The organism is Caballeronia sp. LZ034LL (genome assembly GCF_031451215.1).
Lineage (GTDB): Bacteria > Pseudomonadota > Gammaproteobacteria > Burkholderiales > Burkholderiaceae > Caballeronia.
On sequence record NZ_JARUXR010000001.1, the window covers coordinates 1,151,235 to 1,206,370 of the forward strand.

56 protein-coding genes and 2 tRNA genes (2 of these 58 cut by a window edge) are annotated in these 55,136 nt (G+C 65.0%); 30 read left to right on the forward strand and 28 right to left on the reverse strand.

Annotation, left to right across the window (positions count from 1 at the left end; genetic code table 11):
- The 11 genes from QCE83_RS05290 to QCE83_RS05340 form a co-directional block, all read left to right on the forward strand.
- Positions 1-942, forward strand: the 3' end of a protein-coding gene (locus QCE83_RS05290) for a bifunctional (p)ppGpp synthetase/guanosine-3',5'-bis(diphosphate) 3'-pyrophosphohydrolase (protein ID WP_309808015.1). The gene continues 1,302 nt to the left of window position 1, outside the view; 942 of the gene's 2,244 nt are visible here — the last part of the coding sequence; its start codon lies off the left edge, out of view; the stop codon is at positions 940-942.
- Between the two features lie 141 nt (positions 943-1,083).
- Positions 1,084-1,160: transfer RNA gene (locus tag QCE83_RS05295), tRNA-Val, on the forward strand.
- Between the two features lie 306 nt (positions 1,161-1,466).
- Complete coding sequence (gene thrS / locus QCE83_RS05300) at positions 1,467-3,374, forward strand: threonine--tRNA ligase (RefSeq protein WP_309808016.1); 1,908 nt, start codon at positions 1,467-1,469, stop codon at positions 3,372-3,374.
- 47 nt (positions 3,375-3,421) lie between these two features.
- Positions 3,422-3,949, forward strand: a complete 528-nt coding sequence (gene infC / locus QCE83_RS05305; RefSeq protein WP_309811470.1) for a translation initiation factor IF-3 — start codon at positions 3,422-3,424, stop codon at positions 3,947-3,949.
- Positions 3,950-4,180: 231 nt separating this feature from the next.
- On the forward strand, positions 4,181-4,378 hold the full coding sequence (rpmI, locus tag QCE83_RS05310) for a 50S ribosomal protein L35 (protein WP_004191477.1): 198 nt from the start codon (positions 4,181-4,183) through the stop codon (positions 4,376-4,378).
- Positions 4,379-4,404: 26 nt separating this feature from the next.
- Positions 4,405-4,764, forward strand: a complete 360-nt coding sequence (gene rplT / locus QCE83_RS05315; RefSeq protein ID WP_008350196.1) for a 50S ribosomal protein L20 — start codon at positions 4,405-4,407, stop codon at positions 4,762-4,764.
- A 194-nt stretch (positions 4,765-4,958) separates the two neighbouring features.
- The gene (pheS, locus tag QCE83_RS05320; protein WP_309808017.1) at positions 4,959-5,972 is read left to right on the forward strand and encodes a phenylalanine--tRNA ligase subunit alpha; all 1,014 of its coding nucleotides are present in this window, start codon (positions 4,959-4,961) and stop codon (positions 5,970-5,972) included.
- An 83-nt stretch (positions 5,973-6,055) separates the two neighbouring features.
- Positions 6,056-8,488: a phenylalanine--tRNA ligase subunit beta gene (gene pheT / locus QCE83_RS05325; RefSeq protein WP_309808018.1), complete on the forward strand. Its 2,433-nt coding sequence runs from the start codon at positions 6,056-6,058 to the stop codon at positions 8,486-8,488.
- Between the two features lie 70 nt (positions 8,489-8,558).
- Complete coding sequence (locus QCE83_RS05330) at positions 8,559-8,963, forward strand: integration host factor subunit alpha (protein WP_309808019.1); 405 nt, start codon at positions 8,559-8,561, stop codon at positions 8,961-8,963.
- Between the two features lie 99 nt (positions 8,964-9,062).
- Positions 9,063-9,446, forward strand: a complete 384-nt coding sequence (locus tag QCE83_RS05335; protein ID WP_309808020.1) for a MerR family transcriptional regulator — start codon at positions 9,063-9,065, stop codon at positions 9,444-9,446.
- A gap of 193 nt (positions 9,447-9,639) precedes the next feature.
- Positions 9,640-10,239 (forward strand): short chain dehydrogenase, encoded by a 600-nt coding sequence (locus QCE83_RS05340; RefSeq protein ID WP_309808021.1) that lies wholly within the window; start codon positions 9,640-9,642, stop codon positions 10,237-10,239.
- On the opposite strand, the gene QCE83_RS05345 is transcribed toward QCE83_RS05340, so the two are convergent.
- The 8 genes from QCE83_RS05345 to QCE83_RS05380 form a co-directional block, all read right to left on the reverse strand.
- Positions 10,236-10,595, reverse strand: coding sequence for a hypothetical protein (locus tag QCE83_RS05345; protein ID WP_309808022.1), 360 nt, complete (start codon positions 10,593-10,595; stop codon positions 10,236-10,238). The genes QCE83_RS05340 and QCE83_RS05345 overlap by 4 nt on opposite strands.
- A gap of 134 nt (positions 10,596-10,729) precedes the next feature.
- Positions 10,730-10,882: a hypothetical protein gene (locus QCE83_RS05350; protein ID WP_309808023.1), complete on the reverse strand. Its 153-nt coding sequence runs from the start codon at positions 10,880-10,882 to the stop codon at positions 10,730-10,732.
- Positions 10,883-11,106: 224 nt separating this feature from the next.
- Positions 11,107-11,183, reverse strand: a tRNA-Pro gene (locus QCE83_RS05355).
- Positions 11,184-11,326: 143 nt separating this feature from the next.
- Positions 11,327-12,082, reverse strand: a complete 756-nt coding sequence (locus QCE83_RS05360; RefSeq protein ID WP_309808024.1) for a hypothetical protein — start codon at positions 12,080-12,082, stop codon at positions 11,327-11,329.
- 46 nt (positions 12,083-12,128) lie between these two features.
- Entirely contained in the window at positions 12,129-12,608 is a 480-nt protein-coding gene (locus QCE83_RS05365) for a hypothetical protein (protein ID WP_309808025.1), read from the reverse strand.
- Positions 12,609-12,757: 149 nt separating this feature from the next.
- Positions 12,758-13,651, reverse strand: coding sequence for a LysR family transcriptional regulator (locus QCE83_RS05370; RefSeq protein WP_309808026.1), 894 nt, complete (start codon positions 13,649-13,651; stop codon positions 12,758-12,760).
- Between the two features lie 65 nt (positions 13,652-13,716).
- Positions 13,717-14,640 carry a LysR family transcriptional regulator gene (locus QCE83_RS05375; RefSeq protein ID WP_309811473.1) on the reverse strand — a complete coding sequence of 308 codons (924 nt, stop codon included), beginning with the start codon at positions 14,638-14,640 and terminating at the stop codon, positions 13,717-13,719.
- Between the two features lie 42 nt (positions 14,641-14,682).
- On the reverse strand, positions 14,683-15,519 hold the full coding sequence (locus QCE83_RS05380; protein ID WP_309808027.1) for an IclR family transcriptional regulator: 837 nt from the start codon (positions 15,517-15,519) through the stop codon (positions 14,683-14,685).
- Positions 15,520-15,784: 265 nt separating this feature from the next.
- On the opposite strand from QCE83_RS05380, the gene QCE83_RS05385 reads away from it, so the two are divergent.
- From QCE83_RS05385 to pcaC, 6 genes are all read left to right on the forward strand, one after another.
- Entirely contained in the window at positions 15,785-16,477 is a 693-nt protein-coding gene (locus tag QCE83_RS05385) for a 3-oxoacid CoA-transferase subunit A (RefSeq protein WP_309808028.1), read from the forward strand.
- A gap of 25 nt (positions 16,478-16,502) precedes the next feature.
- Positions 16,503-17,159 carry a 3-oxoacid CoA-transferase subunit B gene (locus tag QCE83_RS05390; protein ID WP_309808029.1) on the forward strand — a complete coding sequence of 219 codons (657 nt, stop codon included), beginning with the start codon at positions 16,503-16,505 and terminating at the stop codon, positions 17,157-17,159.
- A gap of 71 nt (positions 17,160-17,230) precedes the next feature.
- A complete protein-coding gene (gene pcaF / locus QCE83_RS05395; RefSeq protein WP_309808031.1) occupies positions 17,231-18,433 on the forward strand; it encodes a 3-oxoadipyl-CoA thiolase in 1,203 nt (400 codons plus the stop codon).
- A gap of 4 nt (positions 18,434-18,437) precedes the next feature.
- On the forward strand, positions 18,438-19,814 hold the full coding sequence (locus tag QCE83_RS05400; RefSeq protein WP_309808032.1) for a 3-carboxy-cis,cis-muconate cycloisomerase: 1,377 nt from the start codon (positions 18,438-18,440) through the stop codon (positions 19,812-19,814).
- Between the two features lie 3 nt (positions 19,815-19,817).
- The gene (gene pcaD, locus QCE83_RS05405) at positions 19,818-20,606 is read left to right on the forward strand and encodes a 3-oxoadipate enol-lactonase (RefSeq protein ID WP_309808033.1); all 789 of its coding nucleotides are present in this window, start codon (positions 19,818-19,820) and stop codon (positions 20,604-20,606) included.
- Between the two features lie 2 nt (positions 20,607-20,608).
- Positions 20,609-20,998, forward strand: coding sequence for a 4-carboxymuconolactone decarboxylase (gene pcaC / locus QCE83_RS05410; protein ID WP_309808034.1), 390 nt, complete (start codon positions 20,609-20,611; stop codon positions 20,996-20,998).
- A gap of 85 nt (positions 20,999-21,083) precedes the next feature.
- Here the strand turns inward: pcaC and QCE83_RS05415 are convergent, their stop codons facing one another.
- Complete coding sequence (locus tag QCE83_RS05415) at positions 21,084-22,385, reverse strand: DUF3443 domain-containing protein (protein ID WP_309808035.1); 1,302 nt, start codon at positions 22,383-22,385, stop codon at positions 21,084-21,086.
- Between the two features lie 9 nt (positions 22,386-22,394).
- Positions 22,395-22,856, reverse strand: coding sequence for a DUF2844 domain-containing protein (locus QCE83_RS05420; RefSeq protein ID WP_309808036.1), 462 nt, complete (start codon positions 22,854-22,856; stop codon positions 22,395-22,397).
- A gap of 401 nt (positions 22,857-23,257) precedes the next feature.
- Between QCE83_RS05420 and bamC the strand changes: the two genes are divergently transcribed.
- Positions 23,258-24,505 (forward strand): outer membrane protein assembly factor BamC, encoded by a 1,248-nt coding sequence (bamC, locus tag QCE83_RS05425; protein ID WP_404984160.1) that lies wholly within the window; start codon positions 23,258-23,260, stop codon positions 24,503-24,505.
- Between the two features lie 485 nt (positions 24,506-24,990).
- Positions 24,991-25,281 carry a putative quinol monooxygenase gene (locus QCE83_RS05430; RefSeq protein ID WP_309808037.1) on the forward strand — a complete coding sequence of 97 codons (291 nt, stop codon included), beginning with the start codon at positions 24,991-24,993 and terminating at the stop codon, positions 25,279-25,281.
- Between the two features lie 41 nt (positions 25,282-25,322).
- On the opposite strand, the gene QCE83_RS05435 is transcribed toward QCE83_RS05430, so the two are convergent.
- The 3 genes from QCE83_RS05435 to QCE83_RS05445 form a co-directional block, all read right to left on the reverse strand.
- Positions 25,323-25,583, reverse strand: coding sequence for a DNA-binding protein (locus QCE83_RS05435; RefSeq protein ID WP_309811476.1), 261 nt, complete (start codon positions 25,581-25,583; stop codon positions 25,323-25,325).
- Positions 25,584-25,739: 156 nt separating this feature from the next.
- Entirely contained in the window at positions 25,740-27,341 is a 1,602-nt protein-coding gene (gene aceB / locus QCE83_RS05440; protein ID WP_309811479.1) for a malate synthase A, read from the reverse strand.
- A 74-nt stretch (positions 27,342-27,415) separates the two neighbouring features.
- Positions 27,416-28,183 (reverse strand): haloacid dehalogenase type II, encoded by a 768-nt coding sequence (locus QCE83_RS05445; RefSeq protein ID WP_309808038.1) that lies wholly within the window; start codon positions 28,181-28,183, stop codon positions 27,416-27,418.
- A 192-nt stretch (positions 28,184-28,375) separates the two neighbouring features.
- Here QCE83_RS05445 and QCE83_RS05450 point away from each other — a divergent pair, with 192 nt between their 5' ends.
- Together QCE83_RS05450 and QCE83_RS05455 are read left to right on the forward strand one after the other, a co-directional pair.
- The gene (locus QCE83_RS05450) at positions 28,376-29,287 is read left to right on the forward strand and encodes a LysR family transcriptional regulator (protein WP_309808039.1); all 912 of its coding nucleotides are present in this window, start codon (positions 28,376-28,378) and stop codon (positions 29,285-29,287) included.
- A 71-nt stretch (positions 29,288-29,358) separates the two neighbouring features.
- Complete coding sequence (locus QCE83_RS05455; RefSeq protein WP_309808040.1) at positions 29,359-29,793, forward strand: universal stress protein; 435 nt, start codon at positions 29,359-29,361, stop codon at positions 29,791-29,793.
- A gap of 112 nt (positions 29,794-29,905) precedes the next feature.
- On the opposite strand, the gene aceA is transcribed toward QCE83_RS05455, so the two are convergent.
- The 3 genes from aceA to QCE83_RS05470 all read right to left on the reverse strand — a co-directional run bounded on the left by aceA (position 29,906) and on the right by QCE83_RS05470 (position 34,051).
- The gene (aceA, locus tag QCE83_RS05460) at positions 29,906-31,213 is read right to left on the reverse strand and encodes an isocitrate lyase (RefSeq protein WP_309808041.1); all 1,308 of its coding nucleotides are present in this window, start codon (positions 31,211-31,213) and stop codon (positions 29,906-29,908) included.
- Positions 31,214-31,609: 396 nt separating this feature from the next.
- Positions 31,610-33,274, reverse strand: coding sequence for a DEAD/DEAH box helicase (locus QCE83_RS05465; protein WP_309808042.1), 1,665 nt, complete (start codon positions 33,272-33,274; stop codon positions 31,610-31,612).
- A gap of 507 nt (positions 33,275-33,781) precedes the next feature.
- On the reverse strand, positions 33,782-34,051 hold the full coding sequence (locus QCE83_RS05470; protein ID WP_309808043.1) for an acyl-CoA-binding protein: 270 nt from the start codon (positions 34,049-34,051) through the stop codon (positions 33,782-33,784).
- A 167-nt stretch (positions 34,052-34,218) separates the two neighbouring features.
- Between QCE83_RS05470 and tsaB the strand changes: the two genes are divergently transcribed.
- Genes tsaB through QCE83_RS05490 form a run of 4 tightly spaced genes read left to right on the forward strand, consistent with a single transcriptional unit; the run spans position 34,219 to position 37,457 of the window.
- Positions 34,219-35,037 (forward strand): tRNA (adenosine(37)-N6)-threonylcarbamoyltransferase complex dimerization subunit type 1 TsaB, encoded by an 819-nt coding sequence (tsaB, locus tag QCE83_RS05475; RefSeq protein WP_309808044.1) that lies wholly within the window; start codon positions 34,219-34,221, stop codon positions 35,035-35,037.
- Positions 35,034-35,528, forward strand: coding sequence for a ribosomal protein S18-alanine N-acetyltransferase (gene rimI / locus QCE83_RS05480; protein WP_309808045.1), 495 nt, complete (start codon positions 35,034-35,036; stop codon positions 35,526-35,528). Before tsaB ends, rimI begins: the two co-directional genes overlap by 4 nt.
- Positions 35,515-36,474, forward strand: a complete 960-nt coding sequence (locus QCE83_RS05485) for a uracil-DNA glycosylase (RefSeq protein ID WP_309808046.1) — start codon at positions 35,515-35,517, stop codon at positions 36,472-36,474. Before rimI ends, QCE83_RS05485 begins: the two co-directional genes overlap by 14 nt.
- Positions 36,474-37,457: a DUF1853 family protein gene (locus QCE83_RS05490; RefSeq protein WP_309808047.1), complete on the forward strand. Its 984-nt coding sequence runs from the start codon at positions 36,474-36,476 to the stop codon at positions 37,455-37,457. Before QCE83_RS05485 ends, QCE83_RS05490 begins: the two co-directional genes overlap by 1 nt.
- 24 nt (positions 37,458-37,481) lie before the next feature.
- Here the strand turns inward: QCE83_RS05490 and thiD are convergent, their stop codons facing one another.
- From thiD to lplT, 4 genes are read right to left on the reverse strand one after another with little or no spacing between them, the layout of a single operon-like run.
- The gene (thiD, locus tag QCE83_RS05495) at positions 37,482-38,303 is read right to left on the reverse strand and encodes a bifunctional hydroxymethylpyrimidine kinase/phosphomethylpyrimidine kinase (protein WP_309808048.1); all 822 of its coding nucleotides are present in this window, start codon (positions 38,301-38,303) and stop codon (positions 37,482-37,484) included.
- Positions 38,304-38,310: 7 nt separating this feature from the next.
- Positions 38,311-38,958, reverse strand: coding sequence for a thiamine phosphate synthase (gene thiE, locus QCE83_RS05500; RefSeq protein ID WP_309811481.1), 648 nt, complete (start codon positions 38,956-38,958; stop codon positions 38,311-38,313).
- On the reverse strand, positions 38,958-39,776 hold the full coding sequence (gene thiM, locus QCE83_RS05505; RefSeq protein ID WP_309808049.1) for a hydroxyethylthiazole kinase: 819 nt from the start codon (positions 39,774-39,776) through the stop codon (positions 38,958-38,960). The genes thiE and thiM overlap by 1 nt, the downstream gene beginning before the upstream one ends.
- A gap of 36 nt (positions 39,777-39,812) precedes the next feature.
- On the reverse strand, positions 39,813-41,120 hold the full coding sequence (gene lplT / locus QCE83_RS05510; protein ID WP_309808050.1) for a lysophospholipid transporter LplT: 1,308 nt from the start codon (positions 41,118-41,120) through the stop codon (positions 39,813-39,815).
- Between the two features lie 279 nt (positions 41,121-41,399).
- Between lplT and alr the strand changes: the two genes are divergently transcribed.
- The 3 genes from alr to QCE83_RS05525 all read left to right on the forward strand — a co-directional run bounded on the left by alr (position 41,400) and on the right by QCE83_RS05525 (position 44,371).
- Positions 41,400-42,470 (forward strand): alanine racemase, encoded by a 1,071-nt coding sequence (alr, locus tag QCE83_RS05515; RefSeq protein WP_309808051.1) that lies wholly within the window; start codon positions 41,400-41,402, stop codon positions 42,468-42,470.
- A 52-nt stretch (positions 42,471-42,522) separates the two neighbouring features.
- Positions 42,523-43,908, forward strand: coding sequence for a DNA repair protein RadA (radA, locus tag QCE83_RS05520; RefSeq protein ID WP_309808052.1), 1,386 nt, complete (start codon positions 42,523-42,525; stop codon positions 43,906-43,908).
- 199 nt (positions 43,909-44,107) lie between these two features.
- A complete protein-coding gene (locus tag QCE83_RS05525) occupies positions 44,108-44,371 on the forward strand; it encodes a DUF2866 domain-containing protein (protein ID WP_309808053.1) in 264 nt (87 codons plus the stop codon).
- Here the strand turns inward: QCE83_RS05525 and QCE83_RS05530 are convergent.
- Both QCE83_RS05530 and QCE83_RS05535 read right to left on the reverse strand, forming a co-directional pair.
- Positions 44,368-45,405 (reverse strand): CaiB/BaiF CoA-transferase family protein, encoded by a 1,038-nt coding sequence (locus QCE83_RS05530; protein ID WP_309808054.1) that lies wholly within the window; start codon positions 45,403-45,405, stop codon positions 44,368-44,370. The genes QCE83_RS05525 and QCE83_RS05530 overlap by 4 nt on opposite strands.
- Positions 45,406-45,421: 16 nt before the next feature.
- Positions 45,422-47,359 carry an ATP-binding cassette domain-containing protein gene (locus QCE83_RS05535; protein WP_309808055.1) on the reverse strand — a complete coding sequence of 646 codons (1,938 nt, stop codon included), beginning with the start codon at positions 47,357-47,359 and terminating at the stop codon, positions 45,422-45,424.
- Between the two features lie 181 nt (positions 47,360-47,540).
- Between QCE83_RS05535 and QCE83_RS05540 the strand changes: the two genes are divergently transcribed.
- Positions 47,541-48,032, forward strand: a complete 492-nt coding sequence (locus QCE83_RS05540) for a glutathione peroxidase (RefSeq protein ID WP_309811483.1) — start codon at positions 47,541-47,543, stop codon at positions 48,030-48,032.
- 4 nt (positions 48,033-48,036) lie between these two features.
- On the opposite strand, the gene cls is transcribed toward QCE83_RS05540, so the two are convergent.
- From cls to dapC, 6 genes are all read right to left on the reverse strand, one after another.
- Positions 48,037-49,527, reverse strand: coding sequence for a cardiolipin synthase (cls, locus tag QCE83_RS05545; protein WP_309808056.1), 1,491 nt, complete (start codon positions 49,525-49,527; stop codon positions 48,037-48,039).
- A gap of 144 nt (positions 49,528-49,671) precedes the next feature.
- Complete coding sequence (prmB, locus tag QCE83_RS05550) at positions 49,672-50,556, reverse strand: 50S ribosomal protein L3 N(5)-glutamine methyltransferase (protein WP_309808057.1); 885 nt, start codon at positions 50,554-50,556, stop codon at positions 49,672-49,674.
- A 43-nt stretch (positions 50,557-50,599) separates the two neighbouring features.
- Complete coding sequence (gene dapE / locus QCE83_RS05555) at positions 50,600-51,736, reverse strand: succinyl-diaminopimelate desuccinylase (RefSeq protein WP_309808058.1); 1,137 nt, start codon at positions 51,734-51,736, stop codon at positions 50,600-50,602.
- A 97-nt stretch (positions 51,737-51,833) separates the two neighbouring features.
- Entirely contained in the window at positions 51,834-52,205 is a 372-nt protein-coding gene (locus QCE83_RS05560) for an ArsC family reductase (RefSeq protein ID WP_309808059.1), read from the reverse strand.
- Positions 52,206-52,207: 2 nt separating this feature from the next.
- A complete protein-coding gene (dapD, locus tag QCE83_RS05565) occupies positions 52,208-53,035 on the reverse strand; it encodes a 2,3,4,5-tetrahydropyridine-2,6-dicarboxylate N-succinyltransferase (protein ID WP_309808060.1) in 828 nt (275 codons plus the stop codon).
- 66 nt (positions 53,036-53,101) lie between these two features.
- Positions 53,102-54,322 carry a succinyldiaminopimelate transaminase gene (gene dapC / locus QCE83_RS05570; protein WP_309808061.1) on the reverse strand — a complete coding sequence of 407 codons (1,221 nt, stop codon included), beginning with the start codon at positions 54,320-54,322 and terminating at the stop codon, positions 53,102-53,104.
- Between the two features lie 240 nt (positions 54,323-54,562).
- Here dapC and QCE83_RS05575 point away from each other — a divergent pair, with 240 nt between their 5' ends.
- Positions 54,563-55,136, forward strand: partial view of a DMT family transporter gene (locus QCE83_RS05575; protein WP_309808062.1) — the 5' portion only. Its footprint extends 434 nt past the window's final position; the window shows 574 of its 1,008 coding nt (coding positions 1-574); its start codon is at positions 54,563-54,565; the stop codon falls past the right edge of the window.

Genomic DNA, 55,136 nt, shown 5'->3' on the forward strand with positions numbered 1-55,136 from the left:
GCTTATCACCTGCACAGCGAGCTGGGACATCGTTGCCGTGGCGCACGTGTCGACGGCGCAATGGTGCCGCTCAATACGCAACTGCAGAACGGCCAGACGGTCGAGATCGTCGCGGTGAAGGAGGGCGGCCCCTCGCGCGACTGGCTCAACCCGCAGCTCGGCTATCTGCACAGCCCGCGGGCGCGGCAGAAGGTGCGCTCGTGGTTCCTTGCGGCGGACGCGGCGGAGACCATCGCGGCGGGCCGGACGATCGTTGAAAAGACGCTGCAGCGCGAAGGCAAGACGTCCGTCAGCCTCGATCAACTGGCCACGAAGCTCGGCTTCAAGACGCCGGAGGAGTTGTACGCGGTCGTCGGCAAGGACGAGTTCAGCCTGCGCAACATCGAGCAGGCGCTCTCCGACGCGCCGCCGCCCGAGCCCGAACCGGAAGCGCCCGAGCAGTTCGAGAAACGCAGCAGCGGGCAGAGCGTGGCTCATGGCGCGTCGACGGGCGTGCTCGTCGTCGGCGTCGATGCCTTGCTGACGCAACTGGCGCGTTGCTGCCGCCCCGCGCCGCCGGACCCGATCGCCGGATTCGTGACGCGCGGCAAAGGCATGTCGGTCCATCGCACTGACTGCACGACCTTCAAGCGCATGGCGCAGCGCTCGCCGGAGCGCGTGCTGCATACGACCTGGTCGGCGGAGGTGATGAACGGGCGCGGCTCATCGGTTTATCCGGTGGATCTGTCGGTGGAGTCGACCGACCGGCAAGGTTTGCTGCGGGATATCTCGGAAGTGTTCGCGCGCGAGAAGATCAACGTGATCGGCGTGAAGAGCCAGAGCCGCCGCAATGTCGCGTACATGCAGTTCACGGTGGAAGTGTCGAGCGCCGCGCAGATCCAGCGCGCCTGCACGTTGCTGGGCGAAGTGCCGGGCGTGATCCGCGCGTCGCGGCGTGCGTGAAATGCCGTCTCGGTGAATTCCGCCTGACTTGCCCCGCAGCGGAATTCACCGAAAGATCCGCGGTTCGGCGAATAAACTTGAAGTTTCTCCGGACAAACCCTTGCCAAGGTTCGAAATACTCCATATAATCTCACTTCTTTCAGGCTCGTAGCTCAGCTGGTTAGAGCACCACCTTGACATGGTGGGGGTCGTTGGTTCGAGTCCAATCGAGCCTACCAACGAAAAAGAAGGCTTGCGGACTCCGGTTCGCGGGTTTTCAAACCGCGAAGGGCGTCTGCATGGCGCTCAGTGCAAAAGGCGAATGAAAATGGCACGTCGAACGTTGACCGAAACAGTTTCGGAGCGACGCTAGTCGAGGACCTAATTCGCCTTCTGCCAAATTGTTTCGCGGTAAGTGTGAAAAGTGAATGCGGCCCCTCGATAGCGGGGCCGCATTTTTTTTGTCTCCCGATTTCTCGACGTGAGATCGCGAGGCAAGCCTCAAACGACATCGCCTGGCGTGCGCCGGCGTTCTGGAGAACGATATGGTTTCGGTACGTTTGCCTGATGGGTCGGTCCGTCAATACGACCACCCGGTGACCGTCGCGGAAGTCGCGGCATCGATCGGTGCGGGCCTCGCCAAGGCCGCGCTCGCCGGCAAGCTCAACGGCGAACTCGTCGATACCTCCTTCCTGATCGACCGCGATGCATCGCTTGCCATCGTCACCGACAAGGACCCGGAAGGCGTCGATGTCGTGCGCCACTCCACCGCGCATTTGCTGGCGTATGCGGTGAAGGACCTGTTCCCCGAGGCGCAGGTGACCATCGGACCGGTCATCGACAACGGCTTCTACTACGACTTCTCCTACAGCCGGCCGTTTACCCCCGAAGATCTCGAGAAGATCGAAAAGCGCATGCAGGAACTCGTCAAGAAGGACGAGCCCGTGTCGCGCCGCGTGGTGTCGCGCAACGAGGCCGTCGAGTACTTCAAGAGCATCGGCGAGAAGTACAAGGCCGAGATCATCGAGTCGATCCCCGAAAGCGACGAAATCAAGCTGTATTCGCACGGTGGTTTCACCGATCTGTGCCGCGGCCCGCACGTGCCGTCCACCGGCAAGCTCAAGGTCTTCAAGCTGATGAAGCTCGCGGGCGCCTACTGGCGTGGCGACTCGAAGAACGAGCAGCTGCAGCGCATCTACGGCACCGCCTGGACCAAAAAGGAAGACCAGGAAGCCTATCTGCACATGCTGGAAGAAGCCGAGAAGCGCGATCACCGCAAGCTTGGCAAGCAACTCGACCTGTTCCATCTGCAGGACGAGGCGCCCGGCATGGTGTTCTGGCATCCGAAGGGCTGGTCGCTGTGGCAGCAGGTCGAGCAATACATGCGCCGTCGTGTGAACGAGGCCGGCTATCTCGAGATCAAGACCCCGATGGTCATGGACCGTTCGCTGTGGGAAGCCTCGGGTCACTGGCAGAACTATCGTGAAAACATGTTCACGACCGAGTCGGAGAAGCGCGACTACGCCATCAAGCCGATGAACTGCCCGGGTCACGTGCAGGTGTTCAATCACGGCCTGCGCTCGTACCGCGATCTGCCGCTGCGTTACGCGGAGTTCGGGTCGTGTCACCGCAATGAGCCGTCGGGCGCGCTGCACGGCCTGATGCGCGTGCGCGGCTTCGTTCAGGACGATGCGCACATCTTCTGCACCGAAGACCAGTTCATCGCGGAGTCCATCGCGTTCAACACGCTGGCCATGAGCGTGTACAAGGATTTCGGCTTCGATCACATCGCCATCAAGCTGTCGCTGCGTCCCGAGCAGCGCGCGGGCAGCGATGAAACCTGGGATCGCGCCGAGCAAGGCCTGCGCGAGGCGCTGACCGCGTGCGGTCTGGAATGGGAAGAGCTCGAGGGCGAGGGCGCGTTCTACGGTCCGAAGATCGAGTACCACATCAAGGACGCGCTGGGCCGTTCGTGGCAATGCGGCACCCTGCAGCTCGACATGGTGTTGCCGGAGCGTCTGGGCGCTGAATATGTCGCCGAAGACAACAGCCGCCGGCGTCCGGTGATGCTCCACCGTGCAATCGTCGGATCAATGGAGCGTTTCCTCGGGATTCTGATCGAACACCACGCCGGCGCCATGCCGCCGTGGCTCGCGCCGACGCAGGCAGTCGTGCTCAATATTGCCGAAAGTCAGGCAGAATATGCCGCGAATCTGGCCCAATCGTTGCAAAAACAAGGGCTTAGAGTCGAGTGCGATTTGCGCAATGAGAAGATTAGCTATAAAATACGCGAGCACACGCTGAAGAAGGTGCCGTATTTGCTGGTTGTCGGCGATAAAGAGCGTGATGCGCAAACCGTAGCCGTGCGTGCTCGTGGCGGTGTCGATCTGGGCGTGATGCCGGTCGACGCATTTCTGGAGCGTCTGCAGCAGGATGTGCGGGCGTTCAGGTAAGTCACTCGCAGCGCGGCTTGTTTTTTAATTTTTAGAGGAAACGTAACATCGCTACTGATAAGTCGTCACATCGCATCAACGGTGAGATTACCGCACCGGAAGTGCGCTTGGTCGGAGTGGACAACGAGCCGCTCGGAATCGTGAAACTGGCCGACGCGTTCCGTCAATCGGAACAGCTCGATGTGGATCTCGTCGAAATCGCGCCGCAGGCTTCCCCGCCTGTCTGCCGTTTGATGGATTACGGCAAGTTCAAATACTCGGAAGCGAAGAAGCAACACGAGGCGAAGCTGAAGCAGAAGATCGTGCAGGTGAAGGAAGTCAAATTCCGCCCCGGCACGGATGACGGTGACTACAACGTCAAGCTGCGCAACCTCACCCGCTTCCTCGAAGACGGCGACAAGACGAAAATCACCTTGCGTTTCCGCGGTCGTGAAATGGCGCACCAGGAAATCGGCATGCGCATGCTGGAACGGTTGAAGTCGGATCTCGACGAATTCGGCCAGGTCGAGCAGATGCCGAAGATGGAAGGGCGTCAGATGATCATGGTGCTGGCCCCGAAAAAGAAGGGCAAGTAACCTCAAGCAACAAGCAATGGATCGCGCGCCGTCGAATGGCGGTCGGCGCGGCATTGCCGGCAGTTTCAGGCCGGCGTCATCTCGGTGACGCCGGTCATGAAAAGCGGCGACTCTTCACCGAGTCGTCTGCAAACAAGTGGAGCGTGGGTTTCGAAGGGCGGGAAGGGGTCCTGGCCAGCATGGACGGATCAGCCGCACACCCATGACCATCTAATAAACTGGAGTAGTTTCATGCCGAAGATGAAGACCAAGAAGAGCGCTGCAAAGCGCTTCGTGGTGCGTCCGGGCGGTACCGTCAAGCGCGGTCAAGCGTTCAAGCGCCACATTCTTACCAAGAAAACCACCAAGAACAAACGCCATCTGCGTGGCGCCACGGCCGTTCATGATTCCGATCTGAACTCCGTCCGCGCAATGCTGCCGTTCGCCTAACCTCAACTTAACTTAAGGAGCGCAACATGCCTCGAGTAAAACGTGGGGTTACCGCACGGGCCCGTCACAAGAAGATCATCCGTCTGGCCAAGGGTTACCGCGGCCGTCGCAATAACGTCTATCGCATCGCCAAGCAGGCGGTCATGCGCGCTGGCCAATACGCCTACCGCGATCGCCGCAACAAGAAGCGTGTGTTCCGCGCACTGTGGATCACGCGTATCAACGCAGCGGTGCGTCAGCATGACATGACCTACAGCGTGTTCATCAACGGCCTGAAAAAGGCTTCGATCGAACTCGACCGCAAGGTGCTGGCTGACATGGCTGTGTTCGACAAGGCTGCTTTTGCTGCGATCGTGAAGCAGGTGAAAGCCGCCGTTGCAGCCTAATTGCGAAATTAGTACTGCGTGGTTCGCCTTCTCGTCGCCGGGTTGTTGACGGCGGCGCGAAGGCAGAAAACGGGGCTCTCACCGAGCCCCGTTTTTGTTGGTCGGACGGTTTTGCACATCGCATGCGCGCGTACCGGCGTGGATGAGCAAAACCGAACCTCTGTTTGAACTTCGACGTTAAGAAGATGGGATCAATGGATCTGGATCAGATTGTCGCGGACGCGAAAAGCGCCTTTGAACACGCCACCGACGCCAACACGCTCGAAAACGAGAAAGCGCGCTTTCTCGGCAAGTCGGGCGCGCTGACCGACTTGCTGAAGGGCCTGGGCAAGCTCGATCCCGAAGCGAAGAAGACCGAAGGCGCGCGCATCAACCAGGCGAAGCAGCAGGTCGAAGCTGCGCTGACCGCGCGTCGCCAGGCATTGGCCGATGCGTTGCTCAACCAGCGTCTCGCGGCGGAAGCCATCGACGTCACCTTGCCCGGCCGCGGCGCCGGCGCCGGTACGCTGCATCCGGTGATGCGCACGTGGGAACGCGTCGAGCAGGTGTTCCGCTCGATCGGCTTCGACGTCGCCGACGGTCCCGAGATCGAAACCGACTGGTACAACTTCACCGCGTTGAACAGCCCGGAAAACCATCCGGCGCGCTCGATGCAGGACACGTTCTATGTCGACGGCCAGGATGCCGACGGCCGGCCGCTCCTGCTCCGCACGCACACGAGCCCGATGCAGGTGCGTTACGCGCGCATGAACAAGCCGCCCATCAAGGTGATCGTGCCGGGCCGCACGTACCGGGTGGACAGCGACGCCACGCACTCGCCGATGTTCAACCAGGTCGAAGGCCTGTGGATCGAAGAGAACATCAGCTTTGCCGACCTGAAGGGCGCCTACACCGATTTCCTGAAGAAGTTCTTCGAGCGCGACGACATTCTCGTGCGCTTCCGTCCGTCGTATTTTCCGTTCACGGAACCGTCGGCCGAGATCGACATGATGTTCGAGCACGGCAAGAACGCGGGCAAATGGCTGGAAATCTCCGGCTCGGGCCAGGTGCATCCCACCGTCATCCGCAACATGGGCCTCGATCCGGAGCGCTATATCGGCTTTGCGTTCGGCAGCGGCCTCGAGCGCCTGACGATGCTGCGCTACGGCGTGCAAGACCTGCGTCTGTTCTTCGAGAACGACCTGCGCTTCCTGCGCCAGTTCGCCTGAAGCACGCACGGCCCGCGACGTCCGGCTGCTCGCACCCGCCGAAGCCGGACCCGAGACTCCAAACATTTCGAACGTAGACATCCATGCAATTCCCAGAATCCTGGCTCCGCAGCTTCGTCGATCCGCAGCTCTCCACCGACGAACTCGCGCACGCGCTGACCATGGCCGGCCTCGAAGTCGAAGACCTGCGGCCGGTCGCGCCGCCCACCACGAAGATCGTCGTGGGCCAGGTGCTCGAAGTCGCGAAGCATCCGAACGCGGACAAGCTCAACGTCTGTCAGGTCGATGCTGGCACGGGCGAGCAGTTGAACATCGTGTGCGGTGCGCCGAATGTGGCGCCGGGCATCAAGGTGCCGGTCGCGCTGATGGGCGCCGTGCTGCCGCCGGCCGAAGCGGGCGGCGAGCCGTTCGTGATCAAGCCCGCGAAGCTGCGCGGCGTCGATAGCCAGGGCATGCTGTGCTCGGCGCGCGAACTGAAGCTGTCGGAAGATCACAGCGGCCTGCTGATCCTGCCCGCCGATGCACAAGTCGGCCAGGACATCCGCGAGACGCTCAATCTCGACGACACGGTCTTCGAGATCAAGCTCACGCCGAACAAGGCGGATTGCCTGTCGGTGTATGGCGTCGCGCGCGAAACCGCCGCGATCACCGGTGCGCCGCTGAAGGCGCTCGAGGTGCCGGCAGTCGAGGTCAAGCTCGATGAAAAGCTGCCCGTGAAGATCCTCGCGCCGGACCTGTGCGGCCGCTTTTCCGGCCGCGTGATTCGCGGCGTGAACGCGCACGCGAAGACGCCGCAATGGATGGTCGAGCGGCTCGAACGCGCGGGCCAGCGCAGCATTTCCGCGCTCGTCGACATCTCGAACTACGTGATGCTCGAACTCGGCCGTCCGTCGCACGTGTTCGATCTCGACAAGATCCACGGCGCGATCGAAGTGCGCTGGGGCAAGCAGGGCGAGTCGCTGAAGCTCCTGAACGGCAACACCGTCGAGCTCGATGAAACCGTCGGCGTGATCGCCGATGACCGTCATGTCGAAAGTCTCGCGGGCATCATGGGCGGCGACAGCACGGCGGTGTCGCTGGATACCACCCACATTTATCTCGAAGCCGCGTTCTGGTGGCCCGACGCCATTCGCGGCCGCGCGCGCAAGTACAACTTCTCGACCGATGCCGCGCATCGCTTCGAGCGCGGCGTCGATTATTCGACGACCGTCGAGCACATCGAAATCATCTCGCGCCTGATCCTGGACATCTGTGGCGGCGCGGCGGGTCCGGTCGACGACCAGATCGTCAACGTGCCCGAGCGCAATCCGGTGGCCATGCGCGTGTCGCGCGCGCATCGCATCATCGGTGTGGAGATCGGCGCCGAGGAGATCGCGCAGATCTTCACGCGCCTGAACCTCGCATTCGAGCGCGACGGCGATACCTTCAAGGTCACGCCGCCGCCGTATCGCTTCGACATCGAGATCGAGGAAGACCTGATCGAGGAAGTCGCGCGCATCTATGGTTTCGAAAAGATTCCGGCGCGTCCGCCGGTCGCGCACAGCGAAATGCGCCGCACCGACGAGACCCGCCGTTCGATCCACGTGCTGCGTCACGCGGTGGCCGCGCGCGACTACTCGGAGACGGTGAACTTCAGTTTCGTCGATGCCGAGTGGGAGAAGGACTTCGCCGGCAACGATCAGCCCATCAAGCTGCTGAACCCGATCGCGAGCCAGCTCTCGGTGATGCGCACGACGCTCTTCGGCAGCCTGATCGAAGTGCTGCGTCATAACCTGAACCGTCGCGCCGAGCGTATCCGCGTGTTCGAGGCGGGCCGCGTGTTTCATCGCGATGCATCCGTGCAGGCAGGCGAACTCAGCGTGCAAGGCTATGCGCAGCCGAAGATGATCGGCGGCCTCGCTTATGGCCCGGTCATCGAGGAGCAATGGGGCGCGGCGACCCGCAATGTCGACTTCTTCGACGTCAAGGGCGACGTCGAGGCGCTGTTCGCGCCGGTTGTGCCGCGCTTCGTGAAGGCCGAGCATCCGGCGCTGCATCCGGGACGCAGCGCGCGTATCGAGGTAGCGGGGCGCGCGGTGGGCTGGATCGGCGAACTGCATCCGCGCTGGCTGCAAAAGTATGACCTTCCGCATGCGCCGGTCGTCTTCGAAGTCGATGCCGAAGCGTTGATGGAACGCGCGCTGCCGGCGACGTCCGAGGTGTCGAAATTCCCGCCGGTGCGACGCGATATCGCGGTTGTCGTGGACCAGGACGTGCCGGTTCGGGCGCTGCTCGACGAGCTCGAAAACGCCCGTTCGGAACCCGCCTGCAGGCACGTCACGAGGGTTGCGCTTTTCGACGAATTTCGTCCAAAATCAAATACTTCCGGAGGGTTGGGCACGCACGAGAAAAGTCTTGCCTTCCGTGTAACGTTGCAAGATACTGGCGGCACGCTTCAGGACGAAACAGTCGATACGGCCATCAAAACCCTGGTGGATCGTCTGACTCGAGTACACGGCGCGCGATTGCGCGGATAGCCTTCCTCTGGAGTCGGCCCATCCGCACAACGCCCAAAGTCTCAAGCGTGTTACGCGCCGTTTTACCGATATGAACCAAATGAACTCGAGTGATTTCGAAGCCCTTCTTTCGGCGCAGCGCAGCGCCATGACCCGAGATATCCCGACCTCGAGCGCGCCTGGCGATACGCCGACGCTCACGAAAGCCGAACTGGCGGAGATGCTGTTCGACCACGTCGGCTTGAACAAGCGCGAGGCGAAAGACATGGTCGAAGCTTTCTTCGAAGTCATTCGCGACGCGCTGGAGAGCGGCGAGAGCGTCAAGCTCTCCGGCTTCGGCAATTTCCAGTTGCGCGACAAGCCGCAGCGTCCCGGGCGTAATCCGAAGACCGGCGAGGCCATTCCCATTGCGGCGCGGCGGGTCGTCACGTTTCATGCAAGTCAGAAGCTGAAGGCGCTGGTTGAAACGGGAGCGGAGACGGATCTCGCACGTTGATCCCTGATTCACGGAAGGCATGCGGCTTGATCCGCGCTTTCCGCTGCTGCTGACCACCGCGCTTCAATCGACATCAATAACCACGATGGTTGATCGACGATGGAAAAAGTCGTCTTGCCTCCTATCCCGGCCAAGCGTTATTTCACGATTGGCGAAGTGAGCGAACTGTGCGGCGTCAAGCCTCACGTGCTGCGCTATTGGGAACAGGAGTTCACGCAGCTGAGGCCGGTGAAGCGGCGCGGCAATCGCCGCTACTATCAGCATCACGAGGTTCTGCTGATCCGGCGCATCCGCGATCTGCTATACGAGCAGGGCTTCACGATCAACGGAGCGCGCAATCGCCTCGATTCGCAAGGCCGTGCAAGCGCCGACGAAGCCGAAGCCGAGGGCATGCCGGGCGATCCGCAAGCGGCGCAGGGATCGCTCGATGTCGATCAGTTGCGCAAGGACATTCTTAAGGTGATCGATTTGCTGGGCGGCTGAAGGCCGTCTGCGGATGGTCGATGCGCTTGCGTCGTGAAGGTACCGCAATGCCGCGATTCGTCGCGGCATTTTTTTGTCTGCGCAAAAAGCGTTGGCGCGGCTGCGCGGCCGAGTTCATGCGCTGCATGCCGCACACCGGCGCAGTACGATACGCCTGCTTGTCCCGTCCCGTCCTATCGATTCAGGAGGCTTTATGCGAGTACTGCTCGTTGGCGCAACCGGTCTGCTGGGCACCGAAATCAAACGGCTTCTCGAAGCCCGGCACGAAGTGATCACCGCGAGCCGCAAGGGCTCTGATGAAGCCGTGGATCTGTCGGACAAGGCGAGCATCGTCGCCCTGTATGAACGAGTGGGGATGGTCGGTGCAGTGGTGTGTGTCGGCGGGGCAGCGAAGTTCAAGCCCCTCGATGCGCTGGACGACGCGGACTATGCCTTCAGCCTCGCCAACAAACTGATGGGTCAGGTGAACCTCGTGCGCTGTGCACGCGGACATGTCGAGGCCGGCGGCTCGATCACGCTGACGAGCGGCACATTGGCGCAGGAACCGATGATCGGCGCGGCTGCGGTGAGCATCGTCAATGCGGGGCTCGAGGGTTTCGTGCGGGTCGCGGCGCTCGAGCTGCAAGGCGCGTTGCGCGTGAACGTGGTGAGTCCGGGGTGGGTCGCGGAGACGCTCGAATCGATGGGCAAGGATCCATCGCAGGGCATTGCCGCTGCGGAGGTTGCAAAGGTGTATCAGCGCGCCATCGATGAGGCCATCACCGGGCAGACGCTCCTCGCCGTCAGGAGCTAGGACTTGAGGGCGGCGCGCAAGCGTCGCTTCGGGCGAAGCGCGGCGCGAGCGGCTGAAGGGGCGGGCGCTTTGACGTCGACTGAGCAATAAACGATGCTCGGTCCGACACCCGACGGCGGATAGATGCGCCAGTCGTCATCGCCATGATGGAAGAAATAGAGTGCGTATTGACCGCCGGGCTTGGGCGCGCTCAGACATACGTAGCGGCTGCCGCCGGGATAGATGCGCCCGTAGCGCGAAACGCGCGCGTGACTCGTGGAATCGAACCATTTCGAGACTTCCTCGCGCAAACGGGAGAAAGGTCGATCAGAAGAAATTCGCCCGGATTGCAAGGGCGTGGAAACGGTCGTGAGCATGCGCGCCAATCCTTATGCGTCACCTTAAGACTAGAGCTTAAATAGCTGATTGACAAGTCTTTTTTCGTGCTTAACGTATGAGCATTAAGCCTTAAAGCCGTGACCTTCGACAGCCGCCAAAAGGCTTTCGACTGTCAGACGCTGAAGCCCATCATCGCGCCGGTACTGGAGAGGGCTTCCTCTTCCGCGCGGGCCTTGAGCATGGCATCGGCGAGACGGTAGTAAAGCTGCGCGCGCTCTTCGAGAAACTCGGAGGAGGCATCGTTCGACAAGGTGTCGTCTGCCATGTCGCCCGCCAGGGCCTGACCGGCGAAATAGTCCCGGAGCGACATCCCGAAGTTGCTATTGCCGGGAAATGCGCGCGGGTTGTTGAGCTTGTTATACGCCATTGTTCTTGCTCGCCGTGTGTACGTAACGGTTCTTCAGATTCCCAAGCGGGTTCTTTTCAAGCTTGATGGAAGCGACAAAGAAAAAGGCTCTCTGGTGGAGACCAGAGAGCCTTTTTTTGTACTGGTCGGGGCGAGAGGATTTGAACCTCCGACCACCTGCACCCCATGCAGGTACGCTACCAGGCTGCGCTACGCCCCGATTGCCTTTGCGAAAGGTCCGCCGTTGCCGTCTGACCCTTCGCCACGATCCCGAACTGCGCTGCGTGGCAGCAGGGTGTGTAGCAAAGAACGGCGATTGTAGCGTGGCGGCGAGCAGGCCGCAAGCGGCCTGCCACCGGTTACCTACTGTCGAGCGCCAACGAAGAGCACGCCCGCTTTCGTCGGCGACTGAAGCGTCTGAAGTTCGGCACGCATGGTCGTTCCAGTCATGACCGCAACACCCGATGCAGTGGTGTTCGGATAGGCGCAGTTGCCGCCACCGAAGCTGATCGTCAGGTCGTAGACGTTGCCTGACGCATGCGGCTTGATGGACCCGGTGAAACTGCAGCTCGTGCCTGTACCCGTGATCGAACCGGTGGCGTCTGCCGTCAGCGTGACGTTTCGATCGTTGCCGCCGCTGGTCACGCTTTCTCCCTTGAAGGTACCCGTGACCGTGGCCTGCATCGGCACGGTGTCGTAGCTTGGATCGTACGTGCCGACGAAGGTGGTCTTCGCTCCGTTCGCGTAGAGGATCGTGGTGTTGAGAGAGGCTTTCGCAGAGTAAGCGCCTGATAGCGTGACTGCGCTACTGCCTTGACCCTCGAGGTTGTAGTCGATGCCGCTGCCATTGGACAACTTGCCGTTGCTCGACGCGACCGCTCCGATGACCCCGCCCGCGATAAAGTCCGTATTGCCAGCGACGGCGTAGATCGAATACAGGCGTCCGTCGTCGAGAATGAGTACAGAGGCTTGCCGGTTGCTGTCTGTATTGCCCGAGTAAAGCCCTGCCGCAGAAGCCGTGGAAACGGGTGTCGACGGCCCGTTGTCGCTGCCACCGCCGCCGCATGCGGTCAGGATGATCGCGGCCGCAGCGGCCGCGATAGGTGCATGTCGTCTCATTGGATGTCTAGGTTGCAGATGTGAAATTTGGCTCAGGAAAACGGGCTCAACGCGCACAAACAGTCACCGTTCGAGATCCCTTAAGCCGCAACTCCGACCGCGTATAAGCCGACGTCTGGATCTGCACGACATCACGCCGCTTGCACTGCGCGCGTCGCTCCGGCGGACACTGCGCGCAAGCCCTCGCACTTCCACCCGCACGACATCGCGCGAAGCGCTGACGCCTTCGGAACCGCACCGCCAGCGCCAGCGCGATCGTCAACTGGATCAGGTAAGTCACGGCCCGCTCACCCCAGTCGCCCCGCGATGCATAACGCTCATACTCCGTCCGCTCGTAGAAGCTGGCCGAAGCAAAGATCATCGTGAGGGCGAAGTCCAGCAGCATCGCCAGACAACAGAGTGCAAAGAAGAACAGCGCGCCGTTCCATCGCGGAACGCCGCAAGCTGCATTGACCGTGCGGCACACGAACATTACGAACGCCAGCAGGCACAGCCCGAACACCAGGGGAAGCCAGGAAAAATCCATGTCGCGCAAACCTCGTGACAGACGAAGTGAGGGAAGGTCCCGGCGACGCGCGAGATCGCGACACACCCACGACACACCAGGTCGCGCGCACGCTCAGGGAAGCGGCGCGATGATGTCACGTCGTCCCTCAAGCACGAATACGAGTAATCCTAATAAGGCGGGCGTTCGCTGAGCGCGTCGGAGAGGAAATCGATGAAGGTCCGCACCTTGCTCGTCATGAACTTGCGGCTGGTGTACACCGCGTACACCGATGGCGCGAACGCCGAATAGTCCGGCAGCACCCGCAGCAGCGTTCCTGACGCAAATTCCGGTTCCGCGATCCACGCCGGAAAGTACGCGAGCCCGAGTCCGGCGCGCACGAGTTGGAGCGCCATCGCGGTGTCGTTGGTCTTGAGCACGGCCTGATGCTTCACCGTGAAGGCACCGTCTGGTCCGGTCAGCGTCACCGATTCGATGTTGGTGTAAGTCGGCAACACCAGTTGGTGCCGGGCGAGATCGTCCGGATGGCGCGGCTGGCCGTGCCGCTCCAGATAGCCACGCGCGCCAGCCAGCATGAAGGGCATCCTGCACAGCGGCCGGACGATCAGCGAGGGCGAAGGATCGGAGGTCGCGCGCAACGCCATGTCGTAGCCTTCCTCGACCAGATCGACGAAGCGGTTCTCCAGCCGCAGGTCCACCAGCACGCCGGGATAGCGCGCCTGATACGCCACTACGAGTTCAGCAAAAGTGGGATTGGCGAACCAGCCCGGCGCGGTCACCTTGAGCACGCCTTGCGGCTGCGCCGTCTGCGCGCCGACGGCCGCTTCGGCGGCCTGAAGGATATCGAGCGCCTCGCTGCATTGCTCGAAATACACACTGCCGGCTTCCGTGAGACTGAGATGTCGCGTGGTCCGGTTCAGGAGACGCACGCGCAACTGCCGCTCCAGATTCGCGACATGCTTGCTGGTCATGGCGGTCGACATGTCGAGGCGCTCGGCAGCCTTCACGAAGCTGCCCGCCTCGACGACCTCGCGAAACACCCGCAGACTGGTCAGCGCATCCATCAATCATTTCCTGCCGGGCAATAAAACTGCGATGTTAGCGGGATTCATCGCCAGCGAGGGCAAGCTCACTTCGGCCATTCGTCGAGTTCATCGTTGAACAACGCGGCCACGACACCGCGCAGCCATTTCGTGCGGGCGTCGTTATGGAACTTGCGATGCCAGTGCTGCTTGAGATCGAAGCGCGGCAGCGCGAGCGGCGGTTCGGCGAGCGTGATCGATGCATGTTCGGCGACGTACGCGAAGCCGATCGCATGCGGCACCGTCGCGATCAGGTCGGTGCGCGACAGGATGAACGGCAGGCTCATGAAGTGCGGCGTTTCGAGCACGGCGCGGCGGCGCACGCGTTCGCGGTCGAGATGGTTCTCGAGGATCTCCTGGCTGCGGCCTTCCGCGCGCACCACGGCATGTCCGCAGGCGAGAAAGCGTTCCAGCGTCAGCGGTTCGCGTGCAAACGGATGATCACGCCGCATCAGGCAGATGAACCGGTGTGAAAAGAGCCGCTGCTGGAAGAAGTTGTTGCCGCGCAGATCCGGAAAATAGCCGATGGCCAGATCGATTTCACCGGCTTCGATCCCGCGTCCGACATCGCCATGCGAAGCCGACACCGAGCGCAGGTTCGCGTTCGGCGCCTGCTGCGCGAACGCCTGCAGAAGACGCGGCAGGAACACGATCTCGCCGACATCCGACAGCGCGATCGAAAAGGTTTCCGTGCTCGTGGCCGGATCGAAATGCTGCCGGTCGAGCATGCCGCGCTCGATGCGGGCGAGCGCCTCGCGCGCCGCGGGCACCAGCGCGAGCGTGCGCGGCGTCGGCTCCATGCCGCGCGCGGTGCGCACGAACAGCGGGTCGTTGAAATACTCGCGCAGCCGCGCCAGCGCCGTCGATACACGCGGCTGGCTCACGCCGAGCCGCTCGGCCGCGCGGCTCACATTGCGCGTCTCCTCGATGGCGACGAGGTACGGGATCAGGTTCAGATCGAGATCGTTCATGGCGCTCATTGCGTCCAATGCTTCAACCTGCGGAAAAAACCATCAGCCGCGCCGCGCAACCATGTCCGACACGCGCTGCGCCGCGTCCAGCAAGGGCTCGAGAAAGGCCTTCGCCATCTGCTTCGCGCTCTTGCGCTGCGCATTGCCGCTGATGTTGAGCGCCGCGATCACCCGGCCTTGCCGGTCGCGGATCGGCGCCGACATCGAGATCAGTCCTTCCTCCAGTTCCTGATCGACGATGGCCCAGCCTTGCGCGCGCACGACCGCAATGGCTTCCTTCAGCGCAGCGCGGTCGACGATCGTGCGCGGCGTGCGCGCCACCAGCGGATTGGCATCGAGGATGGCGTCGAGGCTGGTTTCGTCGAGCGCGGCGAGCAGGACCCGGCCCATCGACGTGCAGAACGCGGGCAGCCGGCTGCCGATGGAGAGGTTCTGCGTGATGATCTTGTGCGTCGGCACCCGCAGCACGTAGACGATCTCCGCGCCGTTCAGCACGGCCGCCGAACAGCTCTCGTGCACCTGTCCGACCAGATCTTCCATGACGGGTTCGGCGAGATTCCAAAAGGGCATCGATGTCAGGTACGCGAATCCCAGGTCGAGGATTTTTGGCGTAAGTTGGAACAGGCGGCCGTCCGCCTCGACATAGCCGAGCGCCTGCAAGGTCAGCAGGATGCGGCGCGCGCCGGCACGCGTGAGCCCGGTGGCCGCGGCGACGTCGGTGAGGGTCTGGGCGGGACGGCTGGCGTCGAAGGAGCGGATCACCGAAAGCCCGCGCGCGAAGGACTGGACATACGCGTCGCCGGGACGCGACTGCGCATCCGGTGCATCCGGCGCATCTGTCGGGTCGATCTCGGGAGCGGCTGAGGCTGAGGGTTTCATAGGCATGATCCAGGTGGCGCGAAGCAGCGGCGGCTCCGTGAAAACCCGCACTTCGGCAGTGCTTCGTTGACACGGCAATAAACGCAGGACTACCATGCCGATGTTCGCTAAACGAATCCATGTTCGCATATCGAACATTCGCTGGCAAGAGAGTTCGCACGATGATTTGCACGATGCGCTGCAAGTCGGCTTTCAAGCAGATAAACCCTGGAACGGGACGGACGCCTGCGGCAACCGCGGGCGTCCAGACTGGAGAAGAACGGCAATGATCAACAAGATTTTCGATTCGCTCGCTTCGGCCGTGGCCGACGTCCACGACGGCGCGACCATCATGATCGGCGGTTTCGGTACGGCGGGCATGCCGTCCGAGCTGATCGACGCGCTCATCGAGCAGGGCGCGCGCGATCTCACGATCGTCAACAACAACGCCGGCAATGGCGACATCGGCCTGGCCGCGCTGCTGAAGGCGAAGCGCGTGCGCAAGATCATCTGCTCGTTCCCGCGCCAGACCGATTCGCACGTGTTCGACGCGTTGTATCGCGCGGGCGAGATCGAGCTCGAACTCGTGCCGCAGGGCAATCTGGCCGAGCGCATTCGCGCGGCGGGCGCGGGCATCGGCGGATTCTTCACGCCGACGGGCTACGGCACCAAGCTCGCGGAAGGCCGCGAAACGCGCGAGATCGACGGCAAGCACTACGTGCTGGAGTCGCCGCTGCATGCGGACTTCGCGCTGGTGAAAGCATTCAAGGGCGATCGCTGGGGCAATCTGGTGTATCGCAAGACGGCGCGCAACTTCGGCCCGATCATGGCGAGCGCCGCGAAGACGGCCATCGTGCAGGTGTCGAAGGTCGTGCCGCTGGGCGAACTGGACCCCGAGAACATCGTGACGCCGGGCATTTTCGTGCAGCGCGTGGTGGAAGTGCCGCAAGCGGTGCATCAAGCCGAACTCGCTGCCTGAATGAACGTTGACGAAGGATATAGCCATGAAGAAACTCACTCGTGACGAAATGGCCCGGCGCGTGGCCGCGGACATTCCCGAAGGCGCCTACGTGAACCTGGGCATCGGCGTGCCGACGCTCGTCGCCAATCACCTCGCGGCGGACCGCGAAATCTTCCTGCACAGCGAAAACGGCCTGCTCGGCATGGGCCCGGCGCCGGCCAAGGGCGAGGAAGACGACGAACTCATCAACGCCGGCAAGCAGCACGTCACGCTGCTCACGGGCGGTGCGTATTTCCATCACGCGGATTCGTTCGCGATGATGCGCGGCGGCCATCTCGATTTCTGCGTGCTCGGCGCGTTCCAGGTGTCGGCGGACGGCGATCTCGCGAACTGGCACACCGGCGCGCCGGATGCGATTCCGGCGGTCGGCGGCGCGATGGATCTGGCGATCGGTGCGAAGCAGGTCTACGTGATGATGGAACTGTTGACCAAGCAGGGCGAAAGCAAGCTGGTCGCACAATGCTCGTATCCGGTGACGGGCGTGCAGTGCGTGGATCGCGTGTACACGGACCTCGCCGTGTTCGACGTCACGCCGGAAGGCTTCGTCGTGCGGGAAATGGTGGAAGGCCTGACGTTCGATGAGCTGCAGAAGCTCGCGCAGGTGCCGCTGCAGTACGCGCCGCTGAGCGAAGCCGCCTGAACGGCATACCGAGCCCGAGCCGAAGCCGAAGCCCGAGCCTGAGATACACAAGACAATACTGGAGCCAAGCAATGAAAGACGTCTTCGTATGTGATGCGATCCGCACACCGATCGGCCGTTACGGCGGCGCACTCTCGTCAGTGCGCGCCGACGATCTCGGCGCCGTGCCGCTGCGCGCGCTCATCGAACGCAACAAGGATGTGGACTGGGACGCGGTCGACGAAGTGATCTACGGCTGCGCCAACCAGGCGGGCGAAGACAACCGCAACGTCGCGCGCATGTCGGCGTTGCTGGCGGGCCTGCCGGTCGGCACGCCGGGCTCGACCGTCAACCGCCTGTGCGGCTCCGGGATGGACGCGGTCGGCATTGCCGCGCGCGCGATCAAGGCGGGCGAAGCCACGCTGATGATTGCGGGCGGCGTCGAAAGCATGAGCCGCGCGCCGTTCGTGATGGGCAAGGCGACGAGCGCGTTCTCGCGCACCGCCGAGATCCACGACACGACCATCGGCTGGCGCTTCATCAATCCGCTGATGAAGAAGCAATATGGCGTTGATTCGATGCCGGAAACCGCCGAAAACGTCGCCGACGACTACAAGGTGAGCCGCGCCGATCAGGACGCGTTCGCGCTGCGCTCGCAGCAGAAGGCGGCCCGTGCGCAGCAGGACGGCACGCTGGCGCAGGAGATCGTCGCGGTGACGATCGCGCAGAAGAAGGGCGACCCGCTGGTCGTCGGGCGCGATGAACACCCGCGCGAAACCACGCTCGAGGCGCTGGCGAAGCTGAAGGGCGTCGTGCGGCCGGACGGCTCGGTGACGGCCGGCAATGCGTCGGGCGTGAACGACGGCGCGGTCGCCATGCTGATCGCCGACGAAGAGAGCGCGCAGCGCCACGGCCTCACGCCGCGCGCGCGCATTCTCGGCGTCGCCACGGCAGGCGTGCCGCCGCGCGTGATGGGCATCGGCCCGGCGCCGGCGTCGCAGAAGCTGCTGACGCGCCTCGGCATGAGCATCGACCAGATGGACGTGATCGAGCTGAACGAAGCGTTCGCCGCGCAAGGGCTCGCGACGCTGCGCATGCTCGGCGTGGCCGATGACGACGCCCGCGTCAATCCGAACGGCGGCGCGATCGCGCTGGGCCATCCGCTCGGCGCATCGGGCGCGCGTCTCGTCACGACCGCGAGCTATCAGCTGCATCGCACGGGCGGCCGCTATGCGCTGTGCACGATGTGCATCGGCGTGGGCCAGGGCATCGCGATCGTCATCGAGCGCGTGTAAGCGCATGTTCGCAGCCACGGGACGTCTCACCGATCTGATCTGCGGCAGCGAGGCCGCCAACGCGCTCTGGTCGCCGCGCGCGACGGTGCAGGCGATGCTCGACGTCGAGGCCGCGCTCGCGCGTGCGTCGGCGCTGCATGGCGTGATTCCGGCGAGCGCCGTGGACGCCATCGTCGCCGCGTGCCAGGCCGACGAGATCGACGCGCAAGCCTTGATGAGCGGCGCGCAGGCGGGCGGCAATCTGGCGATTCCGCTCGTCAAGCAGTTGACGGCGGTGGTCAAGGCGCGCGACGCCGAGGCCGCGAAGTATGTGCACTGGGGCGCGACGAGCCAGGACATCATCGACACGGGACTGGTGCTGCAACTGCGCGCCGCGCTCGATCAGCTCGATGCCGACCTGCGCACGCTCGCCACGGCGCTCGCCGCGCAGGCGCAGGCGCACCGCGCGACGCCGATGATCGGCCGCACGTGGCTGCAGCAGGCGCTGCCGATCACGCTCGGGCTCAAGTTCGCGCAATGGCTCGACGCCATCACGCGCCAGCGCGCGCGCCTGGGCGAGCTGAAAGCGCGCGCGCTGGTGCTGCAGTTCGGCGGCGCGGCGGGCACGCTCGCGAGTCTGCGCGACCACGCGTTGCCGGTCGCACAGTCGCTCGCGGACGATCTGCATCTGACGCTGCCCGTCCTGCCGTGGCATACGCAGCGCGACCGCATCGCGGAAGCCGCGGCCTGGTTCGGCATGCTGACGGGCACGCTCGGCAAGATCGCGCGCGACATCTCGCTGATGATGCAGACCGAGGTCGGCGAAGTCGCGGAGCCGGCGGCGGCGGGCAAGGGCGGTTCATCGACGATGCCGCACAAGCGCAATCCGGTCGGCTGCGCGGCGGTGCTGACGGCCGCGACGCGCGCGCCGAATCTCGTCGCGACGATCTTCGCCGGCATGGTGCAGGAGCACGAACGCGCGCTCGGCGGCTGGCAGGCCGAGTGGGAAGCGCTGCCCGATCTCGCGCGGCTGGCGGCGGGCGCGGTGGCGAATCTCAACGGCATCGTCGCGGGGCTGGAGGTGAACGCGGAACGGCTCGCACAGAATCTCGATGCCACCCACGGCCTCGTGCTCGGCGAAGCGGTGATGCTGGCGCTGGGCGATGCCATCGGCCGGATGGAGGCGCACAAGCTGGTGGAAGGGGCATCGAAGGCGGCGGTCGCGAACGGCCGCCCGCTGCTCGAAGCACTCGCCGCCAACGAAACCGTGATGCGCCATTTGTCGCGCGCACAACTCGAATCCTTGCTCGATCCGGCGAACTACGTCGGACAGGCGCAGTCGTTCGTCGATGCCGCCATCGCGAACGCCAACTTGAAAGAACCGAAAGAACAGGAGCGTTAAGACATGCCTCTTGCTGAAGTCAACGGAACCCGGCTTCACTATCGCGTCGATGCCACGGCGGGCGACAGCGCCCCGTGGCTCGTGCTGTCCAACTCGCTCGGCGCGGATGTGTCGATGTGGACGCCGAACATCGAGGCGTTCGCGCAGCGCTACCGGGTCCTGCGCTATGACACGCGCGGCCACGGTCACTCGGACGTGCCGTCGGGGCCGTACACGATCGATCAGCTGATCGGCGACGTGATCGGCCTCATGGATCATCTGAAGATCGAGCGCGCGCACTACTGCGGGCTGTCGATGGGCGGTCTCACCGGCATCGGCCTCGCGGCGCGGCATCCGCAGCGCTTTGCGCGCGTCGTGTTGTCGAATACGGCGGCGCTGATCGGCTCGGACGCGGTGTGGACGCCGCGCGCTGCGAAAGCGCGCGAGCCGGGCGGCATGCCCGCGCTCACCGACGCCGTGATCGCACGCTGGTTCACCGCGCCGTTCATCGAGCGCGAGCCGCTCGCGCTCGCCAACATCCGCGATGTGTTCCGCCATACGTCGGGCGACGGCTACGCGTCGAATTGCGAAGCGATCCGCGACGCCGACCTGCGCGACGAAGCGAAGACCATCACGCTGCCGGTGCTGATGATCGCCGGCACGCACGATCTCTCGACGACCGCCGAGCAGGGCCGCGAGCTGGCGGGTTATATCGAAGGCGCGCGTTATCTCGAACTGGACGCGGCGCATTTGTCGAACATCGAAAAGCGCAACGAATACACCAGCGCCGTTCTCGACTTTCTTGGAGCATGAGCATGACCGATGACGAACGCTACGAAGCCGGGATGAAGGTGCGCCGCGCGGTGTTGTCCGACGCGCACGTGGACCGGTCGCTCGCGAACCGCACCGAACTCACGACCGATTTCCAGAACTTCATCACGCGTTATGCATGGGGCGAGATCTGGACGCGCGACGGCCTGCCGCGGCACACGCGCAGCCTCATCACGATCGCGATGATGGTGGCGCTGAATCGCAGCGAGGAACTTGCGCTGCATCTGCGCGCCGCGAAGAACAACGGCGTGACGCAGGACGAGATCAAGGAAGTGCTGTTGCAGACGGCCGTGTATTGCGGTGTGCCGGCGGCGAACTCGGCCTATCACCTGGCGCAGAAGATCTTCGACGAAGAGAAGCAGAAGCAGGCCTAGCCTCGGGCGCATTGTCGAAGCAGATCTCGAAGCAGATCCTGAAGCCGTCCCGGCGCAAACCGGGACGGCTTTTTTCATGCGCGGCTCAGAACGCGTAGTAAGGTCCGGCGCCGGCAGGCGTCGCGCGTTCCTGGAACGCCGTGAAGACGCGCCGGCCGAAGAAGAACGGCAGGCCCCAGGCGAAGCCACTGTTCGACGGCCCCGCGAGATTGTCGAAGGCGTAGTTGCCGCTGCCGAACAGGCTCGTCGAGGACGCGACGCTGAAGTTCACCGTGCTTTGCGCGCCTGCCGGCGAGCGGATCGTCGCGCTGAGCGACTGCGTCGTCGCCGGACAGAACCATACGCCGCAGCGTGCGAGCGTCGTCGAGGGAAAGAACAGGCCGTTCGAACCGCTGTCGATGTAACTCGCGCCATAGGTCGCGCCGCCGAAATCCGTCGTCACGTAGGCGCTCGACGAATTCGCCGCAAGCACCGTGGCCGAGCCGAGCGCATTGTTCGCCTGCGAGCCGATGCCGAAGGTCAACGTGCCGTTGACGCTGAAGGCGCCGTTATCGGGCACGTCGGGCAGTTCGATCACGACGCCGTTGTTGTCGGTGGCGAAGTTCGCGACCGGATTCGTCACCTGCTGCGCGACCGCAAGCGGGCTTGCCGCGCACGCGCCCGCCGTGCATTGGTAATACCAGCGCGGCATGGGCGAGCTGGCGCAGTTCGCGCCGCAATCGGCGACGAATGGCCCGATGCCGAGAATGCCGTTGCCGCGCAGGGTGGTTGCGTTGAGCATCGACAGTCCCGACTGGTTGCAATCCTGCGCGACGGCGGGCACCGCGGGATCGGCGATGATCTGCACCGACGTCGAGGCCGCCATCTGGCCCGCGAGCCGGACGTCCGCCTGACGCACCGCGCCCCACGTGTAGCCGGAACCGAACACGGCGCATTCCGCCATCACCGAGCCGGACGTGCTGCCCGCGACGGGCGGCAGCGCCATCGTCGAATCGAGCGCGGAGGCCAGGACGCGCAGGCCGTGCGATCCGGTATCGACCTGAATGCCGTCGATGGTCTGGCAGGTGTTCGTACCCGGCACGCAGAGCGTCACGCTGGTTTGCAGCATGTTGCGCGTGTCGGTGGCGGTGCGCGACACGGTGACGGGCTGCACGTTCGGCAACGACGATTGCACGACGGCCGTGCTCGCCGCGTCCGGTGCGCTTGCCTGCGCGGGTGCAGCCGAAGATGCGGGTGAGGCGGGTTGGGCGGTGGCGGTCCCGCGGGCGCTGGCCCCGCTTGCTGCGCCATCTCCTCCGCCACCGCCGCCGCAGGCAGCCAGCAGCGAACAGAGCGCCGCGACGAGCAGCAGCGCGCAGGCTTCACGAAACGCTTCGAGGCAGGGCATGGCGGCCTCCTACTGAATGTCCGACGCGTTCATGCCGGGCGGCAGCGCGTTCGCGAGCCATGCGCGTCCGCTGAACTCGCGCAGGCGCATGTGGTTCTCGACGACCAGGTCTCCCGTCGCCACCTGTGCCGTGTGCAACCCGAGCGTGCCCATCGATGCCAGCGCGCCGTCCCTGAACGTCTCGAAATGCGCGCCGAGAAGCGCCTGGATGTCCGGCATCGCGGGCCCTCGCCAGGACACGGCGTAGACGGCGCCGTTTCCATCGACATATTCGCGGATGACGATCCCGTTCGCGTCGGTCGTTTCGCTGAAGGCCGGCAGGCCCGATTGCGCCCGCCGCATGACAGCATCCGATGCTTCGTCCGACGCGCGCACGGTGCCGCCGAGATGAGCGGTCGCAGTCGCCGTCAGCAACAGGGAACCTATCGCCAGCCCCCGCGCGATATTTTTAGGATGTCTGATATTCGTCATCGAATCCCTCTCTCAAATTGGGAGTTTTCGTATTGTTTGAGAGGAGATTCTAGGGTTATGGTTAGGCTTCGCAATAGATGGCTGCTTTTGAGCAAGAGCGCGCCGAACATTGCGCCCATCGGGAAATTCCAATACGAATCAGCGGCTTGGCGCGAGCACAAACCGCTATCGCCGATTTGGCCAATCGTCATAAATTGTCATTTGTTGCCGTGTCGATGCGGTGGGCTATCTGCGCGTTGCGCCGGCACCGTGAATCGATGCAAGCACGGCTCTCCGATTCATCGCACAGTGCCAGTCATGAGGGATATCCCGTGTTTTTGCACCTGCGCGCGCGGGATCGGTAAAATAACGGGTTGATCCACGGAAGAACGCCCGTGGCGTAGCGGAAGGACTTTCCAGACATGACAGATTTTCGTGTAACCAGGCGGGTAACCCAGCAGCTCACCACGCGGGCAGCCACGCGCATGGCTGCGCTGCTCGCGGTAGCAGGAATCGTGGCGGGATGCGGCTCGACCAATCCCAATGCGTTCAATTACAAGAGCGATCAGCGTTCGAAGCAGGTGTCTCTCGCCGTGCCGCCAAATCTGATCGACGAAGCATCCGACTCGCGCTCGCTGCCGCCGCAGGGCGGACAGGCCTCGCTCTCCGATCTCCAGCAAGTACAGAAAGTCGCGCCGAACGCGCCGACCGTCGTGCCGCCCGTCTCGGGCATGCACATCCAGCGGGACGGCGCCGAGCGCTGGCTCGTGGTCGACGGCAAGTCCCCCGATCAAGTGTGGCCGCAGATCCGGCGCTTCTGGCAGGAGCAGGGCTTCCTGCTGGTGGTGGATCAGCGCGACAAGGGCGTGATGGAGACGGACTGGAACGAAACTCATCCGCAGATTTCCGACGGCCTGATTCGCGACACGCTCGCCAAGGCCACCGGCAATTCGTATGTCACGGCCGAGCGCAACAAGTACCGGACGCGTCTCGAAAAGGCGCCGGACGGCGGCACCTACGTGTTCGTCAGCCAGAAGGGCATGCGTGAGGCGCTCACCGGCGTCAACAACGATTCGAGCCAGTGGCAGGCACGTCCGAACGATCCCGCGCTCGAGAACGAATACCTGAAGCGGTTGATGTCGTCGCTAGCGTTGTCCGACCAGCGCGCGGCTTCGGGCGGGGCGACCTCGCTGGATACGCCTGCTGCGGCCAACGTGGCCGGTGCGCAAGGCGCGAAGGGCGGCGATGCCAAGGCGGCTTCGGTTGCGGCACAGAACGTCGCGAATGCCGGCAACACGCCGATCCGCAACGAAGTCGTGCCCGAGGCCGATACCTCGCAAATCACCTTGCCGGAAGCCTACGATCGCGCCTGGCTGCGCGTGGGCACCGCGCTCGACCGCGCCAACTTCACCGTGGATGACCGCGATCGCGCCAAGGGCATGTACTACGTGCGCTACGTGGATCCGACCGACAAGACATCGGCGGAGCAGGGCTTCTGGAGCCAGGTCTTCCACGGCCGCAAGGAAATGAAGGCCAAGCAGTATCAGGTCAACGTGCGGGCCGTGACGGAAGCGCAGACGCGCGTCGCTATCGTCGATGACAAGGGCAATCCGGACTCGTCGCCGCAAGCGCGTCAGATCATGGCGCTGCTCGCCGGGCAGATCAGCTGATCTCTCTCGCGAGACGCTGCACTTCGGAACGCCTCCTTCGGGAGGCGTTTTTGTTTGCATCGTTCGCGAAGTATCCAGGACAACCGGTCATCGCATGCTCGTTTCGTAATGCGCGCTAATGCGAAACTCGCCTGCGATATGCGCAGACAATTCTTTCGATCGGGAAATGTGCGCAAAAGCTTATAAAAAATGGGCCTCTGGATAGTACATTGCATCAATGGCGCGAATCGCCGCTCGAAGCTTCTTCGACAAGCGAGTCATCCCGCGCAATGAACCAGACATGCCGAACATTGGCTCGCCATGCAGCGAGCCCCGATGGCCCCGTCGCCTATCCTCGTAGGGCGACGGTTTTTGCCCGCGTTTCCACCGGAACGCGGGCTTTTTCTTTGTGCGTCGCGTTCGTGTCGCGGCTGCTTCATTCCGGCAGCGTATGACGCGGACGGTTATGCTCGTGCTTCGTCAATCAACGAAGACAGGAGAAGCTCATGTCGGAAGTCGCCGTTGTCGCGATATTTGTCGCGAAGCCGGGCAAGGAAGAGGAACTGAAGCAGGTGCTCGAAGCGAACGTCGAGCCGACGCGCAAGGAGCGCGGCGCATTGCAATACGACCTGCATCGCGACAACGAGGAGCCGCGCCGCTTCATCTTCGTCGAGCGCTGGGAGAGCCAGGACGCGCTCGACGCACACGGCCAGGCGCCGCACATTCAGGCATTCCGCGCGAAGGCGCCGGCGCTGTGCGAACACGGCGAAGTGCGCAAGGCTACGAAACTCCTCTGAACCGCTCTAAACAGATCTAAGCCCGCAGGAAGCGGACGCCGTCAGTGCGTGTCGTGCGGCACGTCGAGGATGAGGATGATGGTCCAGTCGGCGTCGCCTTCGTGATGGTACTGGCGTTCCGCGACGATGAACGGCTGCTGCTTGCCGTCCGGGCCGAGAAACAGCACGTCGCCTTCCATCGGCAGGCATTCGATGGGCGGCAGCGCCAGGTAAGCGTCCTTGTTGGCGTTGCGCGGCATCAGTTTTTCGATCTTGCGCGATGCCGCTTCGGTCCATTCGATATCGAGCTGGATGTTGCTCATGCTGTCGTTCGCACGGTGAGTGCGCTCCACGGTTGAATCGTTGAAAAAGGCGATGCGCAATGTAGCACACGCCATGCTCGGCCCATCATGCGCCTCAAACGAAAAAACGGCCCGCAGGCCGTTTTTTCGCACGCGAGGCGTCACCAAGCACGACGCTCAGATCTCCTCGTACAGCGGCAGCGTCAGAAACTCGGTGAAGTCGGCCGAGGTCGACATCTCCTCGAAGATCTTCGCCGCGCGTTCATACGGCTTCGTGTCCGCGCCCGTTGCGCCGACGCTCATTCTCACCTTCTCCAGCTCGTCGATGGTGATCTCGCGCACCAGCGCCGCCGTGACCTTGCGGCCGTCGTCGAGCGTGCCCTTCGGCGAGCGGATCCACTGCCACACCTGCGAGCGCGAGATCTCGGCGGTCGCGGCATCTTCCATCAGGTTGTGGATCGGCACGCAGCCATTGCCCGCGAGCCACGAACCGAGATAGTGGATGCCGACGTTCACATTGTTGCGCAGACCGGCTTCGGTGATCGGCGCCTCCGGACGGAAGTCGAGCAGATCGTGCGCGGTGACCTGGACGTCGGGGCGTTGCTTGCCGATCTGGTTCGGCTGGTCGCCGAGCACGTCGACGAACGCTTTCATCGCGATCGGCACGAGGCCCGGATGCGCGACCCAGCCGCCGTCGTAGCCGTCGGTGGCGTCGCGCGTCTTGTCGGAGCGCACGCCGTCCATGGCGCGCTCGTTCGCCGCGGGATCGTTCTTGATCGGAATCAGCGCCGACATCCCGCCGATCGCCGGCGCATTGCGCTTATGGCAGGTCTTCAGCAGTTCGAGCGCATAGGCGCGCATGAACGGCGAGGTCATCGTGATCTTCGCGCGGTCGGCGAGACAGAAGTCCGTGTCGTTCTTGAACTTCTTGATCGCCGAGAAAATGTAGTCCCAGCGTCCCGCGTTCAAGCCCGAGCTGTGCTCGCGCAGTTCGTAGAGGATCTCGTCCATTTCGAAGGCGGCGAGAATCGTCTCGACGAGCACGGTGGCGCGGATCGTGCCGCGCGGAATGCCGACCGCCTCCTGTGCCGCGACGAAAACATCGTTCCACAGGCGCGCTTCGAGATGGCTCTCCATCTTCGGCAGATAGAAGTAAGGACCGCTGCCGCGCGCGATCAGCTCGCGCGCGTTGTGGAACAGATAGAGCGCGAAGTCGAACAGGCCGCCGGACACGCGCTGGCCGTCCACGGTCACGTGCTTTTCATCGAGATGCCAGCCGCGCGGACGGACGATCAGCGTCGCGATCTTGTCGTTGAGCGTGTACGACTTGCCGTTCTGCTGCAGCGAGATCGTGCGGCGCACCGCGTCGCGCAAATTGATCTGACCGACGATCTGGTTGTCCCAGTTCGGCGCGTTCGAATCCTCGAAGTCGGTCATGTACGAATCGGCGCCGGAATTAAGCGCGTTGATGATCATCTTGCGCTCGACCGGACCCGTGATCTCGACGCGGCGGCATTGCAGATCCTTCGGCAGCGGCGCAACGGTCCAGTCGCTCTCGCGGATCGAGTGCGTGGCGTCGAGGAAATCGGGGCGCTCGCCGGCGTCGAGGCGTTGGGTGCGCTCGACGCGTGCAGCGAGCAATTGCTGGCGGCGCGGTTCGAACTGACGGTGCAGCGCCGCGACCAGCTCGAGCGCTTCGGGCGTCAGGATGGCCTGGTAGTCCGGCTTGATGTCGGCCGAGATTGCCATGCCCTTCGGCAGCGTGAGCGGATTCGAAATTGAGGTCATTGTTTTCTCCATGGTCGGTCAGACGGTTTTGCTTAGTGGCTTGCGTGGGATTGATGCGTGGCGAATCAGGCCGCCGACGCGCGGCGCACATTGCCCGCTGCGCGGCTGCGCTCTCGCGCGGGCGGACGCGCCGCGCTCGCTTCGACGAACGCGACGAGATCCGCCATGCCGCGCCCGCGTCCATGCGGCGCGACGCCGAGTTCTTCGGCCGCCAGCGCCGCGCGATTGATCCAGAAACTCGTGTAGCCGAACCAGGTCGCGCCCGCGACGTTCCAGCCGCTGCCCGAGACGAACACGATGTCGCGCGGCGGCGCGTCGAAGGCGCCGGTGCCGAGCGCGTACGCGGCGGGCGCGGGCGGATAGGCGCGCGCGGCATCGACGGACAGCACGTGATCGAACAGGCCGCTCATGCCGGCGCTTTTCACGGCGACGTCGAGCATCGGCGCGCTGCCGTTCGAGAGGATCGCGAGCGGCAGGTTGAAGCGCTCGCGCAGCGCCGTGAGCGCCGGCACGATGTCGGGAAACGTCGAGAGGCACGCGTATTCGTCGAGCAGGCGCTTTTCGGCGGCGCGGGTCAGCGCGTCGGCGAGCGCGAGACGCGCGGCGGCGTGGCGCAGCGCATCGACGGTGATCTTCCAGAACGGCTCATAGTGCGTGCCGGCCGGGTCGGCGAGCGTGCGCAATTGCGTGTATTCGATCTGCTTGCGACGCCACAGCCGCGACAGCGCGACGCCGCGTCCGGGAAACAGTTGTTCGGCGGCGGCGACGACTGAATGGACGTCGAAGAGGGTGCCGTAGGCATCGAAGATGACGGCGCGCGGAAGCCGGGGCATGTCGGGGAGAGACGAGGGTGTCGCGTTTGCGTTGAGTGTCGTTCTGGCCGACATAGCCGTGCGCTCCGTGTAGAGGTCGGGACCGATTCTATTCGTGATCCAGGTGATGGAAAAAGCACCGCAACATCACTTGATCTTTTACTTTTTAATACCTAATCTGTGTCCGGTATCCCCGAATGACGACGAAAACGCATGGATCGGTTCAAGCAGATAGAAACCTTCGCCGCGGTGGCAGCCAAGGGCAGCCTGTCGGCGGCGGCGCAGGCGGAAGGCATCGCGCCGGCCGTGATCGGACGCCGGCTCGATGCGCTCGAAGAGCGTCTCGGCGTCAAGCTGCTGGTGCGCACCACGCGCAGGATCACGCTGACCTTCGAAGGCTCGGCGTTCCTCGAGGATTGCCAGCGCATCATCAACGACATGCAGAACGCCGAGGCCAGCGTGTCGGCGGGCGGCGTGAAGGCGAGCGGGCACTTGCGCGTGTCGGCGCCGGCGGGTTTCGGCCGGCGGCATGTGGCCTCGCTGGTGCCGCGCTTCACCGCGCAGCATCCGGATGTGTCGGTGAGCCTCGACCTGACCGACCGCATGGTCGATCTCGTCAATGAAGGCTTCGACTGCGCGGTGCGGCTCGGAGAATTGCCGGATTCGTCGCTGGTGTCGCTGAAGCTCGGCGAGAACCGCCGCGTGTGCGTCGCGTCGCCGGACTATCTGGCGCGCCGCGGCACGCCCGCCGATCTCGCGGCGCTCGCCCAGCACAATTGCCTGGCGCTCGGGGCATCGGCGAATCAGCAGCGCGGCTGGGTGTTCCAGCAGGACGGCCGCGTCGTGACGATCAAGGTGTCCGGCACGATGGAATGTTCCGACGGCGCAGTCCTGCACGAATGGTGTCTGGAAGGACGCGGACTCGCGTGGCGCTCGTGGTGGGAGGTCGGCGAGGACATCGGTGAAGGACGGCTCGTGAGCGTGCTCGAAGGCTTTGCTGCGCCGCCCATCGGCATTCACGCGGTGTTTCCGCAGCGCCGGCATCTGCCGCTGCGGGTGCGCCTGTTCCTCGATCTGCTCAAGCATACGTACAACGCTCCGGGATATTGGGGCGACGAGGCGTAGCAGGGAAACGTCTCGCCGCCGCGCGGCCCTGACTACAATGAAGCGTGCCCCGCGGTTCGAAGGAGGACGCCATGTTCAAGCACATCCTGGTGCCGACCGACGGCTCCGAGCTGTCGCAGAAGGCCATCGACGGCGCGATCGATCTCGCGCAATCCGTTGGCGCGCGCATCACGGCTTATGCGTGTCTGCCGCAATATCCGTATTCGCCGTTCGCGGATGTCGCCGTCGAGCCGCCCGACGATTTCCACGCCCGCGCCGAAAACGAAGCCCGCGAGCATCTGCATGCGGTCATGCGCGCCGCCGACGACGCCGGCGTGCCCTGCAACAGCGTCACCAGCATCGAGGCGGCGCCGTATATCGGCATCATCGAAGCAGCGGAGCAGAACGGCTGCGACGTCATCCTGATGGCGTCGCACGGACGCCGCGGGCTCGGCAGCCTGTTGATCGGCAGCGAGACCCAGCGCGTGCTCACGCATACCAAGATTCCCGTCATCGTGTATCGCTGAGAAGCTGCCATTGCGCAGCGGCCGCCGCCTGCTTTCGCGAGGACGGCGGCCGCCGCTTTCTTCACTGCGCTCCCTGATTCAGCCTGCTGCTGCGTGATGGTCGACGTGCAAGTCAGGCAACCTTCTTGTCGAAGAACTGCTCGTCTTCCGTCGAGCCGTGCAGCGCGGTGGTCGATGCGTCGCGCTCGACCGTCTGCGTGACCGCGTCGAAATAGCCGGTGCCCACTTCGCGCTGATGCTTGACCGCGGTGAAGCCCTTGTCGGCGGCGGCGAACTCGGCTTGCTGCAGTTCGACGAATGCGCTCATCTGCGAACGGGCATAGCCGTGCGCGAGGTTGAACATCGAGTAGTTCAGCGCGTGGAAGCCGGCGAGCGTGATGAACTGGAACTTGTAGCCCATCGCGCCGAGCTCGCGCTGGAACTTGGCGATGGTCGCGTCGTCGAGATTCTTCTTCCAGTTGAACGACGGCGAGCAGTTGTACGACAGCATCTTGCCCGGGAATTCCTTGTGGATCGCCTCGGCGAATTTCTTTGCGTATTCGAGGTCCGGCTTGCCCGTCTCGCACCACACGAGATCCGCGTAGGGTGCATAGGCGAGACCGCGCGACACCGCCTGCTCCAGGCCCGGCTTCGTGCGGAAGAAGCCTTCGACGGTGCGCTCGCCGGTGAGGAACGGCTTGTCGTTGTCGTCGATGTCGGAGGTGACGAGATCGGCGGCTTCGGCATCCGTGCGCGCAATCAGCAGCGTCGGCGTGCCGCAGACGTCGGCGGCGAGGCGCGCGGCCGTCAGCTTCGCGACGTTCTCGCGGGTCGGCACGAGCACCTTGCCGCCCATGTGGCCGCACTTCTTGACCGAAGCCAGCTGATCCTCGAAGTGCACGCCGGCCGCGCCGGCTTCGATCATCGCCTTCATCAGTTCGAACGCGTTGAGCACGCCGCCGAAACCGGCCTCGGCATCGGCCACGATCGGCGCGAAGTAGTCGAGGTAGCCTTCATCGCCCGGATTCTTGCCTTCCGACCACTGGATCTGGTCGGCGCGCGTGAGCGTGTTGTTGATGCGCTTGACGACGAGCGGCACCGAATTGGCCGGATACAGCGACTGATCCGGATACATTTCGCCCGCCACGTTGGCGTCGCCCGCCACTTGCCAGCCCGACAGATAGATGGCCTTCAGGCCGGCCTTGACCTGCTGCATCGCCTGATTGCCGGTCAGCGCGCCGAGCGCGTTGACGAACGGCTCTTCGTTGATCGACGCCCACAGCTTCTCCGCGCCACGCCGCGCGAGGGTGTGCTCCACCGGCACCGAGCCGCGCAGGCGCACGACGTCGTCCGCCGAGTAGCCGCGCTTGACGCCTTTCCAGCGCGGGTCGCTTTCCCATTGTTGATGGAGTTGCTGAGCGAGTTGTTGACGTGAGGTCATGGCGTTTCTCCTTGAGATTGGAATGAACGGCGATTCGTGAAGCGGTGATCTTTCTGGACTTGAGCTTGATACGCCGTGTCGGGCGCCGTGTGTTTGCTCAACTCTTATATAAGAGTCTAGGCAAACCGGGCCGCGCGAAACACCCCTTGCCACGAGAAACTACGAATATTTTTATCGTTCTTAATCAGTTGGTTAGGGACTTAATTCCGCAATTTGAAATGGCTTTTTCTATGTTGCAACGCGCGAATTTGTGCCGCGCAGCACATCTTTTGCGACGCAAAAGGCCATTGCGCATCGTGAAATATGGCGACAAGACGAAAAAAAACCGATGCACAGGGCATCGGTTTTCTGGTGAAGCAGGAAGCGGCGCCTAGCCGCTTCCTGTCAGACGAGGGCTTAGCTGCCGCGGCGCGGTGCGCGCGGGCCGTCGTTACGGCGTGCGCTGTAGCCGTCGCGCGAGCCATAGCCGCCTTCGCCGCGATTGCCGCCACGATAACCGCCATCGCTGTTGCCGCCACGATAACCACCGTCGCTGTTGCCACCGCGATAGCCGCCTTCGCTGTTGCCGCCGCGATAACCGCCTTCACGCGAGCCGGCATTCGACTTGTTGCCGTAGCCGCTGGCGTTGCTCGGGCCGTAGCCACGGCCGCTGCTGCTGCCGCCGCCATTGCCGAAGCGTCGGCCGCCACCGCCGTTGCCGCCCGGACGGCCGCGGCCGCCGCCGAAACCGCCCTTCGGCGGGCTCTTGCGCGGCTCGAAGCCGACCACGACATTCACCGGCAGCGGCGCACGCACGAAACGCTCGATGCGCTTGAGCGCGCCCATTTCGGCGTAATGCACGAGGCTGACTGCGGTGCCGCTGCGGCCCGCGCGGCCAGTGCGGCCGATGCGGTGCACGTAGTCTTCGGCGAACTTCGGCAGGTCGTAGTTGAAGACGTGCGTGATGCCCGGAATGTCGATGCCGCGAGCCGCGACGTCGGTGGCCACCAGCACGCGCACGCGGCGCTCGCGCAGCGCGCGGATGGTGCGGTTGCGCGCGCCTTGCGGCAGGTCGCCGTGCAGCGCGGCGGATTCGAAGCCGGCATCGGCGAGACGGTTGGCGATCAGGTCGGCGTCGCTCTTGGTCGCCGTGAAGACGATCGCCTGGTCCAGCGCGTCGTCGCGCAGCAGGTGATCGAGCAGGCGGTCCTTGTGATCGCGGTCATCCACATAGTGCACCGTCTGCGCGATGTTGCTCTTCGCTTCGAGCTTCTGGACGATCTCGATGCGCTCCGGATCCTTCAGCAGGCGGCCGGTCAGCGAGCTGATCTTGCCGTCGATGGTGGCCGAGAACAGCAGCGTCTGGCGCGAGGCGGGCGTGGCGTCGACGATCGTCTCGATGTCTTCGATGAAGCCCATGTCGAGCATGCGGTCGGCTTCGTCGAGCACGAGCATGTTCAGTTCGGACAGGTCGATGCGGCCGCGCTCGAGGTGATCGATCAGGCGGCCCGGCGTGGCGACGAGAATCTCGGGGTTCTTCGCGAGCAGCATCAATTGCTGACCATACGCGACACCGCCGAGGATGCTGACGGTGCGCAGGCGGCGCAGGTGCTTGCCGTAGGTGGAAGCAGCGGTCGAGACTTGCATCGCGAGTTCGCGGGTGGGCGTCAACACGAGCAGCTTCGGACGCGCGATCGGCTGCGGACGACGGCCGCGCGGGGCGTTCGGGTCACGCGGTTCGCGCGGTTGCTGGGCTTCCAGCTTCTGCATCTGCGAGAACTTCTCGATGGCGGGCAGCATGAACGCAGCCGTCTTGCCCGAACCGGTCGGGCTGGAGACGAGCAGGTCGCGGCCGGCGAGCGCGGCGGGAATCGCGCGCTGCTGCACGGGCGTCGGGCTGGCGTAGCCCGCGGCGGTCAATGCGGAAACGATGTCGGCCGAAAGACCGAGCGATTCGAAACTGGGGCCGGTGGGCACGTCGGCTGCCGGAGCGGCTGCGGCGACGGGCGCGTCGGTGGTGGGGGTGAGGCCAATGTCTGCTGCGAGGTTGTCCAACGGGCTAGCGGTGAAGCTCGAAGTCATGTCGATCCTTGAAACGAGGAATAAGGCGTCGGCGCCAATCGGCATACCCAAGTCGTTGGATTCAGCGAGCGAAAAAACAGCGAGCAAATCGAAAAACGAAGGTCACTCACGCGAACGGGCGGTGAGTCTCTTTGTTAGAAGCTGTATCGGATACGGCAGGCCCGTTCGGCCGGAACCGAGCGATGGGCGCTGACGTCAGCCTGATGCATGACGGGCCGGGGACACTGACTGCGTGCAAAGCAACGCAAAACGGCCTAGCAGGGAGGGGACAGTTTCTAAACTGGATTGGAGCGAAACGCTACGATGTGCCTTGCTGCAAGAGGCCTGGCTGAAAAGCCGGGCAGCCGCCGCAGGACACAGAAACGCGAGTATATAGGAGTTTGCTGCACCGCGCCAGATCATGACGCCGTTTTGGCGCATTCGCGCGCCAGGGCCGGGCATGACAGACGCAGTGCGGTTCGTTTCGGGGAATCGGCGCGCCTGAATGACGCATCAATCCGCGCAGGCTCAGGCCGCTTCGCCGCGTTTCAACGATTCGACGAGTTCGACGTAGCGCGCCTTGGCTTCGTCGGCGGGCGTGCCTTTCAGCGCTTCCCACGCTTCGAACTTGAACTTGCCGGCGATGTCGGTGAAGCCGGGCTTTTCGCCCTGGATGTCGCCCAGGCTGCCTTGCTTGAAGAGCGCATACAGGCGCAGCAGCGTGAGATTGCCGGGCCGCTCGGGCAACTCGGTGACGTCGGTTTGGGCCTGCGCGAATTGCTGCTCGATGTCGGTCATGCGTGCTCCATTCGGGTTGAAAAGGCTGCGGTCGATCTTAACAAGCGACGCGCGCTCTGCCTGTCGAGGCATTCTTCGAACCGAGCACGCCTTCCAGACGCGCGCGACATCTGCCGTGAGCGTCGATGGCGCGAAACCGGCGCAGGTGTCGCATTACAATACCGGCTATGACACGCACCGCCTCAAGTACAGCCGGTACAGCACGTACAGCCCTGCTGGCTCTCGACACATCGACCGAGTTCTGCTCAGTCGCGCTGTTACTCGCCGATTCCGCTTCTCCTTCCCCTGACACCGCCATCCCGTCCGTCGCGCCGCAGTATGCGAGCGGCGCGGTGCGCGCCTGGTTCCGCCACGAGGCTACCGGCGCGGTGTCCAGCACGCGCCTGCTGCCTGCGGTGCGCGAGCTGTTCGACGACGCGGGCGTGGCACTCGCCGATTGCGGCGCCATCGCGTTCGGCGCGGGTCCGGGGTCGTTCACCGGTCTGCGCACGGCAACGGGCGTCGCACAGGGACTGGCGTTCGGACTGAATGTGCCGGTGGTGCCGGTGAGCACGCTGCTCGCCTGCGCCGAAGCGGCGCGCCTGCACGATCCCGCCGCGCCGCAGCGCGTGCTCGCCGCGCTCGATGCGCGCATGGACGAGGTCTATTGGGCCGACTACGCCTACGACGCCGCGTCGGACGAGTGGCGCACGCTGCATGCGGCCGCGCTCGATGCGCCCGGCGCGCTCGCGCTGCCCGATGTGCCGTTCACGCTCGCCGGCAACGCCGCGGCGGCTTTCGACGAGCGGCTGCCGGCGCTTGCCGCCGCCGCGCACGTGGATCGCGAGGCGCTGCCGCATGCGTTGCCCGTTGCGCTGCTCGGCTTGCGGGCGTGGCGCGCGGGCCGCACCGTCGCGCCCGAACACGCGGCGCCGGAATACGTGCGCGACAAGGTCGCGCAGACCACGGCCGAGCGCATGCGGGCCCGCGAGGAGGCGCTGCGGTGAGCGGCGTGCTGCTGGCGGACCGGTATCTCACGCCGATGACCGAAGCCGACCTCGACGAAGTCGCCGCGGTCGAGAAACTCGCCTATGAGTTTCCGTGGAGCCGCGGCAATTTCCAGGATTCCTTGCGCAACGGTTATTACGGCGTCTGCCTGCGGCATGTGACGGGCACGCTGATCGGCTATTGCGTGCTGATGCCGGTCGTCGACGAAATGCATCTGCTGAACCTATGTGTCGCGCCGGCGGCGCAGCGCGCGGGCGCGGGGCTCACGCTGCTGCGCGAGGCGGTGCGCATCACGCGCTCCGAGAAGCTCGAAGGCGTGCTGCTCGAAGTGCGGCCGTCCAATCCGCGCGCCATCCAGCTATACGAACGCTTCGGCTTTACCGCCATCGGGCGCCGCAAGAACTATTACCCCGCGCGGCATCGCTCGCGCGAGGACGCAATCGTCATGCGTCTGTCGTTTTCGAAGGAGAGTGCGCATGGCGCTCGATGAATCGCTGATCGAAGAGCTCGGAATCGGACCGGTGTGGGTCCGGCGCGCGGCGGCCACGGCGTCTGCCATGCAGGCGGACGCGCCCGAAGTGCAGGCAACGGCTGCGGCGGTTGCGGAAGCGCCGCCCGTCACGGAGCGCGTGGAAGCGCGTGCCGCGTCGCCCCGGCCCGAAGCCGCGCAACCGAAAGCCGAGCAGCCGGAAGCGCCGTCCGCCTCCGACCTCCCGCCGCTCGACGCCTACGACGATCTCCCCTGGGCCGACGAAGCGCCCGCCGCCCCCGAACCCGCGCTGGCCGACGCCCCCGGCGACCGCGACATCGCCACGCTCGACTGGGATGCGCTCGCCGACCGTGTCTCGAACTGCCAGCGTTGCCGCTTGTGCGAGCGGCGCACGAACACGGTCTTCGGCGTCGGCGATCGCGAGGCGGACTGGATGCTGATCGGCGAGGCGCCGGGCGAGAACGAGGACAAGCAGGGCGAGCCGTTCGTCGGCCAGGCGGGCAAACTGCTCGACAACATGCTGCGCGCGCTCACGCTGTCGCGCGTGTCGAATGTCTATATCGCCAACGTGATCAAGTGCCGTCCGCCCGGCAATCGCAATCCCGAGCCCGATGAAGTCGCGCGCTGCGAGCCGTATCTGCAACGGCAGGTCGCACTGGTGAAGCCGAAGGTCATCGTCGCGATGGGACGCTTCGCCGCGCAGAGCCTCCTCAAGAGCGACGCCAGCATTGCGTCGCTGCGCGGCCGCGTGCACGAATATGAGGGCGTGCCGGTGATCGTCACGTATCACCCGGCTTATCTGCTGCGCAGTCTGCAGGACAAGTCGAAGGCCTGGGCTGATCTCTGTCTCGCGCGCGCGACCCATCGCGACGCGCTCGCGGCGCTCGGCGTCGAGCCCGGCGCCGGCCAAGGCGCGCGGCAAGCATCGGGGAAGGGCGGCCGCTGATGGCGGTCACGGCGAGCGAACTGACGCGCCTCGTCGAACGTTTCGACGACGTCACCGTGCGCGACCTCGCCTGGCTGCTGTTCGCGCCGGATCTGTTGAGCGGCGCGGACGCGGAACTGGCGCAGCCGGTCGCGTCCGCCGCCGAATACGACGCGACGCTCGCCTGGCTCACGCAACTCGACACCGCGCCGCAGAGCCTGCATGAACACGCACGCGATCCGCGCTTCACCCGTCTCGGCATCTACGCGGAAAGCCTGCTGCGCTACTTTCTCGTCCATGGGCCGGCGGCGCGTCTCGTCGCGGCGAACGTGCCGGTGCGGCGCCAGCGTCAGACCATCGGCGAATGCGACTTCCTGCTCGAAGCCGCGAACGGCGCGAAGCTGCACTGGGAACTGGCGGTGAAGTTCTATCTGCATATCGGCGACGGCTCGGGCGACACCGCCTCTGCCGCGCGGTTGTCCGATTATGTCGGCCCGAACCTGCAGGATCGCTTCGATCTCAAGCACGCCCGTCTGCTCACGCATCAGCTCGGGCTGACCGCGCGCGCCGAATTCGCGACGCTCGGCTTCGACGGACCCTGGCGCGCGCAATCCTTCATCAAGGGCCGGCTCTTCTATCACGGCCTGCATGCCGAGGCGGTCATCCCCGCGCCGGAGATCGGCGCAAACCATGTGCGCGGCTGGTGGCTGACGGCGTCGGAGTGGCGGGAGGCGCGTGCCGCGTCTTCGCACGGCGAACGCGCCTGGGTCGTGCAGCCGCGCATGGCGTGGCTCGCGTCGCGCCAAATCGATGCAGCGGCCGCCGACGCGCTCGTGGCCGAATCGGAAGAAATCGCCCTGCGCCTCGCGCACGTCGCGACGCCGACGATGATCGCCACCTACGCGCGCACCGAAGCGGAAGGCTGGGTCGAGGAATCGCGCGGGTTCATCGTGCCGGACGGATGGCCGGACGCCGCGCGCGCCTTCGCCCGGCAGGCAGTCTGACTCACACGTCAATCAAGACGCGACTCACCACCAGCGAAAGAAATGATGCACCGGCCCGACGCCGTGGCCGACGTCGAGTTGCCCGCTCGCCTCGATTGCGCCGGTCAGGTAGCGCTTGGCCTCCGAGGTGGCGCTCGCCAGGTCGCCGCTGTGCGCCAGCAAGGCGGCGATCGCCGACGACAGCGTGCAGCCCGTGCCATGCGTGTTCCTGAGCGGCACGCGCACGCCGCCGAGCCGCAGCGCGCCATGTTCCTCGATGAGCCAGTCCGGACTTTCCGTCGAGGCCAGATGGCCGCCTTTCATCAGCACGGCCTGCGCGCCGAGCGCGCGCAGCGCTTCGCCTTGACGGACCATCGCGTCTTCGTCGGCGGCGGATTCGGTGCCGAGCAGCGCGGCCGCTTCCGGCAGATTCGGCGTGACGAGCGTCGCGAGCGGCAGCAGTTCATCGCGCAACGCGGCGACGGCTTCCGGCGCCAGCAACGCGTGATGGCTTTTCGAGATCATCACGGTATCGAGCACGACATGCTTCGGCCGGTAACGCCGCAATGCGTCGGCGACCGCGCGCACGATGCCCGCGTTCGCCAGCATGCCGATCTTGACCGCGTCGATGCGGATGTCGTCGAACACGGCGTCCAGCTGCGCGCCGATGAACGACGGCTCCGGCGCATGGACCGCCGTGACGCCCCGCGTGTTCTGCGCGGTCAGCGCCGTGATGACGCTCGCACCGTACGCGCCGAGCGCGGAGAAGGCCTTGAGATCGGCCTGGATGCCCGCGCCGCCGCCCGAGTCGGAACCGGCGATCGTGAGCACGTTGGGAATGGTTTGCTTGGCGGACAGGTCGGACATGGCGGATTCAGGTTGGAGCGCGGGCGATCGTGGCGCGCAGGGCCGCCGCGGCTGCACGCGGATCCGCGGCCCGGCAGAGCGCCGATACGACGGCCAGGCCGGCGGGCCGGGCGCGCAGCACGTCGGCGGCGTTGTGCGTCTGAATGCCGCCGATCGCCACGGTCGGAAAACGCGCGGCGGCGCGGATGGCCGCGAGGCCGTCGATGCCGCATGGCGTGGACGCGTCGGTCTTGGTCGGCGTCGCGTAGACCGGCCCCGCGCCGAGATAATCGATGACGCCGGCGAGCGCGTCGGCTGCGGCGGTCTCCTCGAGATTCGATACCGACAGCCCGATCAGCGCATCCGGCCCGAGCATGTCCCGGACGACGGCGGCCGGCAGGTCGCGCTGGCCGACATGCACGCCATCGGCGCCGACTGCCAGCGCGACATCGACGTGATCGTTGATGACGAAGGGCACGCCGTGCGCGCGCGTCAGCGGCAGTATGTCTCGCGCCAAGTCGAACCACGCGCGCTTGTGCCACTCGGGCGCGCGCAGCTGCACGAGCGTTGCGCCGCCCTCGAGCGCCGCGCGCGCGACCTGCACGGCCGCGTCGTGGCCGCCGCATTGCACCGGATCGAGCACGAGGTACAGCGACAGGTCGAAGCCGGTGCGCATCATCGGCTCGCGATGACGTCGCGCTGCATGAGCGTCTGGCCGAACGTGGCCTGATCGAGCGATGCGAGCCGGTCCAGATACGCGACCGCGAAGCTGCCGGGCAGGGCGGCGTCGCGCGCGGCGAGTTCGCCGGCGATGGTCGAATACGCGACGGCGGCCACCGTGGCGGCCCAGAACTCGCTGGGATCGGACGCCGTGCCGACGAACGCCGCGACCGTCGCCGACAGCGCGCAGCCAACGCCTGTCACGCGCGTCATCAAGGGCGAGCCGTTCGAGAGCGCGATCACGCGGCGGCCATCGGTCACGTAGTCGGTCTGGCCCGTCACGGCAACCACGGCCTGCGTCTTGAGCGCGAGGATCTGGGCGGCATCGAGGGCGGCGTCGGTGGCGGCGGTGCTGTCGACGCCGCGTCCGCTTGCCGCGCCGCCCGACAGGCTGATGATCTCGGAAGCGTTGCCACGGATGACGGCAGGTCTGGCATCGAGCAGGTCGAGCGCGAAATCAGTGCGGAACGAGAGCGGCCCGACCGCGACGGGATCGAGGATCCACGGCGTGCGCGCGTCGTTGGCGGCATGCACGGCGGCGCGGATTGCGCGCGTCTGGGGCACGTCGAGCGTGCCGAGATTGACCGACAGCGCCTGCGCGATGGGCGCGAATTCCGCGACTTCCTCGCGCGCGACGACCATCGCCGGAGCCGCGCCGAGCGCCAGCAGCACGTTGGCCGTGAAGTTGGTGACGACGAGATTCGTCAGGCAATGCACCAGCGGGGCGCGCTCGCGCACACGGGAAACGAAGGCGTAGAGGTCGGCGGCGAGCATGAGGGGATGTCGATGAAGCGGCGCGTCAGTGACGCATCAGTGCCGCGCCTCGCCGATCAGCGCGACTGAATCGAACGCGCGCTGGTTGGCCTGATGCCGGCGCATCACAAAATACATCATGAGGCAGACGAACGAGCCGAACATGACGATGACGAACTGGATCGGCATGTCGAGCCAGACGAGCACCGCGTACAGGCACAGCATGACGAGCACGGAGAGGTTCTCGTTGAAGTTCTGCACGGCGATGGAATGGCCCGCCGACAGCAGCACGTGCCCGCGATGCTGGAGCAGCGCGTTCATCGGCACGACAAAGAAGCCCGACAGTCCGCCGACCACCATCAGGAACAGATAGGCGATCAGCAGGTAGCCCGGGAAGTGCAGCTTGCCGAAGTAGATGCCCCAGTGCGCCGGAAACAGGTGGCGGGTGTAAAACGCCATCAGCATGACGGCGATGCCCATCATGATGCCGACCGGCAGCACCGAGAGCGAGCGCTTGAGCGGCACGCGGGCCGCCGCCAGCACGGCGCCGACCGCCACGCCGACCGCGATCACGGCCTGCAGGATGGCCGCCTGCGAGAGCGTCATGCCGAGCGAAACTTCGGCCCACTTCAGTACGATAAATTGCAAGGTAGCGCCCGCGCCCCAGAAGAGCGTCGTGACGGCCAGCGAAATCTGCCCGAGCTTGTCGCGCCAGAGGATCAGGAAGCAGTCGGCGAAATCGGTGATGAGCTTGAGCGGCCGCGTTTCCTGTTTCGGATAGCGCGCGCCGGTGTCGGGAATGCGCAGGTTGAACATCGCGGCGATCACGTACATCAGCATGATGACGAGCATCGCAGCTTCGGCGGGCGTATGGATGCGCGGAATGTGCAGCGACAGCAGATGACTCGCGATATGCGGACTGATGAGCGCGCCGCCCATCACGGTGCCGAGGATGATCGAGCCGACCGTCGTGCCTTCGATCCAGCCGTTCGCCGCCACGAGACGGTCGGGCGGCAGGAGTTCGGTAAGAATGCCGTATTTGGCGGGCGAGTAGGCGGCGGCGCCGAAGCCGACGATGCCGTAAGCAAGCAGCGGATGCGCGCCGAACAGCATGGTGATGCAGCCGACCACCTTGATGGAGTTGGTCACGAACATCACGTGACCCTTGGGCCGGGAATCCGCGAAGGCGCCGACGAAGGCCGCGAGCACCACGTACGAGAGGACGAAGAACAGCTTGAGCAGCGGCGTCATCCAGTTCGGGGCGTGAAGATCTTTCAGCAGTGCAATGGCAGCGATCAGTAAAGCGTTGTCGGCCAGCGATGAGAAAAACTGCGCGGCCATGATGGTGTAAAAACCTTTTTTCATCTGATCCGAAGCTTTCCTCACTGCGGGTGATCCGCCCCGGGCACGTCGTGTGTGACCGGGCTTATGCCTTTCGAAATGGGTTGTGCGCACGGCTTTATAACACGAAAATAGATGCATTCTGACTAGCAGTAATCTCGATGACGTGCGAAATGGCACGCCCGTCCCGAAGATTCGTCATAACTTACTGATTCGCAAGGCGCCTCTGCGGCGCAGCGGGATGCATCCTGCTGGCGTATGCTCGCCGTTCCGGCCGCCTTCATCGCCTTCAACCAGACACTCATGCCGCGCCCCCTATCCGCAACCATCCACACCGCCGCACTCGCCAACAATCTCGCTATTGCCCGTAAGTTCGCGCCGAAATCCAAGATCTGGGCCGTGGTCAAGGCCAATGCGTATGGCCATGGTCTTGCCCGGGCGTTCCCGGGATTGCGCGCGACGGACGGCTTTGGGCTTCTCGACCTCGAAGAAGCCGCGAAGTTGCGTGAATTGGGCTGGGCGGGGCCGATTCTTTTGCTCGAAGGCTTTTTCCGCCCGACTGACATCGATGTCATCGACCGCTACAGCCTGACCACCGCGATCCATTGCGACGAGCAATTGCGCATGCTGGAAATGGCGCGGCTCTCGAAGCCCGTCAACGTCCAGCTCAAGATGAACAGCGGCATGAACCGCCTGGGCTACCGGCCGGAAAAGTATCGCGCGGCGTGGGAGCGGGCGCGGGCGTGCCAGGGCATCGGCCAGATCACGCTGATGACCCATTTCTCCGATGCCGACGGCCCGCGCGGCGTCGCTCATCAGCTCGAAGCCTTCGAGCGCGGCGCCGAGGGCATCGCCGGCGCGCGCAGCCTGTCCAATTCGGCGGCGCTGCTGTGGCACAAGGACGCGCATTTCGACTGGGTGCGGCCCGGCATCATGCTGTACGGCGCATCGCCGTCGGGCGTGACCGCGGATATTTCCTCGATCGGACTCAAGCCCGCCATGACGCTGCAATCCGAGCTGATCGCCGTGCAGACGGTCGATGCGGGCAGCAGCATCGGTTATGGCTCGACTTTCACGGCGGGGCAGTCGATGCGCGTCGGCGTGGTCGCGTGCGGTTATGCGGACGGCTACCCGCGCGTGGCGCCGGAGGGCACGCCGGTGATCGTCGACGGCGTGCGCACGAAGCTCGTCGGCCGCGTCTCGATGGACATGCTCACCGTCGATCTCACGCCCTGCCCGAACGCGGGCGTCGGCGCGCGCGTCGAGCTGTGGGGCCCGCACCTGCCGATCGACGACGTCGCCGGCGCGGCGGGCACGATCGGCTACGAGCTCATGTGCGCGATCGCGCAGCGCGTGCCGGTGCGCGCGGAATGACGCGTTGCTGACACGGCAACCCGAATGACTCCAGAACAAGGCAAGGCACTCAGTGGCAAAAGCAGCAAAGGCGAAGACGCTCTTTACGTGTAGCGAATGCGGCGGACAGTCGCCGAAATGGACGGGCCAGTGCGCCGCGTGCGGGGCCTGGAACACGCTGGTGGAAACCGTGGAGCAGGCGCCCTCGGCGCATCGCTTCCAGGCGCTGGCAAAGAGCTCGGCGGTGCGCAAGCTGGCGGACATCGAGGCCGCCGACGTACCGCGTTTCACCACCGGCGTCGGTGAATTCGACCGCGTGCTGGGCGGCGGCCTGGTGCCGGGCGGCGTCGTGCTGATTGGCGGCGATCCGGGCATCGGCAAGTCCACGCTTTTGCTGCAGTCGCTCGCCGAAATCGCACGCGAGCGGCCCGCGCTGTATGTGAGCGGCGAGGAATCCGGCGCGCAGATCGCGTTGCGGGCGCAGCGGCTGGGGCTGATCGGCGGCGCGAGTGGCGCTGGCGACCTGGCGCTGCTCGCGGAAATCCAGCTCGAAAAGATCCAGGCGACCATCGACGAGCAACGGCCCGAAGTCGCCGTGATCGACTCCATCCAGACCATCTACTCCGAAGCGCTGACCTCGGCGCCCGGTTCGGTCGCGCAGGTGCGCGAGTGCGCGGCGCAACTGACGCGCATCGCGAAGCAGACCGGCACGGCGATCATCATGGTCGGCCACGTGACCAAGGAAGGCAGTCTCGCGGGGCCGCGCGTGCTGGAACATATCGTCGATACCGTGCTGTACTTCGAGGGCGACACGCATTCGTCGTTCAGGCTCGTGCGCGCGTTCAAGAACCGCTTCGGCGCGGTCAACGAGCTCGGCGTGTTCGCGATGACGGAGAAGGGTTTGCGCGGCGTCGCCAATCCTTCAGCGCTGTTTCTCTCGCAGCACGAGCAGAGCGTCTCGGGCTCGTGCGTGCTGGTGACGCAGGAAGGCTCGCGGCCCTTGCTGGTGGAAGTGCAGGCGCTGGTCGATACCGCCCACGTGCCCAATCCGCGCCGTCTTGCCGTGGGCCTGGAGCAGAACCGTCTGGCGCTGTTGCTCGCGGTGCTACACCGGCACGCGGGCATTGCGTGCTTCGACCAGGACGTGTTCCTCAACGCGGTCGGCGGGGTGAAGATCACCGAGCCGGCGGCCGATCTGGCCGTGCTGCTCGCCATTCACTCGTCGCTGCGCAACAAGCCGCTGCCCAAGGGGCTCATCACCTTCGGCGAAGTCGGGCTGGCCGGCGAGATCCGGCCGTCGCCGCGCGGCCAGGACCGTCTGAAGGAAGCCGCCAAGCTCGGGTTTTCGGTCGCGCTGATTCCGAAGGCGAATGCGCCGAAACAGGCGATCGACGGACTCAAGGTGGTGGCGGTGGACCGCATCGAGGAAGCGATCGACCGGGTGCGCGATCTCGAATAGCGCCTCGCGTAGTCCGCGCCCGGCATGCGGCATGAAAACGCAATGATCGGGCCCCTCGTAACGCCTCGTAAAAATGTCGTTGCGCAATGTAACCCAACTCGCGCGCGCTTTTCTTATCCTTCCAGTGCTACGGACCCGGCCAACCTCGCTCGCGCCTCTCAAGAAGCGAGGTGACTGGAAGGATCGAGAGGACCACGCTTTGAAACACCTGAAATCTACCCGGCCGAAGCCCGCGTTCCATCTGCGCGGATGCCGCGTCTCCGCGCCGCTGCAACAGCCGTGGGGCAGCGGTTGCAGGATCGTGGAATGGATCGACGAGCACGGCCAGATTTCGCGCCGCGCCGTTGCCGCCGATGTCACCGAAGACGAAGTGGTCGCCACCATCCGCAAGCATGTGACCGGCCGCAAGCACGTGCTGGTGGATGACGAACGCGAGCCGCGCCAGGTTCTGCCCCGCCGCTAGTCCGGCGTCTGGCCCACTGGCGCTGCAAAGAGGGGATGCACGGCCGCTTCGGCGGGAGTGAGCACTGGCGCGACACAGCAATCGAGCGGCTCCAGCAACGCCATCCATTCGTCGCGCGTGCGCTCGCGAAAGCATGCCGCGAGTTCCGCCGACAGTTCCGCCGCGTCCACGCCACCGATTGCCTGCCCGAGACTCCAGTGACGGCCGGCCCAGTCCGGGCGGCCAAGCGTTGCGCACAGCGTCTGCCAGAATTTCAGTTCGAGCGCGCCGACGGCAATGAAGCGTTCATCGCGCGTGCGATACACGTCGTAACAAGGTACGCCGCCGTTCAGCAAGCCCGCGCCGGCGCGCGTGGCCGCGGGGTCTTCATTGGTGAGTGCGATGTGGGCCATCACGTTGTGGGCGTGCATGGCGTGCGTCATCGATACGTCGATGCGCCTTCCCGCGCCGCCGCGCGCCACCTGCCACGCTGCCGCGAGCATTTCCGTCACTGCAGTCAACGCGCCGCCGAGCAGGTCGGCCAGCTGGAAATTCGGTGCGATGGGCGTGCCGTCGCGGGCCGCGAGTTGATCGAGCACGCCCGCGTAGGCGATGTAGTTCAGGTCGTGACCGGCCTTGTGCGCGAACGGTCCCTCGGCGCCGAAGCCCGTGATCGCGCAATAGACGAGCTTCGGATTGACCACGCGCAGCACGTCGTAGCCCACGCCCAGCCGTGTCATGACCGCGGGCCGGAAGCTTTCCACCAGAATGTCCGCGTCGCGCGCCAGTTCGATCAGTTGGGCGCGGCCTTCCGGCGTTTTCAGATCCAGCGTGAGCTGCCGTTTGCCGCGATTGACGATGCGATAGAACGCACTCGGCACGCCGCGCGCGCGGTCGGCGGGGCTTTGCAGCATCGTGCGCGCGTAGTCGCCTTCACCCGGCGGTTCGATCTTGAGGACGTCGGCGCCGAGTTCCGCCAGCCGCAGCGTAGCGACGGGTCCGGGCAGAAGCCGCGTCAGGTCGAGGACGCGCAGGCCGGTAAGTGCAGGCGTCACGTGGCGGGTCTCCTCATCAGCCGATCTGCTCCAGTTCCTCGTGCGTGTCGAGCCACTCCATTTCGAGCGTCTCGAGGCGCGCGCCGACTTCGCCCTGACGGCGGAGCGTCTCGGTCAGCCGGGTCTTCAAGGCCGTGTCATAGCTCGCGGGATCGGCGACGAACGCATCGAGTTCGGCTTTCTCGGCGTTGAGCGTGTCCATTTCCTTTTCGATCTTCTTGATGCGCGTCTGCAGCGGCTTCTTCAGATGCGCGAGCTTCTGCCGCTCCTGCGCGTCCTGCCGACGCTGTTCGCGCCGGTTCACGCCGCTGTCCTGCGCCTCGCCCGACGCCGCCGCGCCCGCTTCCCGGGCCGCCGCGCGCGTTTCGGCGGCGTGTTGCAACAGCCAGTCGCGATAGTCGTCGAGGTCGCCGTCGAACGGATGCAGCCGATGCTTCGCGACCAGCATGAAGGTGTCCGTGGTCGCGCGCAGCAGATGGCGGTCATGCGACACCAGGATCAGCGTGCCTTCGAACTGCGCGAGCGCCATGGTCAGCGCATGACGGGTTTCGAGGTCGAGGTGATTGGTCGGTTCGTCGAGCAGTAGCAGATTCGGCTTTTGCCAGATGATCAGCGCCAGCGCCAGCCGCGCCTTCTCGCCGCCGGAGAAAGGCGCGATTTGCGCCGTGGCCATGTCGCCGGAGAAGTTGAAGCTGCCAAGGAAATCGCGCAATTCCTGTTCGCGCGTGTCCGGGGCGAGGCGCGCGAGATGCTGGAGCGGCGAATCGTCGGGACGCAGGGTTTCCAGCTGATGCTGCGCAAAATAGCCGATCTGCAGACCGCGCCCCTGGCGCACGTCGCCCGACAGCGGCGCGAGCGTGTGCGCCAGGGTCTTGATGAGCGTGGACTTGCCCTGGCCATTGGCGCCGAGCAGGCCGATGCGCTGGCCGTTCTGGATGGACAGCGACACGCCCTCCACAATTGGAATCTCGCCGCCTTCCTCACTGCGATAGCCGCAGCGCACGTCCTCCATGACCATCATCGGATTGGGCGCCGCGTCGGGTTCGCGGAACTCGAACGTGAACGGCGAGCTCGCGTGCGCCGGCGCGATCAGCTCCATCTTTTCGAGCGCCTTCACGCGACTCTGCGCCTGCTTGGCCTTGGTGGCCTTCGCCTTGAAGCGGTTGATGAAGCTTTGCAGGTGCGCGACCGTTTTCTGCTGCTTCTCGTAGGCGCTCTGCTGCAGCGCGATCTGCTGGGCGCGCAGCACTTCGAACTGGCTGTAGTTGCCGCCGTAGCGCTTGACCTGACGATTTTCAAGATGCAGCGTGACGTTGCAGACCGCATCGAGAAACTCGCGGTCGTGCGAAATCACGACCAGCGTGCCGGGATAGCGCGCGAGCCAGTCTTCCAGCCAGACGATGGCGTCCAGATCCAGGTGATTGGTCGGTTCGTCGAGCAGCAGGAGGTCGGACGGGCACATCAGCGCCTGGGCGAGATTCAGCCGCATGCGCCAGCCGCCCGAAAAGCTGGAAACAGGCTCACGCGTCTGCTCCAGCGTGAAGCCGAGGCCCAGCAGCAAGGTTTCGGCGCGGGCGGGGGCGGTGTAGCCGTCGGCGTCCGCGAAGGCGGCGTGCGCTTCGGCTTCGGCGGCGCCGTCGTGCGCGGCGGAGGCAGCGGCGATGCGGGCTTCGATGTCCCGCAGGCGGGTATCGCCGTCGAGCGTGTATTCGAGCGCGCTGCGGTGCACGGCGGGCGTTTCCTGCGCGACATGGGCGATGCGCCACGACGGCGGCATGGAAAAGTCGCCGCCGTCCGCGTGCAGTTCGCCGCGCAGCACGGAGAAGAGCGTGGACTTGCCTGCGCCATTGGCGCCGACGAGACCGGCTTTCTCGCCCGGATTGAGCGTGAAGCTGGTGTCTTCGAAAAGCGGCTTGGTGCCGCGCGACAGGCTGAACTGGTTGAAGCGGATCACGTGCGTAGGGCGGCGAAGGGGGCGCGGCTTGAAGAGAAAGCGCTATTTTAGACCGGACCGATCGCGCGACAGGGGTCGTCCGTTCGGCCGATGGCAGGCATTCGCGCGGCGGGTTAGCATCCCGGGACTTTCATCGAATGCGCATAGCGCGCCTTTCAGGAGCAGGATCATGAGCGAATCCATGAGCACACCCGGCACGGACATCTACGGTTTCTCGGCCGAAACCTTAGGCGGCGGCACCGTCACCCTGGACCAGTACCGGGACAAGGTGCTGCTGATCGTCAACACGGCGAGCGAATGCGGTTTCACGCCGCAATACAAGGGCTTGCAGGCGGTCTATCAGCAACTCGCCGCGCGCGGCTTCGAGGTGCTGGGCTTTCCCTGCAACCAGTTCGGCAAGCAGGAGCCCGGCGACGCCGCGCAGATCGGCGCGTTCTGCGAGCAGAACTACGGCGTCACCTTCCCGATGTTCGCGAAGATCGACGTGAACGGCGCGAACGCCCATCCGCTCTTCAAGTATCTGAAGGACAAGGAGCCCGGCCTGCTCGGCATCGAGGCCATCAAATGGAATTTCACGAAGTTCCTCGTGGATCGCAACGGCGCCGTGGTCAAGCGCTATGCGCCGCAGACCAAGCCGGAAGCGATCGTCGAGGACATCGAAAAGCTGCTCTGAGGTTTCAGAGAATCGGCGAGAACAGCCGCGCCACGTGCATCGCCATGCGCCGCCAGAACACGGCGCCGCGATAGTCGTTGGTGTCGATCTCGACGGAATGCGCGAAATCGGCATCCAGCATCGCTTCCACTTCGGCTGCGAAAGCGCGGTCCACGGTGAGCACCGTGATTTCGAAGTTCAGGCGGAACGAACGGTTGTCGAGATTCGCGCTGCCCACGGACGCGGCTGTGTCGTCCACGAGCACCACTTTCTGATGCAGGAAGCCCGGCTGGTAGCGGAAGATGCGCACGCCCGCCTGCACGAGGTCGTAGGCGAAGAGTTTCGACGCCGCGAACACCACGTGATGATCGCGCCGGCTCGGAATCAGGATGCGCACGTCCACGCCGCGCAGCACCGCCAGACGAAGCGCGGAAAACACGGCTTCGTCGGGAATCAGGTAGGGCGACGTGATCCAGATGCGCTCGCGCGCCGCATTGATCGCTTCGACGAAGAACAGCGAACAGGTTTCCTGCTTGTCGGCGGGGCCGCTCGACAGCACCATGCAATGCATGTTCTCGTCCGAATGCGGTGCGGGACCGAGTTCGGGCAGGCGCTGCGTGGCCCAGTACCAGTCCTCGGTGAAGACGAACTGGATGCTGGCGATGGCCGGTCCGCGCACTTCCACGTGCGTGTCGCGCCACGGCGAGAGACGCGGATTGCCGCCCAGATACTCCACGCCCACGTTATGACCGCCGACGAACGCGCGCTTGCCGTCCACCACCACGATCTTCCGGTGATTGCGGAAGTTGATCTGAAAGCGGTGCACGAACTTGCGCTTGGCCGCGAACGGATGGGTTTCCACGCCGCCCGCGCGCAGTGCGTTCACGTAGCGGTGCGGCAGGTCGAAGCTGCCGACGCTGTCGTACAGGAAGTACACGCGCACGCCTGCCTGCGCCCGGCGGATGAGCGCGTCCTTCAGCATCTCGCCGAGGGCGTCGTCGCGCACGATGAAGAACTGCACAACCACGTAGTGCTCGGCGGTGGCAATGGCGTCGAGGATCGCGGCGAAGGTGGCGTCGCCGTTCACCAGCACGCGCACCGAATTGCCGCGCAGGAACGGCATGCCGGACAGGCGCTGCAGCGTGCGGATGGTCGGGTTGCCGAGATAGGCCGCCGGTCCCGGCGTTAGTTCGCCGCGCGCGCCTGAAGAATCCAGGGCGGGCAGGGTGTCCGGCGCATCGCTGCGCGCGCCGGAATCCCATTCGGCGGGTTTCGAGCGGCTGCGCAGGATGTCGAGTTCGAGGCGGCGCTCGTCGATATAGCCGGCGAACTTGCTGCGGCCGAGGAACAGGTAGGGAATAAGCGTGAAGTAAGGCATCGCGACCAGCGACACGGCCCACGCCACCGCGCCTTGCGAGGTGCGCGTATGAATCACGGCATGGATCGCGGCGATCACGCCCAGCACGTGCGCGGCGATCACCAGCGTGCCTAGGTGGAGCCAGTCCGATGCTTGCATAGACGCGAGACGGGTGAGGGAAATGGGTAGGCTGACGGCGATTCGCCATCTTACCCAAGCCTTCCGCGCGAAGTGTCAGCAATCGTTGCAGCGGGGCGTCGCGCAGTGTCGCGCAGTTGCGCCCCGCCGCCCGGTCATGCGGTCTCAGGCCGGCAAGTCGGCGGCCTGGATCAGGAACACGTTGTCGTCGCCGGCGCTGGTCGAGAGCCAGACGAGGTCGAGGCCGCCAAGCGCCGCTTCCACGTTCGCCCGCTCGTTGCCGATCTCGACCACCAGCACGCCGTCCTCGGTCAGCCACTTGCCCGCTTCGCGCACGATGCGCCGCACCACGTCCATGCCGTCCGCGCCGCCCGCCAGCGCCAGTTCCGGCTCGTGCTGGTACTCGCGCGGCAGCGCCTGCATCGACTCGGCGTTGACGTAGGGCGGGTTCGAGAGGATCACCTCGTAGCGGGTGGTCGGCAGCGGCGCGTACAGGTCGCCTTCGAACAGCGTCACGCGCGCGTCGAGTCCATAGTCGTCGACGTTGCGGCGCGCCACGGCGAGCGCGTCCGCCGAAATGTCGACGGCATCGACATCGGCATGGTCGAACGCGTGCGCCGCGAGAATCGCAAGGCAGCCCGAGCCGGTGCAGAGTTCGAGCACGCGCGTCACCTGGTCGGGGTCCGCCACGTAGGGTTGCAGGCCGTCCTGCAGCAGTTCGCCGATGAACGAACGCGGCACGATCACGCGCTCGTCCACATAGAAGCGGTTGCCGTGCATCCACGCTTCCTGCGTGATGTAGGCGGCGGGCACGCGCTCGGTGGCGCGGCGCTCGATCACCTTCATGACGGCGTCGATTTCATGGTCGAGCAGGCGCGCGTCGAGGAACGGGTCGAGCGTGTCGAGCGGCAGATGCAGCGTATGCAGGATCAGATAGGCGGCTTCGTCGTAGGCATTGGTCGTGCCATGGCCGAACGAGAGGCCGGCTTGCGTGAAACGCGAGACGCCGAAGCGCAGCAGGTCGCGCACGGTCGTGAAGGGTAGCGCCATGGAAGGCTCCTGTTTGTTGTCGGACTGGATTGAGCGGACCGTTTCAGGCGATGAGCCGTTCCAGCACGCGGCGGTACACGTTTTTCAACGGCTCGATGAAGCGCACTTCCACATGCTCGTCGATCTTGTGGATGGTGCCGTTCGGCGGGCCGAATTCCACGACCTGATCGCAGATCTGCGCGATGAAGCGTCCATCCGACGTCCCGCCGGTCGTGGACAGCTCGGTGCGCACCCCGGTTTCGTCGTGGATGGCCTGCTCCAGCGCGTCGGACAGCGCGCCGCGCGGCGTCAGGAAGGGCAGGCCGCTGACGGTCCATGTCAGGTCGTAGTCGAGGCCGTGCTTGTCGAGGATCGCGTGGACGCGGGCCTGCAATCCTTCCACCGTGCTCGCCGTCGAGAAGCGGAAGTTGAACATCAGGTCTGCGTGGCCGGGGATGATGTTGGTGGCGCCGGTGCCGGAGTGCAGGTTGGACACCTGCCAGGTGGTCGGCGGGAAGTATTCGTTGCCGTCGTCCCATTTTTCCGCGACGAGTTCCGTCAGCGCCGGGGCCAGCAGATGCACCGGATTCTTCGCCAGATGCGGATAGGCAATATGCCCCTGCACACCCTTGACGATGAGCTTGCCGCTCATCGAGCCGCGCCGGCCGTTCTTGACCATGTCGCCGAGCGTTGCGCTCGACGTCGGCTCGCCGACGATGCAGTAGTCGAGCCGCGTGCCGCGCGCCTTCAGCGCCTGGACGACCTTGATGGTGCCGTCGGTGGCGGGGCCTTCCTCGTCGCTGGTGATGAGGAAGGCGAGCGTGCCGCGATGCTGCGGATGCTGCGCGACGAACTCCTCGCTCGACACGACGAACGCCGCCAGCGACGCCTTCATGTCCGCCGCGCCGCGGCCATAGAGCTTGCCGTCGCGGTGGGTCGGCGTGAAGGGCGGCGAGGTCCACTGTTCGAGCGGGCCGGTGGGCACGACATCGGTATGGCCCGCGAAGGCGAGCAGCTTGCCGGACGGGTCCGTGCCGCGCTTCACGGCCCACAGGTTGGTGACGCCGCCCGATTCGATCGTTTCGCAGTCGAAGCCGAGCGCGGCGAGCCGCTCGATCATCAGCGCCTGACAGGCCTGGTCGTCGGGCGTGACGGAGGCGCGCTCGATCAGCGCTTCGGTGAGGGAAAGGGTGCCGGACATGGTGAATTCACGTAGGTGCGATGAAAAATGCCGGCGCGCGGGCCGGCACTCGAAGCAAGCGGGCGATGACCGTAAGAGGCACAGTCATCGCGGGGACTCAGGCGAAGAGCGTGTCGTACTGCTCGGCGGAAAAACCGAGCGTCTTCACGCGCCCGTTCACGACGACCACCGGCCGCTTGATGATCGACGGCTTGTGGATCATCAGCGCAATGGCGCCGGCCGTGGTGCCGGCCTCGGCCTTGTGGACCTCCGACAAACCGCGCCAGGTGGTGCCGCGCTTGTTGATCAGCTGGTCCAGCGGCACGTCCTTCAGCCAGTCCTGGATCAGCGCGGTCGACACGCCGGCCTTCTTGAAGTCGTGGAACTCGAACGGCACGCCGTGCTCTTCCAGCCACACGCGCGCTTTCTTCACGGTGTCGCAGTTCGGAATGCCGTAGACGACGGTGGTTGGAGTCGAGCCGCGGGCCACGTTCAGTCGCCTCGCAGCAGTTCGTTCAGGCCGACCTTGGCGCGCGTCTTGGCGTCGACCTTCTTGACGATCACGGCGCAGTACAGGCTGTGCGAACCGTCCTTCGACGGCAGGTTGCCCGCCACCACCACCGAACCCGCCGGGATGCGGCCGTAGCTGACTTCACCGGTTTCGCGGTCGTAGATCTTGGTGGACTGGCCGAGGTACACGCCCATCGAGATGACCGAGTTTTCTTCGACGATCACGCCTTCCACCACTTCCGAGCGCGCGCCGATGAAGCAGTTGTCCTCGATGATGACCGGGTTCGCCTGCAGCGGCTCCAGCACGCCGCCGATGCCCACGCCGCCCGACAAGTGCACGTTCTTGCCGATCTGCGCGCACGAGCCGACGGTGGCCCAGGTATCGACCATCGTGCCTTCGTCGACATAAGCGCCGATGTTGGTGTACGACGGCATCAGCACGACGTTCTTCGCGATGAACGAGCCGCGGCGCGCGATGGCCGGCGGCACCACGCGGAAGCCGCCTGCCGCGAAGTCTTCCGCGGTGTAGTTCGCGAACTTCGAGGGCACCTTGTCGTAGAACTGGGAGTAACCGCCGGCGGGCATCGGCGCGTTGTCTTCGAGGCGGAACGACAGCAGCACGGCCTTCTTGAGCCACTGGTTCACGGTCCACTCGCCGTCGCGCTTTTCAGCGACGCGCATGTGACCCTTGTCCAGTTGTTCGATGGCGTGCGCGACGGCTTCGCGGACTTCGGCGGGCGCGGCCTTGGGCGAGAGCTCGGCGCGGTTGTCCCAGGCGGTATCGATGATGCTCTGAAGTTGTTGCGACATAGTAGGGTTCGAGGATGGGTGATCAGGGCGGCTGGCGTTCGGTCCGTGAAACTCGGTTCTTCAAGCTCAGGACGCGAGCGAGCGGCAGAATTCGACGATGCGGCGTGCGCCTTCGACACATTCCCCGGTTTCGGCCACCAGCGCGATGCGCACGAAGCCGATGCCGGGATTCGTGCCATGCGCCGCGCGAGCGAGGAAGGAGCCCGGCAGAACGGTCACATTATAGTCGGCGTACAGGCGCGCCGCGAACTCGGTATCCGTCAGGCCAGTGCGTTCGACGTTCGCCCAGAGATAGAACGCGGCGTCCGGCAGGCGCACGTCGAGCACCTCGGCGAGCATCGGCGTGACGGACGTGAACTTCTCCACATACTTCGCGCGATTTTCGCGCACGTGCGTTTCGTCTTGCCAGGCGGCGATGCTCGCGCGCTGGAACATCGTCGACAAGGCCGCGCCGTGATACGTGCGATACAGCAGGAAGTCCTTCAGGATCGCTGCGTCGCCGGCGACGAAGCCCGAGCGCATGCCCGGCACGTTCGAGCGCTTCGACAGGCTCGACAGCATGACCAGACGCTCGAAGCCGCGGCCGAGCAGGCGTGCCGCTTCCAGGCCGCCGAGCGGCGGTTTTGCTTCGTCGAAGTAGATCTCCGAGTAGCACTCGTCCGAGGCGATCACGAAGCCATGCTGGTCCGAGAGCGCGAACAGTTCGCGCCAGTTGTCGAGCGTGAGCACCGCGCCGGTCGGGTTGCCCGGCGAGCACACGTAGAGCAGTTGCGTGCGGGCCCAGATGTGCTCGGGCACCGCCGAATAATCGCAGGCGAAGTTGCGCGCCGGATCGCTGTTGACGAAGTAGGGTTCGGCGCCTGCGAGCAGCGCGGCGCCTTCGTAGATTTGATAGAACGGGTTCGGACAGAGTACGATGGGCGGCGCTTCGGCCATGCCCGCGCTGCGGCTGTCGATCACGGTCTGCGCGAGCGAGAACAGCGCTTCGCGGGAACCCGACACGGGCAGCACTTCGGTCGCCGGATTTATTTTCTCGAGGCCGTAGCGCTGCATGACCCATGCGGCGATGGCTTGGCGCAATGGCTCGCTGCCGAGCGTCGCCGGGTAGGATGCGAGACCGTCGAGGGCGGCGATCACCGCGTCGCGGACGAGCGGCGGCGTCGGATGCTTGGGCTCGCCGATGCCGAAGCCGATCGGCGTGAATCCGGCGCGCGGTTCGATGCCTTCGAAGAGCGCCCGAAGCTTTTCGAACGGATAAGGCTGAAGTGTCTTGAGAAGTGGATTCACGGCGTGATCGATAAGCAGGGGTCGACGCGCGAGCGGCATCCGAAGGGCATCGAACGGGACGAGACAGACACTCGCCACCGAGTGCTTTGAACGCGCGCGCAAGGCAAGCTGAAGATTATAGCGCGGGGCCGTATGCGTGAAACGGCCGGCAGCCCGCCGCTTCAAGAGGTTGAACGATCGAGGTTGAACGATCAAACCGGAGACAGTAGTGAAGAAGCACACCATGACCGGCGCGCCGCAATGAGCGGCAGTCTGCGCAACGCATGGCCCACGTTCGCGATCATGCTCGGCGCGTCCGTCTGGGGACTCGTCTGGTATCCGATGCGCATGCTCGCCGCCATGGGCCTCACCGGCACCGCCGCGAGCGCCACCACCAGCGCCGCCGCCTGTCTCTTCGTGCTGCTGGTCCGGCGCCGCTCGATCAGCACGCTGTCCTGGCACTGGCTGCTGGTCGCGCTCGGGCTGGCGTCGGGCGTGACCAATCTGGGCTTCGTGTGGGGCGCCATCCACGGCCAGGTGATGCGCGTGCTGCTGCTGTTCTATCTGACGCCCGCGTGGACCGCGGTCTTCGCGCACTTCATCCTCAGGGAACGCCTGACGCGCGCCGATGCGTGCCTGTCGCTGCTCTCGCTCGCGGGCGCGGTGACGATGCTCTGGTCGCCCGAGCTGGGGCTTCCGCTGCCCGCCAGCCTTGCCGAATGGGCCGGGCTGATGGGCGGCATGGGTTTCGCGATGAGCAACGTGCTGATCGTCAAGGTCTCGCGCACGCTGCCCGCGATGAAGGCCGAGATGCGCACTGCCGTGATCTTCGGCG

Bases quoted from the DNA above. Each gene is read 5' to 3' on its own strand.
- thrS (WP_309808016.1), top strand. From the start codon at position 1,467: ATGGTTTCGGTACGTTTGCCTGATGGGTCGGTCCGTCAATACGACCAC.
- rpmI (WP_004191477.1), top strand. From the start codon at position 4,181: ATGCCGAAGATGAAGACCAAGAAGAGCGCTGCAAAGCGCTTCGTGGTG.
- rplT (WP_008350196.1), top strand. From the start codon at position 4,405: ATGCCTCGAGTAAAACGTGGGGTTACCGCACGGGCCCGTCACAAGAAG.
- pheS (WP_309808017.1), top strand. From the start codon at position 4,959: ATGGATCTGGATCAGATTGTCGCGGACGCGAAAAGCGCCTTTGAACAC.
- pheT (WP_309808018.1), top strand. From the start codon at position 6,056: ATGCAATTCCCAGAATCCTGGCTCCGCAGCTTCGTCGATCCGCAGCTC.
- QCE83_RS05330 (WP_309808019.1), top strand. From the start codon at position 8,559: ATGAACCAAATGAACTCGAGTGATTTCGAAGCCCTTCTTTCGGCGCAG.
- QCE83_RS05335 (WP_309808020.1), top strand. From the start codon at position 9,063: ATGGAAAAAGTCGTCTTGCCTCCTATCCCGGCCAAGCGTTATTTCACG.
- QCE83_RS05340 (WP_309808021.1), top strand. From the start codon at position 9,640: ATGCGAGTACTGCTCGTTGGCGCAACCGGTCTGCTGGGCACCGAAATC.
- QCE83_RS05345 (WP_309808022.1), bottom strand. From the start codon at position 10,595: ATGCTCACGACCGTTTCCACGCCCTTGCAATCCGGGCGAATTTCTTCT.
- QCE83_RS05350 (WP_309808023.1), bottom strand. From the start codon at position 10,882: ATGGCAGACGACACCTTGTCGAACGATGCCTCCTCCGAGTTTCTCGAA.
- QCE83_RS05360 (WP_309808024.1), bottom strand. From the start codon at position 12,082: ATGAGACGACATGCACCTATCGCGGCCGCTGCGGCCGCGATCATCCTG.
- QCE83_RS05365 (WP_309808025.1), bottom strand. From the start codon at position 12,608: ATGGATTTTTCCTGGCTTCCCCTGGTGTTCGGGCTGTGCCTGCTGGCG.
- QCE83_RS05370 (WP_309808026.1), bottom strand. From the start codon at position 13,651: ATGGATGCGCTGACCAGTCTGCGGGTGTTTCGCGAGGTCGTCGAGGCG.
- QCE83_RS05375 (WP_309811473.1), bottom strand. From the start codon at position 14,640: ATGAACGATCTCGATCTGAACCTGATCCCGTACCTCGTCGCCATCGAG.
- QCE83_RS05380 (WP_309808027.1), bottom strand. From the start codon at position 15,519: ATGAAACCCTCAGCCTCAGCCGCTCCCGAGATCGACCCGACAGATGCG.
- QCE83_RS05385 (WP_309808028.1), top strand. From the start codon at position 15,785: ATGATCAACAAGATTTTCGATTCGCTCGCTTCGGCCGTGGCCGACGTC.
- QCE83_RS05390 (WP_309808029.1), top strand. From the start codon at position 16,503: ATGAAGAAACTCACTCGTGACGAAATGGCCCGGCGCGTGGCCGCGGAC.
- pcaF (WP_309808031.1), top strand. From the start codon at position 17,231: ATGAAAGACGTCTTCGTATGTGATGCGATCCGCACACCGATCGGCCGT.
- QCE83_RS05400 (WP_309808032.1), top strand. From the start codon at position 18,438: ATGTTCGCAGCCACGGGACGTCTCACCGATCTGATCTGCGGCAGCGAG.
- pcaD (WP_309808033.1), top strand. From the start codon at position 19,818: ATGCCTCTTGCTGAAGTCAACGGAACCCGGCTTCACTATCGCGTCGAT.
- pcaC (WP_309808034.1), top strand. From the start codon at position 20,609: ATGACCGATGACGAACGCTACGAAGCCGGGATGAAGGTGCGCCGCGCG.
- QCE83_RS05415 (WP_309808035.1), bottom strand. From the start codon at position 22,385: ATGCCCTGCCTCGAAGCGTTTCGTGAAGCCTGCGCGCTGCTGCTCGTC.
- QCE83_RS05420 (WP_309808036.1), bottom strand. From the start codon at position 22,856: ATGACGAATATCAGACATCCTAAAAATATCGCGCGGGGGCTGGCGATA.
- bamC (WP_404984160.1), top strand. From the start codon at position 23,258: ATGACAGATTTTCGTGTAACCAGGCGGGTAACCCAGCAGCTCACCACG.
- QCE83_RS05430 (WP_309808037.1), top strand. From the start codon at position 24,991: ATGTCGGAAGTCGCCGTTGTCGCGATATTTGTCGCGAAGCCGGGCAAG.
- QCE83_RS05435 (WP_309811476.1), bottom strand. From the start codon at position 25,583: ATGAGCAACATCCAGCTCGATATCGAATGGACCGAAGCGGCATCGCGC.
- QCE83_RS05445 (WP_309808038.1), bottom strand. From the start codon at position 28,183: ATGCCCCGGCTTCCGCGCGCCGTCATCTTCGATGCCTACGGCACCCTC.
- QCE83_RS05450 (WP_309808039.1), top strand. From the start codon at position 28,376: ATGGATCGGTTCAAGCAGATAGAAACCTTCGCCGCGGTGGCAGCCAAG.
- QCE83_RS05455 (WP_309808040.1), top strand. From the start codon at position 29,359: ATGTTCAAGCACATCCTGGTGCCGACCGACGGCTCCGAGCTGTCGCAG.
- aceA (WP_309808041.1), bottom strand. From the start codon at position 31,213: ATGACCTCACGTCAACAACTCGCTCAGCAACTCCATCAACAATGGGAA.
- QCE83_RS05465 (WP_309808042.1), bottom strand. From the start codon at position 33,274: ATGACTTCGAGCTTCACCGCTAGCCCGTTGGACAACCTCGCAGCAGAC.
- QCE83_RS05470 (WP_309808043.1), bottom strand. From the start codon at position 34,051: ATGACCGACATCGAGCAGCAATTCGCGCAGGCCCAAACCGACGTCACC.
- tsaB (WP_309808044.1), top strand. From the start codon at position 34,219: ATGACACGCACCGCCTCAAGTACAGCCGGTACAGCACGTACAGCCCTG.
- QCE83_RS05485 (WP_309808046.1), top strand. From the start codon at position 35,515: ATGGCGCTCGATGAATCGCTGATCGAAGAGCTCGGAATCGGACCGGTG.
- QCE83_RS05490 (WP_309808047.1), top strand. From the start codon at position 36,474: ATGGCGGTCACGGCGAGCGAACTGACGCGCCTCGTCGAACGTTTCGAC.
- thiD (WP_309808048.1), bottom strand. From the start codon at position 38,303: ATGTCCGACCTGTCCGCCAAGCAAACCATTCCCAACGTGCTCACGATC.
- thiE (WP_309811481.1), bottom strand. From the start codon at position 38,958: ATGCGCACCGGCTTCGACCTGTCGCTGTACCTCGTGCTCGATCCGGTG.
- thiM (WP_309808049.1), bottom strand. From the start codon at position 39,776: ATGCTCGCCGCCGACCTCTACGCCTTCGTTTCCCGTGTGCGCGAGCGC.
- lplT (WP_309808050.1), bottom strand. From the start codon at position 41,120: ATGAAAAAAGGTTTTTACACCATCATGGCCGCGCAGTTTTTCTCATCG.
- alr (WP_309808051.1), top strand. From the start codon at position 41,400: ATGCCGCGCCCCCTATCCGCAACCATCCACACCGCCGCACTCGCCAAC.
- QCE83_RS05540 (WP_309811483.1), top strand. From the start codon at position 47,541: ATGAGCACACCCGGCACGGACATCTACGGTTTCTCGGCCGAAACCTTA.
- cls (WP_309808056.1), bottom strand. From the start codon at position 49,527: ATGCAAGCATCGGACTGGCTCCACCTAGGCACGCTGGTGATCGCCGCG.
- prmB (WP_309808057.1), bottom strand. From the start codon at position 50,556: ATGGCGCTACCCTTCACGACCGTGCGCGACCTGCTGCGCTTCGGCGTC.
- dapE (WP_309808058.1), bottom strand. From the start codon at position 51,736: ATGTCCGGCACCCTTTCCCTCACCGAAGCGCTGATCGAGCGCGCCTCC.
- dapD (WP_309808060.1), bottom strand. From the start codon at position 53,035: ATGTCGCAACAACTTCAGAGCATCATCGATACCGCCTGGGACAACCGC.